Source organism: Nonomuraea sp. NPDC050022 (genome assembly GCF_044460705.1).
Classification (GTDB): domain Bacteria; phylum Actinomycetota; class Actinomycetes; order Streptosporangiales; family Streptosporangiaceae; genus Nonomuraea.
The window spans coordinates 452,115-498,975 of sequence record NZ_JBITKE010000011.1 but is presented as its reverse complement, the minus strand read 5'-3'; the positions used below and the strand labels follow the sequence as shown (position 1 = coordinate 498,975).

At 68.4% G+C, this 46,861-nt stretch carries 34 protein-coding genes (1 of these 34 running past the window's edge); 16 read left to right on the top strand and 18 right to left on the bottom strand.

Annotated elements, in window-relative coordinates; translation table 11 throughout:
- Positions 1-583: ricin-type beta-trefoil lectin domain protein (locus tag ACIBO2_RS42735; protein ID WP_397304025.1), on the top strand; the 583-nt coding region annotated here is incomplete at its 5' end.
- An 86-nt stretch (positions 584-669) separates the two neighbouring features.
- Here ACIBO2_RS42735 and ACIBO2_RS42730 read toward each other — a convergent pair.
- The 3 genes from ACIBO2_RS42730 to ACIBO2_RS42720 all read right to left on the bottom strand — a co-directional run bounded on the left by ACIBO2_RS42730 (position 670) and on the right by ACIBO2_RS42720 (position 6,162).
- On the bottom strand, positions 670-3,492 hold the full coding sequence (locus tag ACIBO2_RS42730) for a glycosyl hydrolase family 95 catalytic domain-containing protein (RefSeq protein ID WP_358557583.1): 2,823 nt from the start codon (positions 3,490-3,492) through the stop codon (positions 670-672).
- Positions 3,493-3,670: 178 nt separating this feature from the next.
- A complete protein-coding gene (locus ACIBO2_RS42725) occupies positions 3,671-4,690 on the bottom strand; it encodes a lectin (protein ID WP_397304024.1) in 1,020 nt (339 codons plus the stop codon).
- Between the two features lie 704 nt (positions 4,691-5,394).
- On the bottom strand, positions 5,395-6,162 hold the full coding sequence (locus ACIBO2_RS42720) for a FadR/GntR family transcriptional regulator (protein WP_358557589.1): 768 nt from the start codon (positions 6,160-6,162) through the stop codon (positions 5,395-5,397).
- Between the two features lie 118 nt (positions 6,163-6,280).
- Here ACIBO2_RS42720 and ACIBO2_RS42715 point away from each other — a divergent pair, with 118 nt between their 5' ends.
- From ACIBO2_RS42715 to ACIBO2_RS42700, 4 genes are read left to right on the top strand one after another with little or no spacing between them, the layout of a single operon-like run.
- On the top strand, positions 6,281-7,561 hold the full coding sequence (locus ACIBO2_RS42715; protein ID WP_397304023.1) for an ABC transporter substrate-binding protein: 1,281 nt from the start codon (positions 6,281-6,283) through the stop codon (positions 7,559-7,561).
- Positions 7,562-7,589: 28 nt separating this feature from the next.
- On the top strand, positions 7,590-8,528 hold the full coding sequence (locus ACIBO2_RS42710; protein WP_397304022.1) for a carbohydrate ABC transporter permease: 939 nt from the start codon (positions 7,590-7,592) through the stop codon (positions 8,526-8,528).
- Positions 8,528-9,355, top strand: a complete 828-nt coding sequence (locus tag ACIBO2_RS42705; RefSeq protein ID WP_358557598.1) for a carbohydrate ABC transporter permease — start codon at positions 8,528-8,530, stop codon at positions 9,353-9,355. The genes ACIBO2_RS42710 and ACIBO2_RS42705 overlap by 1 nt, the downstream gene beginning before the upstream one ends.
- Before the next feature lies 1 nt (position 9,356).
- Complete coding sequence (locus ACIBO2_RS42700) at positions 9,357-10,520, top strand: mandelate racemase/muconate lactonizing enzyme family protein (protein WP_358557600.1); 1,164 nt, start codon at positions 9,357-9,359, stop codon at positions 10,518-10,520.
- Positions 10,521-10,616: 96 nt separating this feature from the next.
- Here ACIBO2_RS42700 and ACIBO2_RS42695 read toward each other — a convergent pair whose 3' ends face one another.
- On the bottom strand, positions 10,617-12,101 hold the full coding sequence (locus ACIBO2_RS42695) for an arabinofuranosidase catalytic domain-containing protein (protein ID WP_358557603.1): 1,485 nt from the start codon (positions 12,099-12,101) through the stop codon (positions 10,617-10,619).
- A 333-nt stretch (positions 12,102-12,434) separates the two neighbouring features.
- Positions 12,435-13,172, bottom strand: a complete 738-nt coding sequence (locus ACIBO2_RS42690; protein ID WP_358557606.1) for a FadR/GntR family transcriptional regulator — start codon at positions 13,170-13,172, stop codon at positions 12,435-12,437.
- 334 nt (positions 13,173-13,506) lie between these two features.
- Here ACIBO2_RS42690 and ACIBO2_RS42685 point away from each other — a divergent pair, with 334 nt between their 5' ends.
- The 3 genes from ACIBO2_RS42685 (at position 13,507) to ACIBO2_RS42675 (ending at position 20,549) form a co-directional block, all read left to right on the top strand.
- A complete protein-coding gene (locus tag ACIBO2_RS42685; protein WP_358557609.1) occupies positions 13,507-15,888 on the top strand; it encodes an RICIN domain-containing protein in 2,382 nt (793 codons plus the stop codon).
- A 94-nt stretch (positions 15,889-15,982) separates the two neighbouring features.
- On the top strand, positions 15,983-18,796 hold the full coding sequence (locus ACIBO2_RS42680; protein ID WP_358557611.1) for a PQQ-dependent sugar dehydrogenase: 2,814 nt from the start codon (positions 15,983-15,985) through the stop codon (positions 18,794-18,796).
- 10 nt (positions 18,797-18,806) lie between these two features.
- On the top strand, positions 18,807-20,549 hold the full coding sequence (locus ACIBO2_RS42675; protein ID WP_397304021.1) for a ThuA domain-containing protein: 1,743 nt from the start codon (positions 18,807-18,809) through the stop codon (positions 20,547-20,549).
- 30 nt (positions 20,550-20,579) lie between these two features.
- Here the strand turns inward: ACIBO2_RS42675 and ACIBO2_RS42670 are convergent, their stop codons facing one another.
- The 7 genes from ACIBO2_RS42670 to ACIBO2_RS42640 form a co-directional block, all read right to left on the bottom strand.
- Complete coding sequence (locus ACIBO2_RS42670; RefSeq protein WP_358557617.1) at positions 20,580-21,911, bottom strand: nucleotide pyrophosphatase/phosphodiesterase family protein; 1,332 nt, start codon at positions 21,909-21,911, stop codon at positions 20,580-20,582.
- On the bottom strand, positions 21,911-23,023 hold the full coding sequence (gene eboE, locus ACIBO2_RS42665) for a metabolite traffic protein EboE (protein WP_358557667.1): 1,113 nt from the start codon (positions 23,021-23,023) through the stop codon (positions 21,911-21,913). Before eboE ends, ACIBO2_RS42670 begins: the two co-directional genes overlap by 1 nt.
- Positions 23,024-23,025: 2 nt before the next feature.
- A complete protein-coding gene (locus tag ACIBO2_RS42660; RefSeq protein WP_358557620.1) occupies positions 23,026-23,871 on the bottom strand; it encodes a TatD family hydrolase in 846 nt (281 codons plus the stop codon).
- Entirely contained in the window at positions 23,872-24,378 is a 507-nt protein-coding gene (locus ACIBO2_RS42655) for an EboA domain-containing protein (protein WP_358557623.1), read from the bottom strand.
- Positions 24,323-24,787: a sugar phosphate isomerase/epimerase family protein gene (locus ACIBO2_RS42650; RefSeq protein WP_397304020.1), complete on the bottom strand. Its 465-nt coding sequence runs from the start codon at positions 24,785-24,787 to the stop codon at positions 24,323-24,325. The genes ACIBO2_RS42655 and ACIBO2_RS42650 overlap by 56 nt, the downstream gene beginning before the upstream one ends.
- 268 nt (positions 24,788-25,055) lie before the next feature.
- Complete coding sequence (locus ACIBO2_RS42645) at positions 25,056-25,901, bottom strand: SCO3242 family prenyltransferase (protein ID WP_358557629.1); 846 nt, start codon at positions 25,899-25,901, stop codon at positions 25,056-25,058.
- On the bottom strand, positions 25,898-27,031 hold the full coding sequence (locus ACIBO2_RS42640; protein ID WP_397304019.1) for an inositol-3-phosphate synthase: 1,134 nt from the start codon (positions 27,029-27,031) through the stop codon (positions 25,898-25,900). Before ACIBO2_RS42640 ends, ACIBO2_RS42645 begins: the two co-directional genes overlap by 4 nt.
- A gap of 258 nt (positions 27,032-27,289) precedes the next feature.
- Between ACIBO2_RS42640 and ACIBO2_RS42635 the strand changes: the two genes are divergently transcribed.
- Genes ACIBO2_RS42635 through ACIBO2_RS42615 form a run of 5 tightly spaced genes read left to right on the top strand, consistent with a single transcriptional unit; the run spans position 27,290 to position 32,735 of the window.
- Positions 27,290-28,720, top strand: a complete 1,431-nt coding sequence (locus tag ACIBO2_RS42635; protein ID WP_397304037.1) for a sugar ABC transporter ATP-binding protein — start codon at positions 27,290-27,292, stop codon at positions 28,718-28,720.
- Positions 28,721-29,734: an ABC transporter permease gene (locus ACIBO2_RS42630; RefSeq protein WP_358557635.1), complete on the top strand. Its 1,014-nt coding sequence runs from the start codon at positions 28,721-28,723 to the stop codon at positions 29,732-29,734.
- The gene (locus ACIBO2_RS42625) at positions 29,731-30,681 is read left to right on the top strand and encodes an ABC transporter permease (protein ID WP_358557637.1); all 951 of its coding nucleotides are present in this window, start codon (positions 29,731-29,733) and stop codon (positions 30,679-30,681) included. Before ACIBO2_RS42630 ends, ACIBO2_RS42625 begins: the two co-directional genes overlap by 4 nt.
- Positions 30,668-31,864, top strand: a complete 1,197-nt coding sequence (locus ACIBO2_RS42620) for an ABC transporter substrate-binding protein (RefSeq protein WP_358557640.1) — start codon at positions 30,668-30,670, stop codon at positions 31,862-31,864. The genes ACIBO2_RS42625 and ACIBO2_RS42620 overlap by 14 nt, the downstream gene beginning before the upstream one ends.
- 37 nt (positions 31,865-31,901) lie before the next feature.
- Positions 31,902-32,735, top strand: coding sequence for a sugar phosphate isomerase/epimerase family protein (locus ACIBO2_RS42615; RefSeq protein ID WP_358557643.1), 834 nt, complete (start codon positions 31,902-31,904; stop codon positions 32,733-32,735).
- Between the two features lie 13 nt (positions 32,736-32,748).
- Here the strand turns inward: ACIBO2_RS42615 and ACIBO2_RS42610 are convergent, their stop codons facing one another.
- Complete coding sequence (locus tag ACIBO2_RS42610; RefSeq protein ID WP_358557646.1) at positions 32,749-32,997, bottom strand: hypothetical protein; 249 nt, start codon at positions 32,995-32,997, stop codon at positions 32,749-32,751.
- Between the two features lie 138 nt (positions 32,998-33,135).
- Here ACIBO2_RS42610 and ACIBO2_RS42605 point away from each other — a divergent pair, with 138 nt between their 5' ends.
- Positions 33,136-36,612, top strand: coding sequence for a ThuA domain-containing protein (locus ACIBO2_RS42605; RefSeq protein WP_397304018.1), 3,477 nt, complete (start codon positions 33,136-33,138; stop codon positions 36,610-36,612).
- A 126-nt stretch (positions 36,613-36,738) separates the two neighbouring features.
- Here ACIBO2_RS42605 and ACIBO2_RS42600 read toward each other — a convergent pair whose 3' ends face one another.
- From ACIBO2_RS42600 to ACIBO2_RS42585, 4 genes are all read right to left on the bottom strand, one after another.
- Entirely contained in the window at positions 36,739-37,677 is a 939-nt protein-coding gene (locus tag ACIBO2_RS42600) for an arabinofuranosidase catalytic domain-containing protein (RefSeq protein WP_397304036.1), read from the bottom strand.
- 147 nt (positions 37,678-37,824) lie between these two features.
- Positions 37,825-39,384, bottom strand: a complete 1,560-nt coding sequence (locus ACIBO2_RS42595) for a cellulose binding domain-containing protein (RefSeq protein WP_397304035.1) — start codon at positions 39,382-39,384, stop codon at positions 37,825-37,827.
- A 94-nt stretch (positions 39,385-39,478) separates the two neighbouring features.
- A complete protein-coding gene (locus tag ACIBO2_RS42590; protein ID WP_397304017.1) occupies positions 39,479-40,702 on the bottom strand; it encodes a cellulose binding domain-containing protein in 1,224 nt (407 codons plus the stop codon).
- Positions 40,703-40,975: 273 nt separating this feature from the next.
- Positions 40,976-42,955 (bottom strand): alpha-L-fucosidase, encoded by a 1,980-nt coding sequence (locus ACIBO2_RS42585; protein WP_397304016.1) that lies wholly within the window; start codon positions 42,953-42,955, stop codon positions 40,976-40,978.
- Between the two features lie 573 nt (positions 42,956-43,528).
- Here ACIBO2_RS42585 and ACIBO2_RS42580 point away from each other — a divergent pair.
- Together ACIBO2_RS42580 and ACIBO2_RS42575 are read left to right on the top strand one after the other, a co-directional pair.
- On the top strand, positions 43,529-44,950 hold the full coding sequence (locus ACIBO2_RS42580) for an endo-1,4-beta-xylanase (RefSeq protein ID WP_358557657.1): 1,422 nt from the start codon (positions 43,529-43,531) through the stop codon (positions 44,948-44,950).
- 207 nt (positions 44,951-45,157) lie between these two features.
- Positions 45,158-46,186 (top strand): LacI family DNA-binding transcriptional regulator, encoded by a 1,029-nt coding sequence (locus ACIBO2_RS42575; RefSeq protein ID WP_397304015.1) that lies wholly within the window; start codon positions 45,158-45,160, stop codon positions 46,184-46,186.
- A gap of 48 nt (positions 46,187-46,234) precedes the next feature.
- On the opposite strand, the gene ACIBO2_RS42570 is transcribed toward ACIBO2_RS42575, so the two are convergent.
- Positions 46,235-46,861: the 3' portion of a LacI family DNA-binding transcriptional regulator gene (locus ACIBO2_RS42570; protein ID WP_358557662.1), read on the bottom strand. 393 nt of this gene lie beyond the right edge of the window; 627 of the gene's 1,020 nt are visible here — the last part of the coding sequence; its start codon lies off the right edge, out of view — the gene reads right to left on this strand; its stop codon occupies positions 46,235-46,237.

Below are 46,861 nucleotides of genomic sequence, written 5' to 3'. Positions count from 1 at the left end.
CGACTGCCTGGCGGTGGCCCGTTGCGCCGGCATCACGGTGTGGGGAGTACGCGACCAGGACTCCTGGCGGTCCGGTGACACCCCGCTGCTGTTCAGCGGCGGCAACAAGAAGCCCGCCTACGACGCGGTCCTCAACGCCCTCAACGCCGCCAACCCCGGCCCCACGCCCACTCCGACTCCGACGCCGCCCGGCGACAATGGTCAGATCAGGGGTGTGGCCTCCGGTCGCTGCCTGGACGTGCCCAACGCCACCACCACGGATGGCACTCAGGTGCAGTTGTGGGACTGCAACGGCCAGTCCAACCAGCAGTGGAGCTCGACCTCCGCGGGTGAGGTCAAGGTGTACGGCAACAAGTGCCTGGATGCCGCCGGCACCGGGAACGGCGCGAAGGTGCAGATTTACAGCTGCTGGGGCGGCGACAACCAGAAGTGGCGCGTCAACTCCGACGGGACCATCGTCGGCGTGCAGTCGGGGCTGTGCCTGGACGCCGTCGGCGCGGGCACCGGCAACGGCACCCAGATCCAGCTGTACTCCTGCTCGGGCGGCAACAACCAGAAGTGGACCTGGAACGGACGTTCCTGAAGCCGCGTCGGTAGGCCCATGGCTTCGCCGCAACCGGTGGCCGGTTGCGGCGAAGCGCGCGCGACGGTCTGCGAGCGTCGTCGGGTTCACCCGCCCGTGATGGTCCATTGGTTGTTGGTGCTGTTGTTCGGCGTCCACATGCCCACGGTGGAGCCGGCTGTGCTGTTGCCCATGCCGTCGAGGGCCGTGCCGGTGCCGCGGTTGATGATCTGGTTGCGGCCGTTGCCCGTGCTGTTGAGGCGCCACTGCTGGTTGTTGCCGCCGTCCCACGCCGCCTGCCTGGCGTTGGCTCCGTTGGCGGTGTTGCCGAAGCTGTCGGCGACCATGCCGTTGGCCCGGTTGACGATGCGGTACCACCCGCCGCCCAGGTCCACGAGCTGCCACTGCAGGTTGGTGCTGCCGTCCCAGTTCCACTGCTTGAGGTTCGCCCCGGAGGCGACATTTCCGCCACTGTCCAGCGCCAGGCCGGTGGTCGCGTTGGTGATCCGCACGTAGCTCGGCGGCACGGGGCCGGACCCGGTCACGCGGTACGTACGACCGGCCTGGCCGGTCAATCTGATGACGTCGTTCTCGGGTTTGGCGACGCTGACGGTGTCGCCGGTCGTGGTGTCGACCACCTGGTAGGTACCGGCGAAGATCCGGCAGCGCACGTTGACCGTCCCGTCACGGTCGAACCTGATGAGGATCTCGGTGGCCCCCCCGGAGCTCCACGTCGCGTCCACGGTGTAGCCGCCGCGTCCCCGAAGACCCTGGACCTTCCCGCTCGGCCAGGCCGACGGCAGCGCGGGCAGCACGTGCAGCTCGCCGTTGTGGCTCTGCAGCAGCATCTCGGCGATGCCGGACGTCGCGCCGAAGTTACCGTCGATCTGGAACGGCGGGTGCAGGTCGAACATGTTCGGCGCGAGCCGGGCCGTCGTCACGAGAGCGCGGATCAGGTCGTGCGCCCGCGTGCCCTCTTCCATCCGCGCCCAGTAGTTGATCTTCCAGGCCAGCGACCAGCCCGTACCGTCGTCACCGCGCAGTTCGAGGGTCCGCCGCGCGGCGGTGTACAGCGCGGGGGTGCCGCGCTTGGTGATCTGGTTGCTGGGGTGCAGGCCGTAGAGGTGGGAGATGTGCCGGTGGTTCTGCTCGGTCTCGACCCAGTCGTACAGCCACTCCTGGATGTTGCCGCGCGAGCCCACCTTCATCGGCGCGAGCCGGTCCCGGGCGGCCAGGACCCGCGTACGGAAGTCGGCGTCGACGTTGAGCGCCTGGGCGGCGTTGGCACAGCCGTTGAACAGGTCACGCAGGATCTGGTTGTCCATCGTGGGTCCGGCGCAGATGCTGACCCCCGCGTGGTGGTTGAGTTCGGGGGAGTTCGATGGGTTCGTGACCAGGTAACCCAGGCTCGGCTCCTGCACGAGGGTCTCCAGGAAGAACTGCGCGGCCCCCTTCATGGCCGGGTAGTACTGCCGCAGGAAATCGAGGTCGCCGGTGAACAGGTAGTGATCCCAGATCATGGTCGACAGCCACGCGCCGCCGGTCTGCCACATGCCCGCCGCGGCGAAGTCGACGACCGACGAGGCCCGCCAGCCGTCGGTGTTGTGGTGGGTCACCCAGCCGCCGGCGTTGTACTCCACCCGGGCGGTACGGGCGCCGGTGACCGTGAGGTCGTTGATCATCTTGAACACCGGTTCGTAGCACTCCGGCAGGTTCGTCGTGTCGGTCGGCCAGTAGTTCATCGGCAGGTTGGCGTTGAGCGTGTACTTGGAGTCCCACGATGGGGTGAGTGAGTCGTTCCAGATGCCTTGCAGGTTGGCCGGCTGGGTGCCCGGACGCGACGATGAGATCAGCAGGTAGCGGCCGTACTGGAATAGCAGCGCGGAGAACTGCGGGTCGTTGGTGCTCGCGTGCTGCGCGATCCGGACGTCGGTCGGCTGGTCGGCCGCCGACGTGCGGCCGAGGTCGAGCGTCGTCCGCCCGAACAGCCGCTGGTAGTCGGCGACATGCCGGGAACGCAGGTCGTCGTAGGTCCTGTCGTCGGCGGCGTCCAGGTGGCGCCGGGCGATGCCCTGGTAGTCCCCGCTGACATTTGTGTAGTTCACGTAACTGGAGCCGATGGAGATCAGCACTGTCACGCTGTCGGCGGCTCGCACCTGGAGCGTGCCGCCGGAGCTGCTGACGCTGCCGCCTGTGGCGACCGCCCGGGCCAGCGCCAGGAACTTCACCTTGCCCGCGATGCCCCGCTGGTCGCCGGAGATTCCGTCGAGCGCCACTGTCGTGCCGTCCGGGCTGGAGCGTGTCGTCCGCTGCGGGCTGTCGAACGTCGCGGAGAACGTGATCGAGCCTGGCTTGTCGGCGGTCAGGCGCATGGCGATCGCCTGGTCGGGCGCGCTGGCGAGGACTTCGCGCTTGTACCGTACGCCGTTCTGCAGGTACGTCACCGTCGTGGTGGCCGTGGTCAGGTCGAGGAGACGGTTATACTCCGAGGCCCCGGAGGCGCTGCCGAAGGTGAGCCGGAGGTTGCCGACGGGCTGGTAGGCGAGCTGCCCGGCGGGGTTGCCCAGCATGTTCTGGTCGACGAGGCTCTGGGCCTGGCTCCACTGGTTCTGGAAGACGAGCTGCCGGATCTGCCCCAGCGCCCCCGCACCCTTCGTGTTGCTCTGGTCGTACGGCCCGCCGGCCCAGATGGTGTCCTCGTTGAGCTGCAGCCGCTCGGTGTCGACGTTGCCGAACACCATGGCGCCCAGGCGGCCGTTTCCGATCGGAAGCGCACGCAGCCACTCCGTGCCGGCGCTCTTGTCGTACCAGAGCGCCAGGTCGTTCGCGGCGCGCACCTCCGGAGGCGCTACCGACCCGGCCCGGGCCGCGGCCGTCCATTGCAACGGCAGCAGCGCGGCTCCGGCTCCAGCCGCGCCGAATCTCAGCACTTGTCTTCGCGATAAATCAGACATCTCGGTTCTCCAAGCCCATGGGGGTTTCGCGGGCGGTCGGCCTCCGTCGGTTACGAGCACGAGCCCTGCACCGCGTACGTGCCTGTGTGCTCGTGGCCATCGCCGGGGCGATGACTCGTCCCGGCGATGGCGCGTGGTCAGCCGTCACGGGTTGTCAGACGCGGGTCCATTGCTGGTTGGTGGCGCCGGTGCAGGTCCAGATCTGCACCTTGGTGCCGTTGGCGGTGCCGTACCCGGACACGTCCAGGCACTTGTTCGCCCCCACCGCCGTGATGCTCCCGTCGGCGTTGGGGCGCCACTTCTGGTTGCTCTGCCCATTGCAGTCCCAGATGATCACCGCGGTGCCGTCCGCCGTCCCGGCCCCGTTCACGTCCAGGCACTTGCCGCCGTAGACCCGCAGCTCACCGGAACTGGTGGCAGCCCACTGCTGGTTGGCCTGCCCGTTGCAGTCCCAGATCTGCGCCTGCGCGCCGTTGGCCTGCGAGGCTCCGCTGACGTCCAGGCACCGCCCCGACCCCACACCCTTGAACGCGCCTGTCGTCGGCGGATCAACTGTCGGCGTCGGCGTCGGCGTCGGCGTCGGATTCGGGTCGCTGCCTCCGAACTGTGCGAAGAAGTTCCACACCACTGGCCTGGTCCAGGACTTCTCGCCGGGCTCCAAGTCGCCGGGCTTGCCGTCCACGGGACCGGGGGTATGGCCGGCGTCGAACGCCGCCCATGCGACCGGATACCCGGCCCGGCACCCCGAGTAGTTGGTGACGATGTGCGTAAGGCTGCCTTGCGCCGGCTCCGGCGGGTTCTGGGGGGTGCAGCCGTTGTTCCTGACGAACCTGTCACGTAGCGACCGGCCCGTGGAGATGTTGAGCACCGGATCCCTGAGGCCGTGCAGCCCGATGTACGCGATGGGCTCGTTGCCGCCGCTGCACCCGCTGAGCTGCCCGCCGGAGTAGACCGCCACGGCGCGGAAGACCGTCGCCCTGCTGCACGCGAGCGAGTAGCTCATGCCACCGCCGTAGCTGAAGCCCATGGCGAAGCGCTGGGAGGTGTCCACACAGAGGTCCGCCTCGATACGGCGGATCATGTCGTCGACGAAGGTGATGTCCTCGCCGCCCGAGTTGGCCCAGCCGTTGTTGAAGCCCTGGGGCGCGACGAAGATCGCGGTGTTGTTCGACAATGCCCTGAGCCCGTAATAGGACCAGGGGTACCCACTGGTTCCGCCCCCGTCGACATCGTTGGCGGTGCCGCCATTCCAGTGGAATCCGAAGATTAATCGGTAAGGGGTTGTGTTGTTGTAGTTGTCTGGAATTCTCAGGATATAGCTGCGATTTTTCCCGCTGGTGGTAATCGACTGAGTACCGCTTCTCAGCGTCGGGGCCTTGCCGCATCCAGCGGTGCCCGCTAGGGCGCTCTGCTGTGCGAGAGGCGGGGACGCGCTGTCGCCCAGCGCCGTATGCACCGTGGCCAGGACGACGAGCAGTACAGCGGAAGCGATAGCGGTGAGGAGGTATTTAAGCCTCGACATCACGGAAATTCCTTTCCCTTTTTTTGGCAGGACAACGTAAAAGGGAAGCCACTTCTACCGCCTTTTCCGGAATTTTCCGGAAGTGAGGGTGTTAGCGCTCACTCAACGCCGCCGTAATGGGACCTCCTTTCTTCCTGGCGGCTGGAGGCGATGATGCAGCGGAGCAAATAGGACCGTGACAAGACCTGTCAAGGCTCGGCCTTCACGACATTGGGGGTCTGCGTCTGAGATGACCCCGTCGCTCCGGCGCCTGACCAGGAGAAGTGGCCATGGCCACCACTGGCGCTTCGCGATGAAACTTTCACAGCGGTCAATCGAATCGTTCCGCGCGCCCGGTCTCGCGGGGCGTACCCGTGCTAACGCAGGAGCCGTACGGGATCGGCCGATCCGCTGCGGCGGACGATCCAGGCCTCGGTGATGTGATGGAACATCGCCTCGGCGGCGCCCGCGGGATCGTGGGCGGCGATGCGTTCGTAGACGCGGCGGTGGCCGAGGTTCGACGCCACGCACAGGGCTCGCTCGGTCCGGCCCATGTACCGGGCGGTGTTGATGACCTGGCTTTCCATCGCCCGTACGACGCCACGGGCGATGCGGTTTCCCGACGCCCGCATGATCGTGTCGTGGAAGGCGCGGTCGCTTTCGGCGTACGTGACCGGGTCGGCCACGAGCTCGTCCATCCGATCCACCAGTGCGCGCAGCTGCTCGATGGTGTCCGGCCCGGCCAGGCGGGCGGCGACGTTGGCCATGTCGGACTCCAGCACGCGCCGCGTGACGACGAGGTCGTCGAGGATCGCCAGGCTCTCGTCCGCGGCGATGGCCGCGGCGAGGACGAGCTCGTCGAGCATGTCCCACATCACCGGAGGGGTCACCATGGTGCCGGAGCCCTGACGGACCCGTACCAGTCCCTTCTCCTGCAGGACTTTCACCGCTTCCCGGACGACGGTGCGGCTCACGGAGAAGGCTTCGCACAGCGCGGGCTCGGTGGGCAGCGGCGTCCCCGGCGGGTGCACGCCGCGAACGATGCGCTCCACCAGCTCGGCGGTCACCGCTTTGGCGAGACTGGCCGGACGCTGGGCCCAGGCCGGTGCCGGGACAGCGCTGCCCGTTTCCTGCGATGCCGTCATATCCCCCTCCCGTGGCCTGGATCAGTCTACATGTCCCCTCTTGACCGTAATACGTCATACGAATTATGTTTCCCGGGGACGGCCGGGCGTATCGGCCGCTCTCGGAGGGTGAACAGCTATGAAGCAGCGAGCGTTGTGGTCGGTCCTGCTTGCCGCGGGACTGGCCGTGGCCGGCTGCGGGAGTGCGGCGCGGACGGAGTCCCCGGCCGGCGGAGACTCGCAGCCCAAGTCGCGGAAGCTCGTGGTGTGGGACTGGAAGTCCGGCGAACCGGCGGCGGCCACCTACATCGAGAAGGCGAAGGCCGACTTCGCCAAGCGGCATCCCGGCGTCACCGTCGAGTTCGTCGCCCAGCCCTTCGACCAGTACTACACCTTGCTCGGCACGGCCATTCAGTCCAGCAAGGGACCCGACGTCATGCTGTTCAACGGGGGCGGACAGCTCCGCGATCGGGTCGCCGCGCTCCTTCCGCTGGACCAGTACGTGAGCGAGGACAAGAGCCGGTTGGCGGGCTGGGACGCCTTCAGCAAGGACGGCAAGACCTACGCTGCGCCGGTGACCCTGCAGGGCCACCCGATCTACTACAACAAGGCGCTCTACGAGAAGGCCGGTCTCGACCCGGCGAACCCGCCCAAGACCTGGGAGGAGTTGGTCAGCGGCTGCGCCGCCATCAAGAAGGCGACCGGAGCCGCGTGCTTCGCGCTCGGCAACAAGGAAGGCATCGGCATCCAGTTCTTCATGTCGGGCCTCGGCTCCGGCATCCTGACGCCTCAGGAGTACGACAACTGGATCGCCGGGAAGCGTGACTGGACCTCCCCCCACGTGAAGCGGATCTTTCAGCTGTGGAAGGACACCGGCGACAAAGGGCTGAACAACGACGGTGCCAACTCCACCGCGATGTTCACCGACATCTTCCGAGTCTTCGAGACCGGTAAGGCCGCGCACATCATCGGGCTGATGTCGGACGTCGGGCACTGGAGGGACTTCGCCGAGTTCCTGCCGCACGACAAGATCGGCGTCATGCCGGCCCCGGTCGTCACCGGCGGAGCCACGCCCAGCCTTCCGTACGACGGCGGCATCGGCTACGCCGTCGCCAAGTGGACGAAGGACCCGAAGCTGGCCGCCGATCTGGTGCGATCCCTGACCTCGACCGACGCCTTGACCGCGTTCTACGCCAAGGCCGGCGCGATCGCGTCCGACACGACGATCGACGTCTCTCAGGCGGGTCCGGCCGTCGCCGCGATCGTGCCCGAGATCAAGACCGGCAAGCCCGCCCTGCATGTCGCGCTGTCCTCAAAGACTCTGGACCTGATGGGAAGACTGTCCCAGCAGCTCCTGAGTGGTTCGACCACCGTGGAGAAGGCTGTGGAGCAGTTGGCCGCCTCCGACCGGACGGGCTGACCGGGTGCCGATCGGAGGTCCGCCGCCGTTGGTCCGACCGGCTGGCTCCGGGCGGGCCGACAGGGCGACCGTCAAGCAGCTGGGACACCGCCAGGACGCCCGTAGGGGGCGCGCGGAGCGCCTCGCACCCTACGTTCTGGTGGCCCCGGCCGTACTGATCATTGTGGTGCTGCGGCTGTGGCCGCTGGTCCTGGGGGTCAACTTCTCCTTCACGGGTGACGGAGAGCTCAACGGAACACCTGTCGGCCTGGGCAACTACCTGGAGCTGGCCGGTGACCCGTTGTTCCGCGCCTCGCTGGCCAATGTCGGGCTGCTGGTGCTGCTGCTGCCCGTGGCGGTGGCGATCCCCGGCCTGCTCGCGACCTTCATCTATCTGCGGGTGCCCGGTCACCGGGTCTACCGCAGCGTCTACTTCTTCCCGGCCGTGCTCTCACCGGTGATCGTCGGTGCGATCTTCAATCTCATGCTCGGGTTCGACGGCCCGTTGAACGCCGTCCTCGGGGCGGTCGGTGTCGGCCCGGTCGACTGGCTCGGCGATCCGGGCATCGCCATGTTCACGGTTGTCGGCGTGCACATATGGGCGACGTTCGGGATGGCTCTGGTGGTGTTCCTCGCCGGGTTCAGCACCCTGGACGCCTCGCTGCTGGACGCCGCCCGCGTGGACGGCGCCTCGCTCGGCCAGATCGTCTGGCACGTGATCATCCCGAGCCTGACGCGCACCATCCAGTTCGTCTTCGTGACCACCATGATCGGAATGCTGACCTCCATGTTCGGCCTGCTCTTCGTCATGACCGGCGGAGGCCCGGAGGGTTCGACCTACCTGCCGGAGTTCTACATCTGGCACCAGCAGGGACAGCTGAACCAGCCGGCGCTCGCCTCGGCCGCCTCGACGGTTCTCTTCGTCGTCATGCTCGTGGTGGGGCTCCTGCAGATCACTCTGCTCCGGCGCGCGGGGAGGCAGGACTGATGCCCGGCAGGCGTCCGGCCAGGTGGGTGGCCGCTGTCTCCATGGCCGGTCTCGCGCTGGCGACGATCTACCCTCTCGTGTTCACCGCCAACGTCGCGATGAAGACCCGCCGCGACTACATCCTCGACCGGTTCTCCCCAGCGGGTGCCCTGCGCTGGGACAACCTCGCCGAGGCGTGGGCCGGCGCGGGAATGGCACGCTACTTCGTCAACTCGCTCATCGTCGTGGCCTTCGCCGTGACCTTGTTGTTGCTGCTGGGATCGATGGCAGGCTTCGCGCTGAGCCAACTGCGCTTCCGCGGATCCTCGGTGATCTTCCTGGGCTGTCTCGCGGGGCTGTTCATCCCCTTCCAGGTGATCATGGTGCCGCTCACCAGGGTCATGGCCGACAGCGGGCTCATCGACACCTATCCGGGGCTGATCCTGGCCTACGTCGCGCAGTTCCTGCCGTTCACCGTCTTCCTGATGACGAGCCACTACAGGACCATTCCGGTGGAGATCGTCGACGCGGCCAGGATCGACGGGAACACGGTGTACGGCGTGTACCGGCGGATCATGCTGCCGCTGGGCGTTCCGGCGCTGCTGTCGGTCGGCATCCTCGACGCCTTGTTCTGCTGGAACGACGTGCTCATCTCCCTGCTGATGATGCCGTCGCCCGAGCATCGCACCCTCATGATCGGGGTCAACGCGCTGCGCGGACAGTATTCCGACGACATCCCCACCTTCGCCTCGGGAGTTCTGATCGCCGCGGTACCCGTACTGATGATCTATCTGTTCCTCCAGCGGCAGATCGCCGACGGCGTCACCGCCGGTTCCACGAAAGGCTGACATGCGCATCACGGCATATCGGACCACGACGACGGTCCAGAGATGGGGCCGTCCTGTCGGTGACGCCAACGGCGTCTTCGCCGACGGTGTCGTCTCGGTGCCGGTCGTCATGGTGGACACCGACGAGGGGATCACCGGCATCGGCCTCGGGCCGCACGTCGAGATCGACACCGTGTTCGCCGCGATCGAGGGGGAGGACCCGCGCGGCGTGACGGCTCTGTACGACCGCATGCTGCGGCAGACGTTCAAGGCGGGCCACGCCGGCGCCGTGTTCGGCACGATCGGCGCGCTCGACACCGCCCTGTGGGACATCAAGGCACAGGCGGCCGGTGAACCGCTCTGGCGGCTGCTCGGCGGACGCGACCGGCAGGTTCCCGCCTACGCGTCGGGCCTCGACATCGGCCTGACCGACGACGAACTCGTCTCGGCGTACCAGGTCTACGCCCAGCACGGCCTGCGGGCGGCCAAGCTCAAGGGCGGCCTCGACATCGAGCGCGACCGGCACCGCCTGACACTGGTACGGGACGTCCTGACCGAGGCGAGGCACGGATCGCGGCCGGGCCTGATGCTCGACGTGAACGAGGCCTGGACCCGCAAGCAGGCGGTCCGGCACGTCTGCGAGCTCGAACGCACCCTGGATCTCACCTGGATCGAAGAGCCGGTACGGCGGTGGGACGCCGAAGGCCTGGCCGTCGTCGGCAACGGGATCCGCGCCTCCGTCGCCACCGGGGAGAACCTGACCGGGCTCGAGCAGTTCCGTCCGCTGTTGGCCACGGGGGCGGTCGACATCGTACAGACGGCCGCGGTCTGGGGGGTGACCCACTTCCTCCGGGTGTCCGCCCTGGCGCACGCCCATGACCTGCCGGTCAGCCCGATCGGCACCACGCCGGTCGGGCTGCTGCACGCCGCGACGTCGGTGCCGAACCACCTGGCCAGCGAGCTGCAGGATCTGCACCCGCCGGTCGGGATGTCGCTCGACCTGTACATCGAGGACGGCGCCTTCATCCTCGGAGACGCGCCGGGTCTCGGCATCACGATCGACCAGAACGCGATCAACGCGTTCACCCGCCGACCGGACGCCAGGGCCGCGGAAGGCCCCAACATCCGGCCGGAGCACGCCGGACGACGGCTGCTGGAGGTCACCGGCGGCTTCCATCAGGCCTAGTGCCAGGTGCCCCTCGCCGGGTGCCGGTCACCGCCTCCCCCTGCTGGGTCGAGCAGGGGGAGGCGTCCGGGTTCGCCGAAGGTTCGTGAGACCGGGTCAGCGGTAGCCGGCGGCGCTGACGTTGGTCTGGACGGCGTTCTCGGTGGCGTCGGTGGGATAGCCGGCGACCATGGCTCCTTCGTAGAAGGTTCCGGCGCTGAGATTGGCGCCGCCATCGGGCTTGCAGCAGTCGCCGCCGCTGCCCAAGATGATGGCCCCCTGCTTCTTCATCGGGTTGTAGCCGTTGGGCAGCTGGCCGTCGTACAGGGTGTACAGACTGCCGGACTGCGCGTTGCCGCCCTTGATGGCGAACCGGCTGGTGCCGTTGTTCTTCAGCGTGGCGGTGACGAACTTGTGGGGGAGGGCCCGCTGGTTGGGGTTCCACGACTGGCTGCCGCCTGGGTACAGACCCCATTCCAGGTCGGCCTGGACCCAGGGGCCGCCCCCGGAACAGCCGCCGAACCAGCACTGGGTGCTGAAGTTGATGGCGTCCATCGCGCCGGCGGCGTCGGCCTTCCTGGTCGTCTCGCTGTTGCCGTAGTCGAAGCAGCAGCCGCCGTTGACGTGGGTGCCGCTGGTCACCATGTACATGCCCTCGGGCGCGGTCCCCGTGGGCACGCCGGTCAGATGGCCGTCACGCCAGTAGCTGTTGCCGGGATTGATGTAGAGCGAGTACGCCTTGCCGCCGCCGACGGTGAGCGACTCGGTGGTCGCGATCGCGGGCCTGCTCTGAGGGGAGCCGGGGACCACGCTGGATCCTTGGTACCACAGGTCGTTGCCCCGCCCGGACTGGTCGTACACGACGGTCATGACGCACGTGGTGCCGGTGCAGAACGAGTCCTGGGCCGCTGCGTCGGCGACACCGCCCGCGGTCAGCACGCCGATGTTCCTGGTCGTGTTGTCGGAGGAGCGCCTGACCTGGTACAGGCTGCCGTTGTAGGAGCCGTAGAGCGCCCGTGTCGTGCTGTGCGCGGCCACGCACGGCGTGCCGCCGGAGGCGTAGATGTCGCACGGGCGCGCACCGGGCGGCTGCGGGGTCGGGGTCGGCGTCGGGGTGGGCTCGGCTCCGGTGGTCCATTTCTGGTTGGTGCCGCCGTGGCATGTCCAGATCTGCACCTTGGTGCCGTTGGCGGTGCCGTTCCCGGAGACGTCCAGGCACTTGTTCGCGCCGACCGCGGTGATGGTGCCGTCGGCGTTGAGGCGCCATTTCTGGTTGTTCTGTCCGTTGCAGTCCCAGATGATCACGCTGGTGCCGTCGGCGGTGCCGGCGCCGTAAACGTCCAGGCACTTGGTGCCGTACACCCGCAGCTCACCCGCGGCGGTCGAGGTCCACTGCTGGTTGGACTGGCCGTTGCAGTCCCAGATCTGCGCCTGCGCGCCGTTCGTCTGCGAGGCGCTGACATCCAGGCAACGCCCCGAGCCCACGCCCACCAGCGGCGTCGTCGCTGCCGAGGCCGGTGCCGACCAGGTCAGGGCGGTGGCCAGGAGCGTTGCCAGCGCCGCCACCACGGCTGCGACGACGGCCGCCCGAGAACGCCTCACACGGCCCGGTAAGGGAACGGATGAAGGCTGCATTGTCGTACTCCTTGGAGGTAGGGCGAGACGGAGACAGCCGCGCTCGGAGACCGGTGCGAATCGATTCGCCAACGTACTGATCAACTGAGGAGGGGGAGACAGCGGTGTACGGCGAAGCACATACGACGGGCGGACGGCGTGTCAAGGCTCGGTCCTGTCCGGCTGCCTGCCGGAACCCCTGCCCGGCGGCACTCATCGGCCACGCTCATAGCCGGGCTCGATGAAACGTTCATCCGCCGTCGGCCCGGCTGATCAGGTCTCGTCAGTTCCCAACGGGGCGAACCGGTTCGGAGGGCCGGATCACTGGGAGGAGAAGAGGCGCTGCTGGATCTCTCTCCGGTAGTCGTCGAGGGTGTTGTCGATGTGCGTGGCCGCGGCCTGGGCGGCCGCTTCCGGGTCGCCGGCGCGGATGGCCTGGTAGATGGCGTCGTGCTCCTCGACGGCCTTGGCGGCATGCCCGCCCACCGAGCCGCGCAGCCCGATGAGGTTGGACTGCGCCTGCAGCCTGCGCGCCTCCCGCACCGCCACCTGGAGGAACATGTTGTGCGAGGCCGTGGCGATGGCGGTGTGAAAGGTGTCGTCGCCCTTGTTGAACAGGTCTTCTTGGCCGGTCTCGAAGCCGTGGCGGCACACGCCGGCCGCCTCCTCGATGGCCCTCAGCTCCGCCGGAGTGGCGCGGCGGGCGGCCAGCCTGCTGGTCTCCATCTCCTGCGCCCTGCGGAACTCGAACAGCATGTAGACGTGGTCGAGGTCGGTCGGGAGGAAGAAGGAGGCCCAGCGCCCGGTGCCGAACATCCCCTCGTCGTCGGCCACGTACAGGCCGCGGCCCTTCTGGGCGCGTACCCGGCCGAGCGCGGAGAGTATCTTCACGGCCTCGCGCACCACGGTGCGGCTGGTGCCCAGTTGCCCGGCCAGCTCGATCTCGGTCGGCATGCGGTCGCCCGGGCGCAGGCCGAGCCGGACGATGTATTCAAGTACCTGCTCGGCGGCCACCTCGTAGCCCGGCCGGTATCCGCTCTCGCGCGGGGTGTCGGTCACCGTGCTTCCTCCTCGCCGTTCCCTGCAAAGTATGACTGATGTGGGTTCCTCCCAAGCTCAGAGGTATTGCCGATGAGTACGACACATATGAACGGTTCATACGAGGACGATCGGCGCGGGTAACCGCGATGGCTGGCATTACCGCTGGTAAAGAAGAAATGCGGCTAACTATGGCCAGGCGCTAGGTGTGCAAATGGTGAAATAAGCGGGCTTAAGGTCTTGACGGCTATCGCTACTCACAACGTAATTAGAGGCGAGGACCCTCAGAAGGGTGTCACCTGCCTGAGCAGCAGGGCGTGACCTGGCCACACCCGTACCCCCCAAAGGAACAACTGTGCAGTCACCTTCGCCCGTCACGGCACTGAGACCGGCTCTGATCGGCATCGTCGCCGCGGCGCTGGCCGCGGCCTTCGCCCTCATCGCCCCCGCCACCCCAGCCCTGGCGGCCACCACGACCCTGTACGCGTCACCCGCCGGCACCGGCACCGCCTGCACGTCCGCCCAGCCGTGCTCGCCGGCCGCGGCGCAGGCGGCGGTACGTTCGCTGAACGGCGCGATGTCCGGTGACATCGTCGTGGAACTGGCCGACGGGGTGTACCGGCTCTCCGCGCCGCTCCGGCTGGCCGCCGCCGATTCCGGGAACAACGGCTACTCCGTCAAATGGCAGGCCGCGGCGGGCGCCCATCCCGTCATCAGCGGAGCCAGGGCGGTCACCGGATGGACCGTGGCCGACTCGGGGAAGAACATCTGGCGCGCCGACGTCGGCGCCGGGATCGACACCCGGCAGCTGTACGTCAACGGCGCCCTCGCCACGCGGGCGCGTACGGCCGTGAACCGGTCGGACTTCACCGCGAGCAGCACCGGCCTGAGGTTCGGCAACAGCGCGCTGAACTATCTGAACAACCTGGCCAACCAGAACCGGGTCGAGATGGAGAGCGTGGGCTCGTTCACGGACCGGTATGTGACGGTGCAGAGCATCAGCGGGAACTTCATCACGATGCAGCAGCCCGGCTGGAACAACAACACCTTCGGGTACGACACCTTCACGCAGCCGCACCGGGCGGGTCCGCTGTACCTGGAGAACGCCTACGAGTTCCTGGACGCACCGGGGGAGTGGTACATCAACCCCGGCACCGGCGTCCTGTACTACATCCCGGTTGCCGGGCAGAACATGAGCAATGTCAGCGTCGAGCTGCCGATTCTCCAGTCCCTGGTGAACGTCGGAGGCACCTACGACGCGCCCGCGCACCACATCACGTTCAGCGGGATCACGTTCAGCGGGACGACCTGGCTCGGGCCCAGCGGCAACCAGGGCTACGCGGACCAGCAGACCGGCGCCTACATCGCGGGTAACTGGAACTGGCCCGCCGACAGGCTGACCTCCTGCCAGGAGGGCTGCCAGCAGTTCGAGGCCGCGCGGCCGAACTGGTACCAGATGCCGGCCGCCGTACAGGTGTCCGCGGCCAACAACATCACCTTCACCGACTCCCGGTTCGTCAACCTCGGTCAGACGGCCGTGGGCATCGGCAACGACGCCAACGCGCATGCCAGCGGTGTCGGCCTGGGCGCCGCCGACATCACGGTCACCCGGTCCGAGATCGCCCAGAGCTCGGCCGGCGGCATCGTGGCCGGCGGCGTGCGCGCCGACGCGCACCACCCCGGTGACCAGCGGATGGTCAACCGGAACATCACCGTCAGCAACAACCGCATCCACGACCTCGGCCTGGACCACCGCGGCATCGTCTCGGTCCTGACCACCTACGTCACCGGCACCGACGTGTCGCACAACGAGGTCTACAACCTGCCGTACACCGGCATGTCGATCGGGTACGGCTGGGGCGCCAACGAGCCGGGCGGCAGCAACCAGTACGCCAACCGCGGCCTGTACAACTACCAGCCGCGTTACACCACGCCCACCACCGCGTCCGGCAACAAGCTCATCGGCAACTATGTGCATGACGTCATGCAGCAGATGACCGATGGGGGCTGTATCTACACGCTGTCGTGGAACCCGAACGCGGTGATCAGCGGCAACCACTGCCTCCGGACCAACGGCTGGTTCGGGATCTACTTCGACGAAGGCTCCAAGTACTACACCGTCAACGGCAACGTGCTCTCGAACACCGGCACCTGGGCAACCGCCAACTACTGGGGCGGCGAGAACATGGGGAACTTCACCGTCACCGGCAACTGGTCGACCAACGGCAGCACCAACGTGACCAACGGCGACCGCGGCAATGTGGTGAACAACAACGTCACCGTCGCCAACGGCGCCTGGCCGGCGGGTGCCCAGGCGGTGATGGCGTCCGCCGGTCCCCAGGGTCAGCCTTCGGGGGGCGCGAGTGCGTTCAAGGGTGCGGGGTCGGGGCGGTGCCTGGACGTTAGCGGAGCCTCGCAGGCGAACGGCGCGCAGGCGCAGATCTGGGACTGCAACGGCCAGGCCAACCAGCAGTGGACGGCGACCGCGAGCGGTGAGCTGCGGGTCTACGGCGGCAAGTGCCTGGACGTGAACGGGGCCGGCACCGCGGACGGCACCAGTGTGATCATCTGGGACTGCAACGGACAGAACAACCAGAAATGGCGTCTCAACACCGACGGCACCATCACCGCGGTCGGCGCGAACAAGTGCCTGGACGTCAGCGGCACCGCCAACGGCACCAAGGCGCGCATCTGGACCTGCACCGGCGGCACCAATCAGAAGTGGACCCGCGCCTGACACCGTCCGGCGACGCACCCTCGGCGCCTCACTCTCGGGGACGAGAGGCGGGCCCTCCTTTCGCTCGAACCGATTCGATAGCAGAGGAACGCACATGCACCGACGTCCGTGGCTCACCTTGCTGACCACGATGGCGCTGATCATTCCCGGAGCGCTCGCGCTGAACGCCGCCCCGGCGAACGCCCTCGTGATCGCGGCGGCCGACTACCAGCAGGTGTCTCTCGCCTCGGGAGGTGCCGAGCTGGGTGAGGCGATGTCGCTGGCCGTGATGCCGAACCGGTCGGTGGTGCACACGGCGCGCGACGGCACGGTGCGCGTCACCGATGTCAACGGCAACACGAAGGTGGCCGGCAAGCTCAACGTCTACAGCCACGACGAAGAGGGCCTGCAGGGCGTGGCGGTGGACCCCGACTTCGCGTCCAACCGATACATCTGGCTCTACTACTCGCCGCGGCTGAGCACGCCCAACGGTGATGCGCCGAGCAACGGTACGCAGGCGCAGTTCGACCAGTGGAAGGGCGAGCTGCACGTGTCCCGGTTCGTGCTCAAGCCGGACGACACTCTCGACATGGCCAGCGAGAAGGTGGTCCTGCAGGTCCAGAACGACCGCGGCCTGTGCTGTCACGTGGGCGGGGACCTCGACTTCGACGCCGCCGGAAACCTCTATCTGACCACCGGCGACGACAGCAACCCCTTCGAGTCGAGCGGCTACTCCCCGCTGGACGAGCGGACCGACCGCAACCCGCAGTTCGACGCCCAGCGCTCGGCCGGCAACACCAACGACCTGCGCGGCAAGCTCCTGCGGATCAAGCCGCAGCCCGACGGCACCTACACGATTCCCAGCGGCAACCTGTTCCCGCCGGGGACGGCGAAGACCCGGCCGGAGATCTACGCGATGGGCTTCCGCAACCCGTTCCGGATGAGCGTGGACAAGGCGACCGGCATCGTCTACCTCGGCGACTACGGGCCGGACGCGGGCGTGACCAACGCCAACCGAGGACCGAGCGGGCAGGTGGAGTTCGACCGCATCACCTCTGCGGGCAACTACGGCTGGCCGTACTGCACGGGTACGAACACCACCAGCGAGACCTACAACGAATGGAACTTCGCCACCAACAGCACCGGTCCGAAGTACAACTGCGCGGGCGGCCCGACCAACAACTCCTTCCGTAACACCGGTCTGACCACGCTTCCTCCGGCGAGGCCGGCCTGGATCAGGTACGCGGGGGACGCCGGAAGTCCGCCGGAGTTCGGCTCGGGGTCGGAGTCGCCGATGGGTGGCCCGGTCTACCGTTACGACCCCAACCTGAACTCGGCCGTCAAGTTCCCCCAGACGCTCGACGGGCGGTATTTCGCCGGTGAGTACGGCCGGCGCTGGATCAAGACGATCGAGGTCAAGCCGGACGGCGCCTATGGGGCGATCTCGGCGTTCCCCTGGTCGGGGACGCAGGTGATGGACATGGCCTTCGGCCCCGACGGGGCCCTGTACGTCCTCGACTACGGCGACGGCAACAACAACCAGGCGCTGTATCGCATCGAGTACATCGGCAGTGCCAACCGCAATCCGATCGCCAAGGCGTCCGCCGACAAGACGTCGGGACCGGCTCCGCTGACGGTGGCCTTCTCCTCGGCGGGCAGCTCCGACCCGGAGGGTGGCGCGCTGACGTACTCGTGGAACTTCGGCGACGGCACCACCTCCACGGCGGCGAATCCGAGCAAGACCTACACCACGAACGGCGCCTACACGGCGACGCTCACGGTCCGGGACCCGCAGGGGCTCACCGGCACGGCTAATGTGATCGTGAACGTCGGCAACACCGCGCCGACGGTCATCCTCACCACCCCTGCCGCCGGGCAGCTGTTCTCCTTCGGTGACACCGTGCCCTTCCAGGTCACCGTCACCGACCCGGAGGACGGCACGATCGACTGCGCCGGGGTCACCGTCGCCTACTTCCTCGGCCACGACAGCCACCGCCACCAGATCACCTCCACGACCGGCTGCTCGGGCTCCATCTCCGTACCGGTGGACGGTGAGCATGACGCCGCGGCCAACATCTACGGCGTCTTCGTGGCCTCCTACACCGACAAGGGCGGTCTGACCTCCACCAGCGACCGTACGCTCCAGCCGCGGCACCGGCAGGCCGAGCACTTCGGCGTCCAGCAGGGCGTCCAGACGGCTGACCACGCCACCGCGGAAGGCGGCAAGACGGTCGGCTTCACCGACGACGGCGACTGGATCTCCTTCCAGCCGTACAACCTCGGCAACGCGACAAGGGTCACCGCCCGGGTGTCCTCGGCCGGCGCGGGCGGCCGGATCGAGGTGCGCGCGGGCTCAGCGACGGGCACACTGCTGGGAACGGTGAACGTGGCGAGCACCGGCAGCTGGGACACCTTCGCCGACGTCTCGGCGAACCTCAGCGGCGCGCCGACCGGCACCACCACGCTCTATCTGGTCTTCCGTGGCCCGACCGGACAGGGTTACCTGTTCGACGTGGACGCCTTCACTCTCGACACCGGCACCCCGCCCTCGGGGAGCACGAGTGCCGTGAAGGGTGCGGAGTCTGGCCGGTGCCTGGACGTCAGCGGCACCGCCAACGGCGCGCAGGCGCAGCTGTGGGACTGCAACGGGCAGTCCAACCAGCAGTGGACCTCGACCGCCGCGGGTGAGCTGCGGGCCTCTGGTGGCAAGTGCCTGGATGTGAACGGGGCCGGGACGGCGGACGGCACCGCGGTGATCATCTGGGACTGCAACGGGCAGAACAACCAGAAGTGGCGCCTGAACGCCGACGGCACCGTCACCGCGGTCGGCGCGAACAAGTGCCTGGACGTCAGCGGCACCGCCAACGGCACCAAGGCGCGCATCTGGACCTGTACCGGAGGAACCAACCAGCGCTGGACCCGCGTCTGAAAGGACACCCATGCTGCGACCCCTCATCCCCGCCGCGCTCCGGCGCGTCGCGGGGAGCGACCGAAAGACATCTGTGCTGCGACGCCTGTCAATGGCGGTGGTGGCGATCACCGCCGCCGCGACGGTAATCCCCGCGATCCCCGCCCAGGCCGCCGCCTTCAAGGTGCTGGTGTTCTCCAAGACGGCCGCGTTCCGGCACGACTCGATCCCCAACGGGATCCAGGCCATCCGCGACCTGGGCGCCGCCAACGACTTCGCCGTCGACGCCACCGAGGACGCGAACGCCTTCACCACGGCCAACCTGGCCCAGTACAAGGCGGTGGTGTTCCTCAGCACCACCGGTGATGTGCTGAACGACAACCAGCAGGCCGCCTTCCAGACGTACGTGGACGGCGGTGGCGGTTACCTGGGGGTGCATTCGGCCGCCGACACCGAGTACAACTGGCCGTACTACGGGCAGCTGATGGGGGCCTGGTTCAACAACCATCCGGCCATCCAGCAGGCCACCGTGCGGACCGAGGACCGGGCGAACGCCGCGACCGCCCACCTGGGGGCGACCTGGTCACGTACCGACGAGTGGTACAACTACCGCACCAACCCCCGCCCGAACGTCCGGGTGTTGCAGAGCCTGGACGAGGGCAGCTACAGCGGCGGCGGCATGGGCGATCACCCGATCACCTGGTGCCACCCCCAGTCCTCCGGCCGCGCCTTCTACACCGGCCTTGGTCACACCAAGGAGTCGTACGCCGATCCGAACTTCCGCACGCTGCTGCTCGGCGGAATCCGGTACGCGGCCAAGGCCACCAACGCCGACTGCCGCCCGGAGACCGGGTACACGACGTTGTACAACGGCTCGACGACGGGCTGGTCGCAGGCCGGGCCGGGGTCGTTCGCCAACAGCGACGCCACGCTGACCTCCCAGGGCGGCATGGGCATGCTGTGGTACAACGCCAAGGAGTTCCGCTCCTACTCCGTCAAGCTCGACTGGAAGATGACCGGCGACTCCAACTCCGGCGTCGTCGTCGGTTTCCCGGCCACCAGTGACCCCGACGCGGCGCTCAACACCGGATATGAGGTGCAGATCGACGCGACCGACACCCCGGACAAGACGACCGGGGCGATCTACGGGTTCAAGTCCGCCGACCTCGCCGCCCGCGACGCGGCGCTGAACCCGCCGGGTCAGTGGAACACCTATGAGCTGCTGGTAGAGGGTGAGCGGCTGCAGGTGTTCCTGAACGGCACCAAAATCAATGATTTCACCAACACCGATCCGGTCCGCTCGCTCCAGCAGGGCTACATCGGCATCCAGAACCACGGGTCCGGCGACGTGGTGTCGTTCCGCAACATCCGCGTCAAGGAACTGACCAGCACACCGGGCGGCTCGGGCACCCTCAAGGGTGTGGGGTCCGGCCGGTGCCTGGACGTCAGCGGCACCGCCAACGGCGCGCAGGCGCAGCTATGGGACTGCAACGGGCAGTCCAACCAGCAGTGGACCTCGACCGCCGCGGGTGAGCTGCGGGCCTCTGGTGGCAAGTGCCTGGATGTGAACGGTGCCGGGACGGCGGACGGCACCGCGGTGATCATCTGGGACTGCAACGGGCAGAACAACCAGAAGTGGCGCCTGAACGCCGACGGCACCGTCACCGCGGTCGGTGCGAACAAGTGCCTGGACGTCAGCGGCACCGCCAACGGCACCAAGGCGCGCATCTGGACCTGTACCGGAGGAACCAACCAGCGCTGGACCCGCGGCTGAGGCCGATAGGGCGGCCCGGGGTGTCCGCGGTCAGCGGCTTCCCCGGGCCAGGCCGGCCAGGAGGTCCTTGACCTCGGTCGCCTCGTAGGAGTCACGGTCGAACGGGCCGATGATCAGCGGGCCGTCGTCGGGGAGGTCGGGCAGCCGGCCGTGACTGCCCCGCACCGGCGCCGGGTCGAGCGGCACCACCCGCATCGTGTACCGGAAGCCCAGCTTCTTCCTGGCCAGCGCCGCCGCCGCGCGGAGCTTGACGAACGGATCACTCGGGTCCATGAACAGCTCGGCGGGGTCGTAGCCGGGTTTGCGGTGGATGTCCACGAGCCTGGCGAAATCCGGGGCGCGGTCGTCGGAGAGCCAGTAATAGTAGGTGAACCAGGCGTCGGGTTCCGCCACCGCGACGAGCTCGCCGGCGCGTTCGTGGTCGAGCCCGTATTTCGCCTTCCCCGCCTGGTCGAGCACCTCGTCCACGCCGGGCAGCTCGGCGATGACGGCGCGGGTGCGGTCGAGGTCGGCCGGGTCGCGCACATAAACGTGGGCCACCTGATGGTCGGCGACGGCGAAGGCCCGGGACGTCCACGGGTCGAGGTACTCCATCCCGGCCTGGGTGTGGACCTCCAGAAGACCCGCGGTGCGCAGCGCCCGGTTGATGTCCACCGGGCGCGACGCCGGGGTGATGCCGTACTCCGAGAGCACGACCACCTCGGCGTTCTCGGCGAGGAGCGGAGCCAGCGCGGCGTCGACCGCGCGGGCCGCCGCCACCGCCTCGGGGCCGGCGGGACCGTACCGCTGGAGGTCGTAGTCGAGGTGAGGCACGTAGACCAGCAGCAGATCGGGCCGTTCGCGGGCCAGGATGCGGCGGGCCGCGGCGATGATCCATTCGGAGGAGGCGATCCCCGCGTTGGGGCCCCAGTAGGTGAACAGGGGGAACGGCCCCAGCGCGGCCTCGAGGTCGTCGTGGAGCGAGGGCGGGCGGGTGTAGCAGTCGGGCGACTTGCGGCCGTCGGCGTGGTAGACGGGCCGCGGGGTGACGAGCAGGTCGGCCGGCGCGCCCATCGCATACCACCAGCAGACGTTGGCGGTGCGCAGGCCGGGCGCGGCGGTCCACAGCTGGTCGCCCTGGATGAGCGCGTTGTGCTGGCGCCACAGCAGCACCTCGCCGAGATCCCGGAAGTACCACCCGTTGCCGACGATGCCGTGGTCGCGGGGCATCGAACCGGTCAGCAGGGTGGCCTGCATCGAACAGGTGACGGCCGGGAGCACGGGCCGCAGCGCGGCCGCCGCGCCCGCCTTCGCCACGTTCGGCATGTGCGCGAGCAGGCGCGGGGTCAGCCCGACGACATTGATCACGATCAGCGGCGCCATCACGTCTCCTTCAGCCCGAGGGCGGCGAGCTGCCCCCGCATCCAGTCGAGCTCGGCGGCGATGCCTTCCGCGACGTCGGCCGGCGCGCCGGGAAGCACGTTCCACGTGTAGGTCTCCACCTCGACGTGCCTGGTCAGCGGCCGTTCTCCGCCGAGGAGCACGTTCAGCAGGTCACGCAAGTAGGGGGCGCTGGTGGCGAGCGGAGGGGGCGGCGCGTCGTGCAGCGGGACGTGGAAGTGCACGCGCCAGCTCTCGTCCGCGGGCAGAGCACCGGCCAGGGCCTCGCCCAGGTCGTCGGCGTATCCGGTGGCGGAGCGGGTCTGGTGGAGGAAACGGGGCTCGTCGAACGCGGCCAGCGCCGGCTGCGCCCCCGGCGGGGCCACCAAGGCGCACGACGCCTGGAGCTTCACGATGGGCAGCCCGGTGCGGGCGCCCGCGCCGGGTTCCTCGAAGCCCACGGCCATGTGGCAGGCGTCCAGGCAGAGGCCGAGGTGGTCATGATCCACCTCGCTCAGCAGGGCGGTCGCCTGGGGCGTCGTCTCGACGATGCAGCCGGGCTCCGGCTCGAAGCCCAGCCGGATGACCTTGCCGGTACGGCCGGCCAGCGCGCGCAGGCCCTGGGCGACCGCGTCGAGATTGGCCGTGACCGCCGCCGCTTTCTCTCTCGTCCACCCCGTCCGCCAGGCGAGGGGGAGGGTCGAGATCGTGCCCTCGGTGACGTCGTCCGGCAGCAGCGCGGCGAGGATCTCGGCGAGCCCGAGCGTGTAGCGCAACCGCTCCGCGTCGGCCCAGTCGGGGGTGTAGACACGGTACTTCACGATCTCGTCGTGGAAGCCGCGGTAGGGGAACCCGTTGAGGGTCACGACCTCCAGCCCGAGCGCGGTCAGCCGCTCGCGCAGCCCGGCGAGTTCCTCGGGCCGGGCGAGGAGGTCCGCGGCGGCGTACTGGGACAGCCACAGCCCGAGCCCGAGCCTTTCTACGCCGAGCAGGCGCCTGACCCGCGCGGCGACGCCGGACAGCTGAGCGTGGATGCCGGGGAGATCCTCGGCGGCGTGGACGTTGGTGCAATAGGACAGGTGCACCGTCGAGCCGTCCGGATGGCGCAGCCGCATGGTCACCCCCGCCTGATCGTGTTGCCGGCGTGGTCGGGGCCGGCTTCCGAGCCGGTCTCGAGGTCGAGGCGGCCGCTCTGCCCGTAGAAGGCGACCGGATTGCGCCACAGCACCCGGTCCACGTCGTCCCCGCCGAAGCCGGCCGCGAGCATGACATCGGCCACCTCGCGCGTCTTGAGCGGGTCGCTCCGTCCCCAGTCGGCGGCCGAGTTCACCAGAATCCTGTCCGTGCCGTACTCCTTGAGCAGGGCCACCATCCGGTCCGGGTCCATCTTGGTGTCGGGGTAGATCGAGAACCCCATCCAGCAGCCCGCGTCCGCGACCATGCCGGCGGTCATCTCGTTGAGGTGGTCGATGAGCACCCGTTCGGGGGGTACCCCGGCGTCCCGTACCACATGGAGGCTCCGGCGGGTGCCCGCGGCCTTGTCCCGATGCGGAGTGTGCACGAGCACCGGAAGGTCATTCTCCTGCGCCAGGGCGAGCTGGGCCTCGAAGGCCCGTTCCTCTTCCGCCGTCATCGAGTCGTAGCCGATCTCGCCGACCGCGACGACGGAGTCCTTCAGCAGGTATCGCGGCAACTCGGCCAGCACCCCCGCGCACCGCTGATCGTTGGCCTCCTTGGGGTTGAGCGCGAGCGCGCAGTGGTGGTGGATGCCGTACTGCGCGGCGCGGTACGGCTCCCAGCCGAGCAGCGCGTCGAAGTAGTCGAGGAAGCTGCCCACGTTGGTACGGGGCTGCCCCAGCCAGAAGGCGGGTTCGACGACGGCGCGGACTCCCGCGGCGTGCATGCGCTGGTAGTCGTCGGTGGTCCGGGAGGTCATGTGGATGTGGGGGTCGAAGATGCGCATTCAGCTCCTCTCCAGGATGTCGCTCGGGACGGGCCGACCGGCCGCCCGCAGCTCCGCCGCGTAGTCCGACAGCATCCGGGCCAGTTCGGCGTCGAAGCGGCGGTCCAGCTCGGCCACCGCCGCCAGCGGGATCGACATGAAGACGCACTTGAGCACCCCCTGCCGGAAGGAGTGGTCGTCCAGCCACGCCGAGCCGTACGGGCCGAGGGCCGCGGCGACCAGTCGCGCGTCATTGGTGCGCAGCGCGTCCTCCACCAGCCCGACCGCCGTCCCTCCCAGGTCGAGCTCGTGCAGAGCGGTCAGGATCGCCAGTCGCTCGCCGCTGTCGCCGGCCTCGTACAGGCTGCGGATCACCGCGTGGTCGCCGTGCAGCGCGCCGAGCAGCGCGCGCCGGGCGCCAGGGCCGCCCCGCCGTTCGGCCTGCGGGAAGAGCCGGTGGATCGCGTACGGGTCAGCCTCGACCTGCCGGACGGCCTGTGCCGGCCATTCCTGTGCCGGCTCGTTCATGTGCCCTCCTCAAGAAGTCGATCGAGCGGCGGGCGACCTGCGGGGCCGCATGGCTGTGCCGGGCCAGCTCCACCGCCACCAGACCCGAGTAGCCGCGCAGAGCGGCGAGCACCGGCACGAAGTCGATCTCACCCTCGCCGAATTCCAGGTGCTCGTGAACTCCCCGGCGCATGTCCTCGATCTGCACGTGCACGGTGTACGGCAGCGCCCGGCGGACACAGGTGTCCAGGTCCTCCCGCTCCACGCAGTGGCAGTGCCCGATGTCGAGGGTGAGACCGAACCGGGTATGGGCGCCGAGCATCGTACGCAGCCGCTCGAACCCGTCCAGGTCGGCGACGAGCATCCCGGGTTCGGGTTCGAACCCCAGCGTGACGCCCACCTGGTCGCCTCGTCGAGCAGTCGTGCGCACTGGCGAACCAGCCGCGTGTACGCCTCCGCCTCCGGCATGCCGTCGGGCCGGACCCCGCTCCACAGATGCACCACGGGAGCGCCCAGGTCGGCGGCGACCCGCATCGCCGTGGTCAGGAACTCCACTCTGCGCTCGGCGTCGTCGCTGATGAGGGTCGGATGGAGTTTGCGCAGGGGATCGAGGGTGTAACGCCCGCCCGTCTCGACGACGGCATCGAGGCCCAGGCGTTCGAGGAGTCCGGCGAAGCCGTTGGTGCAGTAGGCCCACTTCACGATGTCGCCAGCCGGGATGAGAGCCACGTGCCCAGGGGAAGCGAACACAGCAGCGCGCCCGCCGCGGTGAACCGCCCGCCACCGGCGACCGCCGCCGCCTGGAGCGGTATCAGGCCGAGGATGCTGAGGCGGACGGCCTGCCGGACGTTCTCGGGGTCGGGACGGGCCCGTAACCCGGCCTGGACCGGGAGGGTGAAGGCGAGATAGCCGGCGATGAGGACGCCCGCTCCGGCCCGCGCGGCGGCTTGGTTGCGCACGCAGGAGGCGGCCGCGAGCCCGGCCGCAGCGGTGCTGGCCACGAGCGCGCGCTCGGCGATCCCGCGTGCCGCCCCCGTGACCTCGGTCCGGCCCAGGACGCTGATCCCGTAGGTGTGCGCACCTATCGCCAGCGCCATCGGCACGGCGGCTCTGACCTGCTCGCCCGCGCCCAGCAGCACGTCGAGCACGCGGCAGGCCGCCATCGAGGCCGGTCCCGCCGCCGTTCGTTTGAGGCCCAGGTCGTAGGCCCACACCGCGCCGGCCAGCAGACCGGCGACGGTGAGAGCGCGCCGGCCGCCGGCGACGGCGGCGGTGGCCAGGCCCGCGCAGGTCAGGGCGGCCGCGAGCCCGAGCGCGGCGCCCGGGCGGACCCGGCCTGACGGGATCGGGCGCTCAGGACGTTCGACGGCGTCCGCTTCACGGTCCGCCCAGTCGTTGAGCGCCATTCCCGACCAGTACATGAGCACCGACGCCAGGGCCAGGCCGGGTGCCGGACGCCGGCCGGCGGCGGCGGCCCCCGCCATGGTGTCCCCCGGCACCGACAGTGCGGCCGGTGCGCGGACCAGCTCGAGCAGCGCCCTCATGACAGCTCCTCGGCGAAGGCGCGCAGCCGGGCGTACTGGGCGGCCAGGGCGTGCTCGTCCGTCCCCAGCGGGCTCTTGAAGAAGTAGCCGAGCTCGGGCAGGACGCCGTGCCGCCCTTTCTCGTGCGCACGGGCGACCAGCCGGGCCAGGTCCAGGACGAGCGGAGCGGCCAGCGCCGAATCGCAGCCCTGCCAGGTGAACTGCAGCGTCATCCGCACGCCCAGAAAGCCGTCGAAGCTTACGTGGTCCCAGGCGGTCTTCCATTCTCCGAGATCCGGGACGTAGTCGATGTGCGTCTCACCCTCGACGGGTTCCCCCAGGACCTTCGCGACAACCTGGTCCTTGGACAGCTGCTTGCTGGACCTGGCGGCCGGATCGGCGAGTGTCGCCCCGTCGCCGCCGCCGAGCAGGTTGAGCCCGGACCAGGAGCGGATCCGAAGTGCCCGGTCGGCGAACATGGGTGCCAGGGCGCTCTTGACCAGGGTTTCGCCGGTCTTGCCGTCGCGTCCCGCGTACGGCACGCCCCGCCGGGCGGCGAGTTCCGCCAGGGCGGGCAGGGTCGGCCCGGTGGAGGGGGTGAACTCCACATAGCCGCACCCGGCGTGGAAGGCGGCATAGGCGTACAGCGAACTCGGCGGCAGGACGGCGTCCCCCGCGGCGAGCCGCTCCTCGAGGTCGGCCAGCCTCTTGAACTCCGGGCGCGAATCCACCGGGGGCTCGGTCGACGACACGTTGACGACGACCACCCGGGCCAGCCCGTGCCGGGCCCGGAAGCCGGCGATGTCGTCGATCAGTCGGGTCGCGGCCCGGCCGCCGTCGCCGGGGACGTAACCCGGCCGGATCTCGGCGTCGGCGGCGTCCAGATCGGACGCGAGCAGCCCAGGGAGGTCCGGTGATATGACCCCTGCTCTGCCCAGCTGTTCGGCGCGCTTGCGCAAGGAGGTCTCGGTGATGTCATGGCCGCCGAAGGCCAGGCCGGTCAGCGGAACCAGGTGCCCGGGAAAGCCGGGGGACTCGCTCACGCATCCTTGCGGGGTCGTCGCTCCCGCCCTGATGGCCGCCGCGCCCACGATGGCAGTGGTCGCCACGGATCCCCGTGCCCCGATAAGCCACACACCGAGCTTGTCCATGAAAGCTCCATCGTGTCGGGCCTAGCCCCGGATGCGGTAGGCATCCGATATGTAAGTATCTCCGATAGTAAGATCTACTTTTGTCGATGGTCAAGCATAAGCAGGCTTATCACTGTCTTATCGTGCGCCGCTTACGGGAATCACCGCTCATACAGGTGTGGGCCTTGCTTGACCGTCGATATAAGCCCGCTTAGCATCCCGCAGGATGAGAAATATAAGCCCGAAACTTGTCGATAGCCGGTGGGCCGCGTGCTGAGCATGCGCGGCATCGGCAAGAGCTTCCTGGGCGTGCGGGTGCTGTCCGGAGTGGACCTGGACGTGATGGCCGGTGAGGTCCACGCCGTCGTCGGCGAGAACGGCGCCGGCAAGTCCACCCTGATGAAGATCATCTGCGGGATTCACCCGCCGGACGAGGGCACGATCGAGATCGACGGTCGCCCCGTCTCCTTCGGCCATCCGCTCGAGGCGCAGCGCTCCGGCATCGCGATCATCCACCAGGAGTTCAACCTGCTGCCCGAGCGCACCGTCGCCGAGAACGTCTTCCTCGGGCGTGAGCCCGTCAGGCGCGGCCTGGTCGACCGGACCGCCATGGAGACGGCGACCGCGCGGCTCCTCGACGAGCTGGGTGAGGACCCCTTCGGCCCCCGCGACGCGGTCAAGCGCCTGTCGGTGGCACAGCAGCAGATCGTCGAGATCGTCAAGGCGTTGTCGGTGAAGGCCCGGCTCCTCGTCATGGACGAGCCCAGCGCGGCGCTCGCCGAGCACGAGGTCGAGCTGCTCTACCGGCTGATCGGGCGGCTGAGGGAACGCGGCGTCGCCGTCGTGTACATCTCCCACCGATTACGCGAGGTGTTCGATCTCGCCGACCGGATCACCGTCCTCAAGGACGGCTCGCGCGTCACCACGTGCCCGATCGGCGAGGTGACCCCTGACGAGCTGATCCGCCTGATGGTGGGGCGCGACCTCGGCACCTGCTTCCCGCCTCGCTCGGCGGGCGCCGGCGAGGTGCGGCTCAGCCTGCGCGCAGCGGGCAACCTCAAGCTCCGCGACATCGATCTGGAACTGCGTGCCGGGGAGATCGTCGGCATCGCGGGCCTGCAGGGATCCGGCAGATCGGAACTCGCCAAAGCGATCTTCGGCGCGGAGCCGTTCACCACGGGCGAGATGACCCCGTCGCGCCCGCGCTCGGTCAGGGAAGGCGTGGCCATGGGCATCGGGCTGGTGACCGAGGACCGCAAGGCCGAAGGGCTCGCATTGCGCCAGTCAGTGCGCGACAACGCCCTGCTCGTCGCCCGCGCGGTCGGCGCCAGGCACCGCAACGGCCTGCGCGACCTGCTCCAACGGGTACGCCTCTCGCCTGCGCGCCAGGAGCAGGAGGTCCGCTACCTGTCCGGAGGCAATCAGCAGAAGGTTGTGCTCGCCAAATGGATGACGATGGCGCCGCGGGTGCTGCTCTTCGACGAACCGACCCGGGGCGTCGACGTCGGGGCCAAGGCCGCGATCCACGAGCTGATGCGCGAACTGGCGAATGACGGCATGGCCATCATGATGATCTCTTCCGAGCTGCCCGAGCTCATCGGCATGAGCGATCGCGTCGTCGTCCTGCGCGACGGCCGCATCGCGGGCACGTTGCCGGCCGGGGCCTCCGAGGAGGCCATCATGCGCCTGGCCGCCGGAGAGGTGGCCTGAATGAACCTGCTCGTGCGCGGCCGCCGTCCCGCCCGCCGCGGCGAGGCGCACGGCGGCCTGGCGGCGCGATTGCGCGAACCCACGCAGGTGGTGTTCCTCGCGCTGCTCGGCCTGGTCGCGGTCGGCTGGGCCCTCGTCGCGCTCGATGGCGACCAGTTCCTCACCATGGAGAGCGTCGTCGGGATCCAGCAGCGTTCGGCGGCCCTCGGCATCGTGGCGATCGGGCAGACGCTGGCGATCCTCGGCGGGTCGCTCGACCTGTCCGTGGCGTACCTGATCAGCCTGGCCTCGCTGGTCGCGGCGGAGATCATGGCGGGCCAGGACGGGAAAGTCGTGCCCGCGGTCGCCGCGGTGCTGGCCATCAGCGCGCTGGTGGGTCTGGTGAACGGGCTGGTCATCACCGGGCTCCGGGTTCACGCCTTCATCGCCACGCTCGGCGTCGCCCTGATCATCAAGGGCATCGTGGACCACCTGTACGACGGCCCGGCGGGCAAGGTGCCCGAGTCGTTCCAGCTCCTCGGCTACTCCCGCATCGGGCCGATCCCCGTCTCCGCCATGCTCTGGGCCAGCGTGGCCGTCGTGGCCTGGTTCCTGCTGAGCAGGACCCGGCTGGGATACCGGATCTACGCGGTGGGCGGGAACGAGGAGGTCGCCCGGCTGTCGGGGATCCGTACGGGCCGCGTCATCGTGATCATCCACGTGCTCTGCTCGGTCTGCGCCGGCATCGCGGGCCTGCTGCTGGCCGCCAGGCTCGGGGCGGGGGCGCCCACAGTCGGCACGGACGGGGGCTACGACCTGGAGTCCATCGCCGCGGTCGTGCTCGGCGGGACCGCGCTGGCCGGAGGCAAGGGCGGGGTCGCGGGAACCGTGGGCGGGGTCCTGTTGCTGGCCGTCCTGGACACCATCTTCAACCAGCTCGAGATCAACTCCTTCGGCAAGGACGTGGTCCGCGGCGTGGTCATCGTCATCGCGGTGGCCGTCTACGCCCGGCGCGGGGCAAGGCGGCCGGCATGAGGCGGGCACTTCCCATCCTCGCGGTCCTCATGGTGCTGCTGGTCGCGATCGCGGTCGTCAACCCCTTCTTCCTGGAGCCCGCCGGGTTCCTGGCGTTCCTCAAACGGGCCGCGCCGCTGGTGATCCTCGCCGCGGGACAGTATTTCGTCATCGTCTCCGGCGAGTTCGACCTGTCGGTCGGCTCGCTGGTGACGGCCGAAGTGGTGATCGCCGCGCGGCTCATCGACGGCGACGAGTCCGCCACCGGGCCTGTCCTCGCCCTGCTGATCGTCGTCGGGCTCTTCGTCGGACTGGTCAACGGCGTGGTCACCACCAAGCTGCGAGTGCCGTCGTTCATCGTGACGCTCGGCATGCTGCTCGTCCTCAGCGGGGCGGTCTTCCTCTGGACCGGCGGCGCGCCGCGTGGCGCGCTGTCGCAGGGCTTTCGGATGTTCGGCCGCGGCGGCCTCGGGCCACTGCCGTGGTCGGTGCTGATCCTGCTGGCCGTGGGTGCGGTGGCGATCTGGCTCATGCGTGCCGATTTCGGCAAGACCCTCATCGCCACCGGCGACAACGTGCGTGCCGCGGCACTGTCCGGGGTCCGGGTCGACCGGGCCAAGATCTTCGCCTTCATGCTCTCCGGTCTGGCCGCGGCCGTCGCCGCGATCCTGCTCGGCGGCTTCGCCGGCGTCTCGGCCCAGGCGGGCCAGGGACTGGAGTTCTCGGCCATCACCGCGGTCGTGCTCGGCGGCGTGGTGCTCGGCGGCGGCCGCGGCTCCGTGCTCGCCGCCATGGCCGGTGCCTTCACGCTGGAGGCGTTGTTCACCCTGCTCAACCTGTACGGAATCTCGGGGGCGCTGGAGTTCACCGTGCAGGGCGTCATCATCATCGCCGCGGTCGCGGCGGGAGCCATCCGACTTCCCCGGAAGTTCACCCCCCGAAGAGGAGACGCACATGCCGCGTCATAAGGCCGCGGTCGCCGCGGCCACCGCGCTCGTCCTCGCCGGCTGCACCACCGACAAGCCGGTGGCCACCACACAACCCGCGGCGCCGGCCGCGAGCGCTCAGGGTTCGGGCACGGGCGCGCAGTCGAAGTTCTTCGTACAGGCGGACTTCGACGCTCAGCTGGCGATGCGCTCCCAGACGCCGCAGGGCCCCACGGACAAGCCCTGGGAGCAGGTCATCGCCCCGAAGATGGTCGACACGGCGAAGTACAAGAAGGACGGGCCGTACCACCTGTGCTTCTCCAACGCCGCGGTCAACAACCCCTGGCGCCAGGTCGGCTGGAAGACGATGCAGGCAGAGGCCGGCCTGCACAAGGAGATCGAGAAGTTCACGGCCCTCGACGCCGAGGGCAAGGACGACAAGCAGATCTCCGACATCGCCGAGCTGCAGGCCAAGGACTGCGACGCGCTGATCGTCTCGCCGAACACCACGGCCACGCTCACCCCCGCCGTGACGGCCGCCTGCGCGAAGGTGCCCGTCATCGTGTTCGACCGGGGCGTGCAGACGGACTGCCCGGTGACGTTCATCAAGCCCATCGGCGGCTACGCCTTCGGCGCCGACGCCGCCGAATTCCTGGTCGAGAAGGTGCCGGCGGGTGGGAAGGTGCTGGCGCTGCGCATCCTGCCCGGCGTGGACGTGCTGGAGACCCGCTGGTCGGCGGCGAAGGTGGTCTTCGACAAGAGCCGGCTCCAGGTGGTGGGGGTGGAGTTCACCGACGGCGACGCCGCCAAGACCAAGAGCATCGTCAGTGACTACATCCAGCGGCACGGCAAGATCGACGGCGTCTGGATGGACTCCGGCGCCACGGCGGTGGCGGCGATCGAGGCGTTCGAGGACGCGGGCGTGCCGGTGCCGCCGATCAACGGCGAGGACCAGCAGGACTTCCTGCAGAAGTGGAAGGATGCCGGCCTCACCGCCGTGGCGCCCACGTACCCGACCTACCAGTGGCGCACCCCGCTCATCGCCGCGCTGAAGATCCTCAAGGGCGAGGAAGTGCCCAAGATGTGGAACCTGCCACAGCCGGAGGTCACCAGCGAGAACCTGTCGACCTACCTCAAGCCCAACATGCCGCCGCTGCACTACGCGCTGTGCGGTTGTGAGGACCTGCCCGGGTTCCCGGAGGCCTGGGGCGGGAAGAAGAGCTGATCGGCTCCTTCCGCGAACCGACGACGAAGAGGGACGCATGTTCTCCATCGGAGTGAACACCTGGGTCTGGGTCTCCCCGCTGACCGACGACGACCTGGCGCGGCTCGCGCCCCGCATCGCCGGGTGGGGCTTCGACGTCATCGAGCTGCCCGTCGAGCAACCCGGCGAGTGGAACCCGGACAAGGCCGCGGCGGTGCTGGCCGAGCACGGGCTGGCCGCGTCCGTGGTGCTCGTCATGCCGCCGGGGCGCGAGCTCGTGGCCGCCTCCCCGGAGACCGTCCGCGACACTCAGGACTATCTGCGGCACTGCGTCGACGTAGCGGTGACCGTCGGCTCTCCGGTGATCGGGGGGCCGGCGTACGCCTCGGTCGGCCGTACGTGGCGGCTGTCACCGGACGAGCGCCGGCAGGTCTACGCCGAGTTGCGTGAGCGGCTGCGGCCCGTCCTGGACCACGCGGCCGAGCACGGGGTGAGGCTCGCGGTCGAGCCGCTCAACCGGTACGAGACCAGCCTCATCAACACCGTCGAGCAGGCCCTCGACGCGCTGCCCGAGGACTGCCACCTGGCGCTCGACACCTACCACATGAACATCGAGGAGAAAGACCCCGCCCAGGCGGTGCGGTCCGCGGCGGATCGGATCGCGCACGTGCAGGTGTGCGGCACCGATCGCGGCACGCCGGGTGCCGACCGCTTCGACTGGCCCGGCTTCACCGGGGCCCTGCACGACGTCGGCTATCAAGGGCCGCTCGTCATCGAGTCGTTCACCGCCTACAACCAGACCATCGCCACCGCGGCCGCCATCTGGCGGCCCCTCGCGCAAAGCCAGGACGCGCTCGCCGTGGACGGCCTTGCCTACCTGCGCACCCTCTGATCAAGACAGCGACTCATTTGGCGAACCGGCGGCAGCCGGCCTTGAAAGTTTCATACTTATTCAATGACCTTCCCTTGCCCAATTGGGTGTCGGTGGGACAGCGCGGCATCGGCGGTACCGCCTGCACCTGCAGATTTCCGATAAAGGCAGTGAGGCCCTGGCCGAGTGGAAGCGGAAAGGTGGTCCTGGATTCGCTGACCGGATAAGCATGCTTGACACGTACGTTGGCCCGGCCTATTTTCATTTCGAATCGATTCGACACCTTGTCGCATGGTCAGGCCCCGCCGCCCGGATCGATGGGTGGGCCGCTGCTGAAGACGACCGGCATCGGCCGAGACGACGCATGCCTTCCCACCCTTCAGCTCCGCCCGTTGCCGGTAACCCCCCCAGGAGATCCTTCATGCGAACATCACGCCTGCTTTCCGCCCTCGCCGCAGCCTTATTAGGGGTGTGGCTGTCCGCGGTGCCGCTGGTGGCGCACGCGGCCGCTCCGCAGTTCAGGGTGCTGCTGTTCAGCAAGACCGCGAGCGGCGCCTATCGGCATGACTCCATCCCCGCCGGTATCGCGATGTTCCAGCAGATGGCGGCCGACAACAACTTCCAGCTCGACCAGAGCGAGGACTCCGCCGTCTTCACGGCCGCGACCCTGAACACCTACGACGCGGTGATCATGTTGCAGACCAGCGGCATGGTGTGGGACAACGACGCCCAGCGTCAGGCCTTCCAGGCGTACGTGCGCGGCGGCCACGGCGTCGTCGCGATCCACAACGCCACCGATATGAACATCGAGGCGCAGTTTCCCTGGTGGGACCAGGTCGCCCTGGCCGGCGCGCACATGACCGCGCATTCGGCGATCCTGCAGGGCACCGCCAAGGTGGCCGACAAGGTTCACCCTTCCACGAAAGGGCTGCCGGATCGGTGGGTGCGCTCGGAGGAGTGGTACAACTTCGACAAGAACCTGCGGGGCTCGGTGCACGTGCTGGTGAGCGCGGACGAGACCACCTATGACGCGGGGCCGAACAAGATGGGGGCCGATCACCCGATCTCCTGGTGCCACAACCCGGAGGGCGGCCGGGTGTGGGCCACCGCGATGGGTCACCAGGCGTCCTCCTATTCGGAGCCGCTGTTCAAGCAGCACCTGCTGGGTGGGGTGAAGTGGGCGGCGGGTGCGGCGCCGGGTGACTGCGGCGGCACCGTCGCGGCCCGGTTCCAGAAGGTGACCCTCGACGGCGCACCGGACCAGCCGATGGAACTCGACGTGGCCGGCGACGGCAGGGTCTTCTACATGTCGCGCTCGGGCAAGGTGAATCTGATCCCCGCCAATGGCGGGGGCACGCGCGTCATCGCCACCCTGCCGGTGTACGACGGCGGCGAGGACGGTGGCATCGGGCTGGCGCTGGATCCGGACTTCGCCACCAACGGCTGGATCTACGTCAACTATTCGCCGTCCAATGGCGGTGAGGTGAACCGGGTGTCGAGGTTCACCTTCAACGGCACCAGCCTCGACCTGGCGAGTGAGAAGAAGATCATCGAGGTTCCGGCGTACCGCAACGTCGACGAGCCCGGCCACACCGGCGGCTACCTCGCGTTCGGGCCGGGCGGGAACCTGTACATCGGCCCGGGTGACGACACCAATCCCAACGGGTCCAGCGGCTACGCCCCGATCGACGAGCGGTCGGGCCGGGAGCATTACGACGCCCAGCGGTCCGCGGCCAACACCAACGACCTGCGCGGCAAGATCCTGCGCATCCACCCCGAGCCCGGCGGCACCTACACGATTCCGTCCGGCAACCTGTTCCCGTCCGGCACCGCCAAGACGCGGCCGGAGATCTACGCGATGGGCTTCCGCAACCCGTTCCGCTTCTCGGTCGACAAGGTGACGGGCTGGATCTCGCTGGGCGACTACGGCCCCGACGCCGGCGCCGCGAACCCCAGTCGCGGTCCCGAGGGCACCGTCGAGTGGAACCTGATCAAGCAGCCGGGCTTCTACGGCTGGCCGTACTGCGTCGGCAACAACATCCCGTTCAACGACTACAACTTCGCCACCAACACCTCCGGCGCGAAGTTCAACTGCTCGGCGCCCGTCAACGACTCGCCCAACAACACTGGGCTGACCAATCTGCCCGCGGCCAAGCCCGCGACAGTCTGGTACAACTACCACGCCTCGGCCGAGTTCCCCGAGATCGACTGCTGCGGCGGTGCCGCCCCGATGGGTGGCCCCTTCTACCGCTACGACCCGGCCAGTGGCTCTGACCGCAAGTTCCCCGAGTATTTCGACGGCACGCCGTTCCTCTATGAATGGAGCCGAAACGTCGTCAAGGAGTTCCGGCTGGACTCCTCGGGCAACCTCCTGAAGATCAACCCCTTCGTGGCACAGCTCGCCCCGCATGCGCCGATCGACATGAAGTTCGGTCCGGACGGCGCCCTGTACATGGCCGACTGGGGCAACGGATTCGGCCACACGAACACCGATGACAGCGTCTACCGGGTCGACTACGTCGCCGGAAACCGCGTGCCCCTGGCCAAGGCGAGCGCCAACCCCGACTCGGGCGCGGCGCCGCTGACGGTGGCGTTCTCCTCGGCCGGCTCATCCGACCCCGACGGCGACGCGATCACCTACGCGTGGGACTTCGGCGACGGCGGGACCTCCACCAGCGCCAACCCGTCCCACACCTACAGCGCCAACGGGACCTACACCGTCAAGCTGACCGTACGGGACTCCGGCGGGAAGACGGGCAGCGTCACGTTGCCCATCGTCGTCGGCAACAGCCGTCCCAAGGTCGTCTTCTCGGCTCCGCCCGACGGCGGGTTCATCGACTTCGGCGACAAGGTGACCTACACGGTGAACGTCACCGACCCCGAGGACGGCGCCGTCGACTGCGCCAAGGTCAACGTGATCACGGCGCTCGGCCATGACCAGCACGCCCACGACACCGGCCAGTACACCGGTTGCTCCGGGACGGTCACGACCACCGCGTCCGGCCATGACGAGGCCGCCAACGTCTACTACGTCCTGTCCGCCGACTACACCGACAAGGGCGGTCTGAAGGGCAGCGCCGGCATCACCCTGCAGCCCAAGCACAAGCAGGCCGAGCACTTCACCGGCTCGTCCGGAATCCGGATCGTCGACGAGCCCGGAGCCGAAGGCGGCAGGCGCATCGGCGACATCTCCAACAACGACTGGACTTCCTTCAGCCCGATCAACTTGTCCGGGATCGACACGGTGTCCTTCCGCGTCTCGGCGCCGTCCAACACCGGGGCGTCCATCGAACTGCACGCCGACTCGCCGACCGGGGCTCTCATCGCCTCCAGCCCCGTGCCTGCGACCGGGGGATGGAACACCTACGTGTCCCTGCCCGCGGTGCCGATCACCGATCCCGGTGGCACCCACAATGTCTACGTCGTCTTCAAGGCGCCGTCCGCGAACTCGTTCGACATGGACTCGTTCACCCTCAACGGCAGGGGCGTCGGGCAGGGCGACGGCTCGCCCCCGGGCAGCACGAGCGCGCTGCGGGGTCTGGGGTCGAACCGGTGCCTCAACGGAGCCTCATCGACGAACGGCGCGCAGGTGCAGATCTGGGACTGCGACGGGCAGACCGGCCAGCAGTGGACCTCGACCGCCGCGGGTGAGCTGCGGGTGTACGGCGGCAAGTGCCTGGATGTGAACGGGGCCGGGACGGCGGACGGCACCGCGGCGATCATCTGGGACTGCAACGGGCAGAACAACCAGAAGTGGCGCCTCAACGCCGACGGCACCATCACGGCGGTGGGGGCGAACAAGTGCCTGGACGTCTCCGGGAACGGCACCGCCAACGGCACCAAGGTGCAGATCTGGGCGTGCAACGGCCAGAACAACCAGAAGTGGACCCGCGTCTGAACGCCATGTGACGTCCAAACCGCTGGAGCCGGCCCGCTCTCTCGCGGCGGCTCCAGCGGTTTGGACGGCGGGGGCAATGGTTCAGGGTGTTCCGCAGTCGCGGCGCTTGGTTCTACCGAGGACGATTCACCGGTAGCCGGCGGCGACGATGTTGGCCTGGACCGCGTTCTCGGTGGCGTCCGACGGATAGCCGGAGGTCATCACGCCCTCGTAGAAGGTGCCGGCGGAACCATGACTGTTGTCGCCGCCGATCCCGAGGATGATGGCCCCCTCCTTCTTCATCGGGTTGTAGCCCGCGACATTGGGCCGTGGCCCGTTGTAGAAGGTCGACACGCTGCCAGACTGCGCGTTGCCGCCCCGGATCGACCAGTGGTTCGGCTCGCCCTTGATGATGGCCGTCAGGTAGCGGTGGCTGATGCTCGGGTCGTTGGCGTTGTACTTCTGGTTCACCCCGGAGAACAGGCCGTTCTCGAGGTCGGCCATGATCCAGGGGCCGTTGCCGGCGCCGTAGCCCCAGACCTTGATGTTCCCGAAGTAGATGGCCTCCATGGTGCCGTTGCCGTTGTCACGGCTGTTGGTCTCGGCGTTGCCGTAGTCGAAGCAGCAGCCGCCGTTGTAGTGCGTGCCGTCGAAGATGGCGTACATCCCCTCGGGCTGATCTCCCTTGGCGATGCCGTTGGTGGTGTTGTTGCGGTATCCGACGCCGGGATCCACGTAGACACCGTACGCTTTGCCGCCGTAGACCGTGGTCGGGGCCTTGGCGGCGTTCGCGAGGTTGTCGTACCCGCCCGGAGCCGGGCCGGGGAAGCCGCCGGGAGGCGCCTGGGTGAGGCGGTTGTTACGACCCGACTGGTCGTAAATGATGGTGATGAGGCAGGTCGTGCCGGCGCAGAACGAATCCTGTGCCGCGGCGTTGGCACCGCCGCCCGCGCTCAGCACTCCGATGTCCCGGGTGGCGTTGTCGGAGGCGCGGCGCACCTGGTAGAGCGGGCCGTTGTAGGAGGCGTACAGGGCACGGGTCGTGCTGTGCGCCGCCACGCACGGCGTGCCGCCCGAGGCGTAGATGTCACACGGCTGCCTTGACGGCGGCGGCGGTGGCGTGATGGTGGGAGTGGGGGTGGAGACGTCGCCGGTGAGCCGAGAGTGCCATCCGTCGGCGTACAGAGCTGGCCTGTCGCATGGTGCTCACCTTCCTTGAGGCGCGAGGTTCCACTACGGGGTCGTGCAGGTGACGCCGGTGGGGGCGGTCGAGCCGTTGCCGGTGGCGGTGAAACCGAACGTCGTCGCCCCGTTGCCGGCGATGGTGCTGTTGTAGGCGGTGTTCTTGACGGTGACCGCGCCGCTGGTGCCGGTGTTCACGCCGTTCCAGAGGCTGGAAATGGTCTGTCCACCGGCCAGTGTCAGCTTCACGGTCCAGCCGTTGAGCGTGGACGGCCCGTTGTTGCTGACGGTCACCTCGCTCTGGAAGCCGGTGCCCCAGTCGTTGACCAGCCGGTACGTCGCCGTACAACCGCTCGGCGTGGGCGTGGGCGTGGGCGTGGGCGTGGGCGTCGAGGAGGTGCCGCCGCTGACCCGGTACACGACGGTGCCGTGCGACGGCACGCCGGCCGAGATGGTACCGGTGCTGGTGCTGACGGTGTTCGTCCACGCGTCGCGCAGGGTGAACGAATCGCCCGCCAGGCCGATCGCGGACGCGGTGGTGCTGATCGTGGTCGTGCTGCCGCCCTGGTTGAACAGGGCGACCGCGACGTCGCCGTTGCCGAGCTTCTTGGCCAGCACGCGCCGGGTTCCGTCGTTGCTGACCTGGCGTGCCTGCAGGCCGAGCGGGTCCTGGTTGATGGCGATCAGGTTCTGGTTCTTCAGGATGGTCGTCGTCGCCGAGTCCATGGTGCGCAGGTCGTTCCCGGCGATGAGAGGCGAGGCCATGATCGCCCAGAGCGCGAAGTGGCTGCGCATCTCGGTGTCGGTCATGCCGCCTCGGCCGATCTCCATCATGTCGGGGTCGTTGAACGCGCCCGGCTTGGCGTACGACGCGAGTGGGACGGTGACGTCGACGATGTTCTGGATGCCCATCGGGTACCCGTTCGTCTGGCCGGTGTTCCACTTGTTGGTGATGTCCTCGGTCGTCCGCCACATGTTGGCGACGTCGCCCCAGTCGCGCTGAGGCCCGGTCTTCGCGTGGATGCTGTTCGGGTTGATGCTGAAGACGATCGGTCGCCCGGTCGCCGCCAGCGCGTCACGCATCTTCGCGAACGTACGGACCTGGTCGTCGATGGTGCCGTTGGGCGAGCACCAGTCGTACTTCAGGTAGTCGACGCCCCAGGCGGCGAACTGCTTGGCGTCCTGGACCTCGTGACCCTGGCTTCCGGTGGCGCCCGGGTAGCCGCCGAAGTACTGGGCGCAGGTCTTGTCCACGGGCACCTGGTAGATGCCGAACTTCAGCCCTTTGGCGTGCAGGTAGTCGCCGAGGGCCTTCATCCCGCCGGGGAAGCGCGACGGATCGCCCTGTAAGTTCCCCGTGGAGTCGCGGGTGGGGTTGAACCAGCAGTCGTCGACCACGACGTACTTGTAGCCGAGATCGCGCAGGCCGGAGCCGACGATGGCGTCGGCCATCTGCTTGATCAGCGTCTCGTTGATGTTGCAGCCGAAGGTGTTCCAGCTGTTCCAGCCCATGGGGGGCGTGCGGGCGACCCCGTTCTCCAGAGCGCCCGCCTGGTCTTCCAGGGCGATCAGACCGCCTACGAGAATGCCGGCGGCGAGAAGAACTCCCACCTTGCGCAAGGACCCTCCTTGAGGTGAGCGACGGACATCGGGCGGGGCGGCCGACCTCGGTGAGGGGGCATCGGCCGCCCCGATGAACGCAGGGTCAAGGGCTGGTGCAGGTGGCGGTGGGAGTGGCCGCGGTGCCGGTGGCGGTGAAGCCGAAGGTGGTGGACGCGCCCGCCGCTATGGAGCCGTTGTAGGAGGCGTTGCGAACCGTCACGGCGGAGCCGGAGCCGCTCTGCGTGCCGTTCCACAGGCTGCTGATGCTCTGTCCACTGGGCCAGGTCCACTTCACGGTCCAGCCGTCGACCGGCGCGCTGCCCGCCCAGACCGTGACGGTCGACTGGAAGCCGCCCTCCCAGCTGTTGACGGTCTCGACCGTCGCCGAACACACCCCCGGAACCGGTGTCGGCGTCGGCGTTGGTGTCGGTGTCGGGCCGCTCTGGAACTGGGTGAAGAACTTCCACACCTCCGCCGGGACCCAGGTCCGGGAGCCGCTGTCGCCGCCCGCCCCGTCCTGCGGGGCGGCGATGTGACCTTCGTCGAACGCGGCCCACACGACCGGATGCCCGGCCGAGCACCCCGAATAGGTCGTGACTCTGTGCGTCAGGCTGCCCTGCGCCGGCTCGGGCGGGTTCTGGGCGGTGCAGCCGTTGTTCCTGACGAACCGGTCACGAAGAGATCGTCCGCCGGAGATGTTGAGCACGCCGTCCCGGATGCCGTGGATCCCCATGTAGGCGATGGGCTGGGCGCCGCCACTGCACCCGCTCAGCTGCCCGCCGGACTGGACCGCGACCGCACGGAAGACGTTCGCCCTGGCGCACGCGATCGCGTACGACATGGCGCCGCCGTAGCTGAAACCCGTGGCGAACAGCTGCGTGGTGTCGACGCACAGAGCACCCTCGATCTGCCTGACCATGTCGTCGACAAAGGTCAGGTCTTCACCGTTGGAATTGCCCCAGCCGTTGTTGAAGCCCTGGGGGGCGACGAAGATCGTACTGTTGTTCGCCAGGCGCTGCAGGCCGTAGTAGGCCCAGACGTCCCGTTGCACGGTCTGACCCGTGGCGACATCGGTAGCGGTGCCACCCAGCCAGTGGAGGCCGAAGATCAACCGGTAAGGGTGGTTCATGTCGTAGTTGTCGGGGACCTTGAGAATGTAGCTGCGATTCTTGCCGCTGGTCTGAATCGAACGCGTACCACTGGCCAGCCCTGGTGCCTTGCCACATCCCGTAGAGGCCGCCAAGGCGCCGGCTGTGCCTGTGGCGGTCGTGCTGAGGCTGGCGCTCAGCGCCGGGCCACCTGCGGCCACCAGGACAGCGAGTACCACGACCGCTAAGGCGGTCACTAAGGATCTGCGTTTTGACATCGTGCAACTCTCTCTGCCGATCCGATGTCGGCGTACGTCGATGGGAGGATCAGTCGCAAGGGGTGCAGGGGGGAGACGGCGTGGCGAGGTGTTCTCCGCGACAGGCGGCATCGGCGGCGGCACTGCTCGGAGTCGATCCAGAGATGCGTTATCGATAACACGCCACGGTGTAAGGGCGCGCCTGCCGCGGGTCAACGCTGAAAGTCTCATCGTGGCTCGTCGGCGGCCATCGCGTCAGACCGCGGTGATGGTCCATTGCAGGTTGGTGCTGGAGTCGGGACTCCATAGCTTCACGTTGGAGCCGACGGTGGTGTTGCCGCCGCTGTCCAGTGCGGTGCCGGTCCCGCGGTTGATGATCTGGTAGCGGCCGTTGCCGAGGTTGCTGAGTCTCCATTGTTGGTTGTTGCCGCTGTTCCAGGCGGCTTGCAGGCAGTAGGCGCCGTTGGCGGTGTTGCCCCCGCTGTCGGCGACCATGCCGTTGGTGCGGTTGACGAGCCGGTAGTACCCGTTGCCCAGGTCCGCCGGCTGCCACTGCAGGTTGGTGCTGCCGTCGTAGTTCCACTGCTTGAGCGGCGAGCCGGAGGCGACGTTGCCGCCGCTGTCGAGGGAAAGGTTGGTGGTGACGTTGGTGATCCTCACCCAGGTGGTCGGGAGGGGGCCCGAGCCCGGGGCGGGGATCTGGCCGTTGAAGGTCAGCTTGACCACGTACGCCGGGGCGCTGAACGGGGCGGTGGACGAGGGCATGGAGATGTGCAGGGCGGAACCGTCCTGGGCGCGGTTGGGCAGGTTGATGTACGAGCCGGCCGTGGAGCCCAGGAGTTGCGCCGAGGCCAGGTTGCCGAGGTTGATCCGGTTCGAGTTCAGCGTCGTGATGTCCAGTGTGCCGCCCGGCCAGCCCAGCACGGTGGCGTACAACACGGTGTTGTCCTTGCTGCGGGTGAAGCGGATGTCCCGGTTGGTTCCCGGTCGTGGCTCGACGAAGGAGCCGCCGCCCATCTTGGTGGGGCCCTCGCCGTAGCTCGCCCAGGCTCGGGTGGCGTAGATGGATTCGCCGAAACGCTGCAGGTAGTCCCCGATGCCCAGCAGGATCGACCGCTGCCCGGACGGGATGGTGCCGTCGGCCATGGGGGCGATGTTCAGCAGCATGTTGCCGTTCTTGCTGACCCGGTCGATCAGCGCGTGCAGCATGGCGTTGAGGGAGTAGTAGCCGATGCCCGCGGTGTAGCACCAGCTGGAGCTGGAGATGCTGTCGTCGGTCAGCCAGTAGGGATTCTGGATGTCGGCCGGCCCGCCGCGTTCGTAGTCGAAGACCTCGCCTTTGGTGTTGAATCCGTCCTTGTAGGTGGCGACCACGTCCTTGTTCCAGCCGATGGCCTGGTTGTAGTAGGAGGCGAGGAAGTTCAGGCGCTGGGACTCGGGGATCTGGCTCAGGTTGAAGTCCTGCCAGATGATGTCGGGCTGGTAGCCGTCGATGACCTCCTTGAGCTTGTCGTACCAGAGCTGGTTCTCCGTGGCCCTGTCGAGCTGGCCGTACAGCTTCTTGAGGGTGGTGGTGGACTGCGACGGAACCCACTGGTAAAAGCCGGTGAAGTTGAACGCGTGGTGCAGGGACACCAGCAACTTCAGGCCCTTGGCTCGGATAGCGTCGGCGTGTAATCGCAGCAGGTCGAGTCTGGGCCCGGTGGCGACCGAGTTCCACTCGTTCACCCTGCTGTTCCACATCGAGTAGCCGTCGTGGTGCTCGGCCACCGGTCCCGCGAATTTGGCGCCGGCGTCGACGAACAGCTGGGCCCACTCGTTGGGGTCGAAATTGCCGCCGACGGACTTCAGCTTCGGCGCGAACTGCAGCCAGTTGCCTGCCTTGTCCCGGCCGCCGTTGATGAAGTTGTGGTACGGCCACACCGAGGGATCACCGTAGACGCTCTTGTGGTGATTGTTCTCGTTTGAGCCGTTGTTGTACATGTTGCGCGGGTACCACTCGTTGGCGAAGGCGGGAACGCTGAACACGCCCCAGTGGAAGTAGATGCCGAACTTGGCGTCCTGGAACCACTCCGGAGCCGGCGGGTGCTGGTCGACCGATGACCAGCTCGGCGTGTAGCTGCTCGGAGCACTGGCCGTTAGCGCGGGCCTGGTGCCCAGCAGGCCGCTGACGGTGGCGACCGCGGCCGTGCTGAGCAGCCTGCGGCGGCTGAATGAGTACGACGTCGAGGACATGGGCGGGAGCCTCTCGGGAGGGGGAGGACGCGCGGTGGGCGGGCTATGAAGTCGTACGGAAGGTGGCGTCGTGTCGGCCGGCCAAGGCGAAAAGTGCGTTATCGATAACACAGCGTCTAAATGCTTCCCCGGAGCATGTCAAGGACCGGACGCAGTGGTTACTGCTGGCGCCGCGGCAAGGGACTGCGGCCATCGAGGCGCAAATGGTGCGGGGCGCTGGGACATCTCTCCTTTCGCCGGCCGGAGACCCGTCACCGTCCACGGAGCCGGCGCTGATGAAACGTTCATCAACGCTGCCTGCGGCAGGCCATCACGAAACGCGCAGTGTCGAAGCGTGCCGGCCATGAGTCGAGCGGCCGACGGTCACGAGGGAGGCGGCGAAACTTTCGGGAGACCCTTGACATGTTTCGTGCCGGTTTCCACACTGAGTCCCCGAACGGGCTGCCTTCTGCCGAGGTCGGTGGTGGACGGCAGGAGCGCGGCTCGTGACGCGGTCCAGGCGGCAGGCAGCGTGCTGATTCGCACGGACTCTTCCGAACCCTCTCTTCCGCATCCCCTAGTGGAGGCTCAGGCATGGGCGAAAAACGCGTACTCGCATCGGGCGCCCGGGCGTTGCTCGCCGGCGCACTCGGCATACTCACCGCGCTGGTGGCAGCCAGTCCCGCAGGCGCCGCCGCGGGAACATTGGGCGCGGCGGCGGCGCAAAGCGGGCGCTATTTCGGCGCCGCGGTGGCGGCAGGTCATCTCGGCGAGTCGGCGTATGTGACGACGTGGGACAGGGAGTTCAACGGGGTCACCGCCGAGAACGAGATGAAGTGGGGCCCCATCGAACCCTCCCGTGGCTCGTTCAACTGGGGCCCGGCCGACCAGATCGTCAACCACGCCGTGAGCAAAGGCATGAAGATCCGCGGCCACACCCTGGTCTGGCACTCTCAACTGCCCGGATGGGTGAACGGCAACATGTCGGCCGCCGACCTGCGCTCGGCGATGACCAACCACATCAACCAGGTGATGGGCCACTACAAGGGCAAGATCTACGCCTGGGACGTGGTCAACGAGGCCTTCGCCGACGGTGGCGCGGTCGGGACGCTGCGCAGCTCGGTGTTCACCCAGAAGCTCGGCAACGGCTTCATCGAAGAGGCCTTCCGCGCCGCACGCGCCGCCGACCCCAACGTCAAGCTCTGCTACAACGACTACAACATCGACGACGCCAACGCCGGCAAGACCCGCGGCGTCTACAACATGGTTCGCGACTTCAAAGCCCGCGGCGTCCCCATCGACTGCGTGGGCCTGCAGTCGCACTTCGGGAACCCGCCCGCCAACTACCAGCAGAACATCGCCCAGTTCGCCGCGCTCGGCGTGGACGTGCAGATCACCGAGCTGGACATCGGCGGCTCCGGCTCGGCCCAGGCCGACGCCTACCGCCGCGTCACCCAGGCCTGCATGGCGGTTTCCCGCTGCACGGGCATCACCGTCTGGGGCATCACCGACAAATACTCATGGCGCAGCGGCGACACACCCCTGCTCTTCGACGGCAACTACAACAAGAAACCCGCCTACGACGCCGTCCTGAACGCCCTCAACGGTGGCTCCACCCCGCCTCCCACGGGCGGCGGCACGATCAAGAGCACCTCTTCCGGCAGATGTCTGGAGGTGGCCAACGCCTCCCAGACCAACGGCGCCCAAGCCCAGATCTGGGACTGCAACGGCCAGGGCAACCAGCAGTGGACCTCCACCAGCTTGGGTGAGCTGCGGGTCTACGGCAACAAGTGCCTGGACGTCAACGGCGGCGGCACGGCGGACGGCACCAGCGTGATCATCTGGGACTGCAACGGCCAGGCGAACCAGCAATGGCGCATCAACTCCGACGACACCGTCACCGCGGTCGGCGCGAACAAGTGCCTGGACGTCGTCGGCGCGGGCACAGCCAACGGAACCAAGGTGCAGATCTACTCCTGCTGGGGCGGATCCAACCAGAAGTGGACCCGTAGCTGACCAAACTGCTGAGAGCCGGTTCGCGGAAACTCGCGCGGACCGGCTCCTCCTCCGCCAGACGATGGAGTTCTCGTCGCCATTCTCCCTTGACGGCAGGAATCAAGGGAGCGGACGTCACCGACTTCAGGAAGGCGGGCTACCCCTTGACGGAGGCGGCCGACACCTACAACGTGAAGGCCCTCGACATCTTTGGGGGTTACCGGTCACATGCCACCGAACGACACTCCACCAGGCCGGTCCGCGAGCATCTGGGACGTCGCCCGGGTGGCCGGCGTCTCCCAGCAGACCGTCTCCCGCGTCATCAACGACAAGACCCGTGTGAGCGCATCAACCCGGGCCAAGGTGATGCAGGTCATCGCCGAGCTCGGTTACCGGCCCAACCGGCTCGCCCGGACGCTGGCCGGCGGCCCGGTGAGCTCGGTCACCGTGCTGACCTCGGACACCGCCCTGTTCGGCGCCGCCGCCACGCTGCGCGGCATGGAGGAGGCGGCCAGGGCGGCCGGCTTCTCGGTGGGCATCAGCGTGCTGGAGCCGGGCGCGAGCGAAACGGACATCGCTCTGCGCCTCAACCGGCCCCAGGAGCCCGTCATGGTGATCGCCTACGACGGCCCCGGCGTGCGCGCGTTACGCGCGCTGCCGCCGGACGTGCTGGTGACAGCCGCGGTTGAACGCCCCGAGAGCGGCTCGGGCGACGATCCATGGGAGGTCTGGTTGGATGACCGGGCCGCCGCGGCGCACGCGACGCGCCACCTGCTGAGCTTGGGGCACAAGACCGTCCAATACGTGGCCATTCCGTCCTCCACCAGTGCGCTTCCGCAGCGGACCCGTGGCTGGCAGGACGCGCTCCGGGCGACCGGACGACCCCTGCCCGAGCCCCTGCAGGCCGGCTGGACTCCCCGCTCCGGGTATCTCGCCGTGCGCTCCCTGCTGGCGGACCACTCGGTGAGCGCCATCCTGTGCGGCAGCGACGATCTCGCCCTGGGCGTCATGCGGGCCGCGCGCGAGGCGGGACGGGATATTCCCGGCGACCTCAGCGTGGTCGGCTTCGAGGACACCCCGGCGTCGGCCTACCTCTACCCCTCGCTCACCACCGTACGGCTCGACTTCGAGGGTCTCGGCCGCGCGTGTTTCGGCCTGCTGCTGCGCAGGCTGCAGCCGGAGGCCGCCCTGTCTCTTTCGACCTGGAACGAGCCGGAACTGATCGCGCGGGAGAGCAGCGGCCCGTCGCCGGTCTGACGCTCACCTGTGAGCAGGCGGCCGCCCCGCTGCCCCGGAGGCCGGGCTTCAGCTCAGGCGTGCGGGAGGGCCGGTGCTGTCGCGGACGACGAGTTCGGTGGCGAGTTCGATGCGGCTGTGTGACAGCGGCTCGCCATGGGCGAGCTTCAGCACCATCGAGGTGGCCGCGGAGGCCATCTGTCTGAGGGGCTGGCGGATGGTGGTCAGCGGCGGGATGGCCCACCGTACCGAAGGCATGTCGTCGAAGCCGATCACGCTGAGATCGTCCGGAATGCGCAGGCCGAGCTGATGAGCCGCGTGGTAGACGCCGATGGCCTGACCGTCGTTCGTGGCGAAGATCGCGGTCGGCCGGTCGGGCAGGCGTAACAGGCGCAGTGCCGCTGCCAGGCCACCCTCGATCAAAAAGTCCCCACGGGCGACCAGCCGCGGGTCAACGGGCACGCCGGCCATGTCCAGGGCGGTGCGGTAGCCGTCGAGACGGGCCCGGCTGGACAGCGCGGAGTCAGGCCCGGTGATGATGGCGATGCGGCGATGCCCGAGCTCCAAGAGGTGGCGGGTGGCCGCGAGCCCGCCGTTCCAGTTGCCGGCACCGATCGACGGGATGTTCTTGCCGGAAGCGTCGGCCGGATCCAGCAGGACCAGCGGGATCTCGCGGCGGGCGAGCGTTTCGTGCTG

Excerpts from the sequence above, each read along its gene's own strand:
- ACIBO2_RS42675 (WP_397304021.1), top strand. The coding sequence starts at position 18,807 with ATGCTGCGACCCCTCATCCCCGCCGCGCTCCGGCGCGTCGCGGGGAGC.
- ACIBO2_RS42640 (WP_397304019.1), bottom strand. The coding sequence starts at position 27,031 with ATGGACAAGCTCGGTGTGTGGCTTATCGGGGCACGGGGATCCGTGGCG.
- ACIBO2_RS42720 (WP_358557589.1), bottom strand. The coding sequence starts at position 6,162 with ATGACGGCATCGCAGGAAACGGGCAGCGCTGTCCCGGCACCGGCCTGG.
- ACIBO2_RS42655 (WP_358557623.1), bottom strand. The coding sequence starts at position 24,378 with ATGAACGAGCCGGCACAGGAATGGCCGGCACAGGCCGTCCGGCAGGTC.
- ACIBO2_RS42700 (WP_358557600.1), top strand. The coding sequence starts at position 9,357 with ATGCGCATCACGGCATATCGGACCACGACGACGGTCCAGAGATGGGGC.
- ACIBO2_RS42680 (WP_358557611.1), top strand. The coding sequence starts at position 15,983 with ATGCACCGACGTCCGTGGCTCACCTTGCTGACCACGATGGCGCTGATC.
- ACIBO2_RS42580 (WP_358557657.1), top strand. The coding sequence starts at position 43,529 with ATGGGCGAAAAACGCGTACTCGCATCGGGCGCCCGGGCGTTGCTCGCC.
- ACIBO2_RS42660 (WP_358557620.1), bottom strand. The coding sequence starts at position 23,871 with ATGCGCATCTTCGACCCCCACATCCACATGACCTCCCGGACCACCGAC.
- ACIBO2_RS42705 (WP_358557598.1), top strand. The coding sequence starts at position 8,528 with ATGCCCGGCAGGCGTCCGGCCAGGTGGGTGGCCGCTGTCTCCATGGCC.
- ACIBO2_RS42630 (WP_358557635.1), top strand. The coding sequence starts at position 28,721 with ATGAACCTGCTCGTGCGCGGCCGCCGTCCCGCCCGCCGCGGCGAGGCG.
- ACIBO2_RS42585 (WP_397304016.1), bottom strand. The coding sequence starts at position 42,955 with ATGTCCTCGACGTCGTACTCATTCAGCCGCCGCAGGCTGCTCAGCACG.
- ACIBO2_RS42670 (WP_358557617.1), bottom strand. The coding sequence starts at position 21,911 with ATGGCGCCGCTGATCGTGATCAATGTCGTCGGGCTGACCCCGCGCCTG.
- ACIBO2_RS42635 (WP_397304037.1), top strand. The coding sequence starts at position 27,290 with ATGCGCGGCATCGGCAAGAGCTTCCTGGGCGTGCGGGTGCTGTCCGGA.
- ACIBO2_RS42575 (WP_397304015.1), top strand. The coding sequence starts at position 45,158 with ATGCCACCGAACGACACTCCACCAGGCCGGTCCGCGAGCATCTGGGAC.
- ACIBO2_RS42615 (WP_358557643.1), top strand. The coding sequence starts at position 31,902 with ATGTTCTCCATCGGAGTGAACACCTGGGTCTGGGTCTCCCCGCTGACC.
- ACIBO2_RS42715 (WP_397304023.1), top strand. The coding sequence starts at position 6,281 with ATGAAGCAGCGAGCGTTGTGGTCGGTCCTGCTTGCCGCGGGACTGGCC.
- ACIBO2_RS42620 (WP_358557640.1), top strand. The coding sequence starts at position 30,668 with ATGCCGCGTCATAAGGCCGCGGTCGCCGCGGCCACCGCGCTCGTCCTC.
- eboE (WP_358557667.1), bottom strand. The coding sequence starts at position 23,023 with ATGCGGCTGCGCCATCCGGACGGCTCGACGGTGCACCTGTCCTATTGC.
- ACIBO2_RS42625 (WP_358557637.1), top strand. The coding sequence starts at position 29,731 with ATGAGGCGGGCACTTCCCATCCTCGCGGTCCTCATGGTGCTGCTGGTC.
- ACIBO2_RS42645 (WP_358557629.1), bottom strand. The coding sequence starts at position 25,901 with ATGAGGGCGCTGCTCGAGCTGGTCCGCGCACCGGCCGCACTGTCGGTG.
- ACIBO2_RS42605 (WP_397304018.1), top strand. The coding sequence starts at position 33,136 with ATGCGAACATCACGCCTGCTTTCCGCCCTCGCCGCAGCCTTATTAGGG.